This window comes from Phycicoccus avicenniae (genome assembly GCF_050496545.1).
GTDB classification, from domain to species: Bacteria; Actinomycetota; Actinomycetes; order Actinomycetales; family Dermatophilaceae; genus Phycicoccus; species Phycicoccus avicenniae_A.
This window is the reverse complement of record NZ_JBNVZV010000020.1, coordinates 1-55,991: the sequence shown is the minus strand read 5'-3', so window position 1 is coordinate 55,991 and position 55,991 is coordinate 1. Positions and strand designations below refer to the sequence as shown.

Here is a 55,991-nt window from a genome sequence, read left to right as displayed (position 1 = left end):
GACCTCACCGAGCGCGTGGACTCGGGGGAGATCGTCCTCCTGACCGGTCCGGACTCCGCGACGCTGCGGCGGACGACCCTCACCCTCGCCTGACCCCGACCCGACCGCCCATCCCACGCACCCCACCCCAGGAGTGATTCCCGCGTGATCGAGCTGTCCCGCAAGCAGATCCGGATCGACGGCGAGCCCCGTGTCGTCATGGCCGGCGAGGTGCACTACTTCCGCGTCGCGCGTGACGAGTGGGAGCAGCGTCTCGACCTGTGCGTCGAGGCCGGCCTGACCGCGGTCGCCTCGTACATCCCGTGGATCTTCCACGAGCTGCCGGACGGGAGCATCGACGTCGAGGGCCGGACCCGCCCCGAGCGTGACGTCGCCGCCTTCGTCGACCTGTGCGCCGAGCGCGGCCTGATGTTCGTCGCCCGCCCCGGACCCTTCGTCATGGCCGAGCTGAAGAACGAGGGCATCCCGCACCGGGTGTACCGCGAGCACCCGGAGGTCGTGCCGTCCGGCTGGGACGGTGCACCGACCACGTCGAGCACCGTCGACTACCTCCAGCCGGCCTTCCTCGAGGAGACCGCGCGCTGGTACGCGGCCGTGATGCCGCTGCTCGCGCCGAGGCTGCAGCCGAACGGCGGCAACGTCGTCGCCGTGCAGCTGGACAACGAGGTCGGGATGCTGGCCTGGGTCACGAACACCCCCGACCTCACCGACCACCTGGTGGAGCACCTCGGCCGGTGGGCGCGGGAGCGGCACGGCGGGTCCGGGCCCTACCCGGTCGAGCCCGGGGCCGAGGGCTGGACGCAGGCCGTCCGGAGCCCCGAGGAGGCGTGGGCCGGTGCGCTGCGGCGTGACCTGGGCGAGTTCATGCGCGTCCGCTTCGCCGACTACGTCGGCGCCCTGCGGACCATGGCCGAGGAGCACGGGGTGGTCGACGTGCCGTTCCTCGTGAACATCCACGGCACCGAGGGCGGCAGCGGCCAGCCCTTCCCGATCGGGATCAGCCAGCTCGTCTCGACGTACTCCGGTGTGCCGGGCATGGTCTCGGGCAGCGACCACTACATGGGCGAGGCCACCCTCTCGACGATGTCGGACCTCTACGTCATCAACGCGTTCATGGACGCCGTCCACGACGAGGACCAGCCGCTGACCTCGCTGGAGTTCGAGGCCGGCTCCGGCGACTACGGCGCCGGTGCCGAGATGCAGTACGACCCCTCGACGACCGACCTCAAGACGCGGCTGTGCCTCGCGCAGGGCAACCGGCTCGTCAACTACTACCTCTTCGCCGGCGGCATCAACCCGATGCTCGACGAGCCCGTCGGCGACGGCAACGACCGGCTCTCGTTCACCGGTGAGCGGCACGGCACGGCGGCCCCGGTCGGGCCGGAGGGGCAGCGCGGCTTCGCCTTCGACGCGACCCGCCGCACCATCGAGGCGGTCCGGGCCAACGAGCCGTGGCTCGCGGTGATGGACGAGGAGCACGACGACGTCGAGCTCGGCCTGGTGCTCGACGCCTACGCCACCGAGTACCACCACCCGGGGTCCGACCTGATGACGGACGCCGTCACCGACCTCGCGGCCCACCGCGGGGCCGGGCAGCGGCGTGCGCTCGTCCGCTCTCTGCTCATGGCGGGGTACCGGTTCGGTGCGGTGCACCTCGAGGAGCGTTCTCCACGAGCCGGATCGGTGCTGGTGCTGGGCGCCGGGCGCTACCTGGCCCGCGCGGTGCAGGAGCGGGTGCTGGCGCACGCGGAGGCCGGCGGTGGTGTGCTGCTGCTCGGGCCCGCGCCCGTGCTCGACCTCGACGGGACGCCGTGCACGGTCCTCGTCGACGCGCTGGGTATCGAGCCGGGGGAGGTCGACCGTGACACCGGGCACCACTACCCGTCGGTCGTCGCGCGCGGCTGGGCCGCGCCGTGGCCGGAGATGCGGGTCGGCTGGCGCCAGGAGCTCACGGCATCCCGCGGTGACGTCGTGCTCACCGACGTCTACGGAGTGGTGTGCGGCGTCGACGTGCCCGTGGGGTCAGGACGCGTGGTGCTGCTCGCCGCCGAGCTGCCCTCCAGCCGTGAGCTGTTCGCGCGCGCGGTCGAGCGGCTCGGGGCATCACCCGGCGTCTCGACGCGCACGCCGTGGCCGGGCGTTCTCACGACGACGACGGCCTCCGCGGACGGCCAGCGGGCGCTGCACGTCATCAACCTCTCGGGGGCCGCGATGCCGGTCGAGGTGACCGTCGACGGGCAGGTGCTCGCGGGCGGGCCACTGCAGGTGCCGGCGCGGTCGGGGCACCTGCTGCCGCTCGGCCTCGGCATCGGCGGGGTGCGCGTCGTCGGTGGGACGGGGGAGGTCGCCGGGGTCGAGGACGGAGCCATCCGGTTCCGTCCGCTGCTCGGTGTGGGGGACGGGCCGGGTCACGTCGACCTCGCGGCCGGGACCCCGGTGCGACCGGACGACGCGTACACCCTGGGCGAGGGGCCGGAGGGATGCGTGCGGGTCACGCCCGTCGATCCGGCCGCCCCGCTCACCGTGCACCTGGGCTGAACCACGCCGGGAAGGCCGGGCCCGCCACCTGCCGGGTGGAGGGTGTCCTCCCAGGATGCAGTCGCCGCGACCGGGATTCCGGACCCCGCGACCGCGATACCGGACCCCGCGACCGGGATACCGGTCGCCGCGACCGGGATACCGGACGCTGCGACCGGAGTCCGGGGGACGGACCCATCCGAGCCCGGCCTCTCGACCGAGCCGGACACCTCAGCGCTCGTCCGGCCCCTCGAGGACGTACTCGGGCGGGTCGTCGAGGTCGGTGACGACGGTCGAGGCGTACTCGCGCAGCGTGCGCGGCCGGACCTCCTCGTGCCACAGCCCCTCCACCCGACGCCGCAGCTCGTAACCGTCCGGACCGCGCACCACCGGCACCTCGAGCCGCTCGGTCGGTGCCGGCGCGATGTCGTCGGTCGCCACCGGGATGACGTGGCTCAGCACCTGCTCACCGGCCGTCAGCTCACGGATCGCGATGCCGCGCACCCGGTCCGGCCGCGCCGCCGCGAAGTCGGTGTACAGCCGCGGGTCGTGCTGCCCGTCGTCACCGACGAGGAGCCACTTCACGTTCGGCAGCTCGCGGGCCAGCCGGTGCAGCTGGGCCCGCTTGTGCTCCTGGCCCGAGCGGAACCATCCGGTGTTCGTCGGCCCCCAGTCGGTGAGGAGCATCGGGCCGGCCGGGTAGCCGTTGCGCCGCAGGAAGCGGGTCAGCTGGGGCGCGGTGTTCCACGCCCCCGTCGAGAGGTAGACCACCGGCGCCCCGGGCTGGGCGGCCAGCAGCTCGCGGTACATCGTCGCCATCCCCGGCACCGGGCGGCGGGCGCCCTCCGAGCGCAGGAAGGTGTTCCACGCCGCGATCATCGGGCGGGGCAGTGACGTCGACAGCACCGTGTCGTCGATGTCGGAGATGATGCCGTGCGTCACCGTCGACCCGACGACGAGCACGGGCACGTCGATCGGCTCCGCGCGCGGCGAGGACAGGTAGACGTGGTGCCAGCCCGGGGTCAGCCCGTGCCCCCGGATGACGAGGTCGACGAACCCGCCGCGGTCGGTGCGGGTCGTCACGAGCCGCTCGTTGACGCGCACCGTGACCGGCTCCTCGGTGGCCGGCGTGGCGACGAAGGCGCGCCAGCCCCGGGTCTCGAGCTCGACGGCCCGCAGCCGGGCGGCGTACGTCGGCGCCTCCGGCTCGTCCTCGGGACGGCCCCGCGTGAAGATGACGCGGCCGAAGATGCGCAGCTGGCTCGCGCTGCCGTACCCCGTGGACGGCACGATGCGGGTGCTCCACCCGCGCGACCGGAGCAGGCCCGCCTTGCGCTCGGTGTAGGCGTCCTCGAGGAGTGCCGCCGCGTGGGGTCGCGCCATGACCCGACTCTAGGACACCGGTGTCAGCGCTCCGACGCCCCCGGCCCCGGGCTGCCGGCGACCACGCCGCGCACCACCTCGTCGGCGAGCACCCGCACCTTGACGTTGCGGTCCTGCGAGGTCTTGCGCAGCACCTCGAAGGCGTCGTGCTCGGGGACACCGCGCAGCGCCATGATGACGCCCTTGGCCTGCTCGATGACGGCCCGGCTGGCCATCGCCTGCTCGAGCTGGCCGGCGAGCCGGCGCATGCCGTCGAGGGCGGTGACGGCGACCACCGCGTCGGCGCACCGGCTGGCCGCGACGCGCACGAGGGCGGCGTCGAAGTCGTCGAAGGCGTTGGTGGCCCAGGCGTAGAGGTTGATCGCGCCGACGCACTCGTCGCCGCTGACGAGCGGGACGGCGTAGAGGCTGCGCATCCCGTCGCGGCGGGAGATCTCGGCGAAGCGCGGCCACCGGCCGTCGTCGGTGCAGAGGTCGGGCACCATCTGCTCCTTGCGGGTGTGCGCGGCGTCGAGGCACGGCCCCTCGTCGAGGGCGTACTGCGCGGCGTCGATCTCGAGGGTCTGCACGGTCGTGTAGGCCGCGGTGTGCGGGCGGTCGCCGCTGAGCACGGTGACCCCGACCTCGTCGCAGCCGTCGACGTGCCGGCGCACGGCGTGCACGACGCGCTCGAGGTAGTCCGAGAGCTCGTCCATCGTCTCGAGGACACCACCCAGCTCCTGCGTGAACCTCTCGAGCAGGGCGTTCGGGTCGGTGTCCTCGTCGTCCGGTGGGAGCGGGGAAAGGGTGTCGGTCATGACTTCCTCCGAGGTCACGTGGGCCGTCGTCCAGACTGTAGCCCGCGGGAGCGACTCCGGTCAGCCTCCCCGGGATGCGACGATGGGCCCATGCCGCGCCGGTACCGCAAGTCCTCGGTCAGCGCGCCCCCGGGGTACTTCCGGTGGGAGGCCGCGGGACTGGGCTGGCTCGCCGTCGACGACGGCGCGCGGGTCGCCGAGGTGCTCGGCGTCGGTGAGGACCACCTCGAGCTGCCGATGCTCGACGACGCGCCCGCCACACCCGCCCACGCGGAGGCGCTCGGGCGCGGCCTCGCCACGACCCATGCCGCCGGTGCCCCGGGTTTCGGCGCGGCGCCGGAGGGCTGGTCCGGGGACGGCTGGCTCGGCCCGCTCAGCGAGCCGCTCCCGCTGCCGCTCGGGCACTGGGATGCCTGGGGCCCGTTCCTCGCCGAGGCCCGCGTGCTGCCGCTGGTCCGGCTCGGGTCCGATCGGGGGGTCCTCGACCCGGCCGCCGTCACCGCGCTCGAGCGCTTCGCCGCCGTCGTCGCCGGCGGCGCGCTCGACACCGGCGAGGTCCCGTCCCGCCTGCACGGCGACCTCTGGTCCGGCAACGTCGTCTGGACGCCCGAGAGCGCGGTGCTCATCGACCCGGCCGCCCACGGCGGTCACCGCGAGGCCGACCTCGCGATGCTCCTCCTCTTCGGCGCCCCGCACCTCGACCGGGTGCTGGCCGCCTACGACGAGGCCGCACCGCTCACCGACGGCTGGCGCGACCGCGTCCTCCTGCACCAGGTCCACCCCCTCCTCCTGCACGCCGTCCTCTTCGGGGGCTCCTACGTCCGCCAGTCGCTCGACGCCGCGTCGCGGTACACGGGAGGGTCGCGGTCGTGACGGGTGGCCCCCTGCTCGTGGACGCCTTCGGCGCGGCGTGGTCGCTCGACGTCGACGGCCTCGGCGAGCCGATGGCCGGCCGGGTCCGGGCGCTCTGGACCCGGGCGGCGAGCGGCCCGGCACCGGAGGGTGAGGTCCGGCCCTACGTGGTCGGGCGCGCCGACGGCCTGCTGTCGCTGGCCGGTGTGCCCCACCGCGCCTCGGACGCGGAGCTGCCCTACCTCCTGTCCCGGGCCCTGACGATGGCCTCCATCCACCGCCGCACCGGGCAGTGCCTCCTGCTCCACGCGGCGGGCGTGAGCGCGCCGGACGGGGCGACCGTCGCCCTCGTCGCGGCATCCGGCACGGGGAAGACGACGGCGGCCCGGGTCCTGGGTGCGCACCTCGGGTACGTGTCGGACGAGACGGTCGCCGTCGAGGACGACCTGACCGTCCGGCCCTGGGCCAAGCCGCTGTCCGTGCTGCACGACCCCACGGACCCCTTCGACAAGACCGAGTCCGGCCCCGACGAGCTCGGGCTGGTGCGGGCCCCGGCCGAGCTGCACCTGGCCGCGCTGGTCCTCCTCTCCCGCGACCCGGCCGCGCAGGCATCGCGGCTGGAGCGGGTCCCGCTCGTCGAGGCGCTCGCCGAGGTCGTCCCCCAGACCTCCGCGCTGCTCCGGCTGGAGCACCCGATGGAGGCCGTCTGCTCCGCCCTCACCGCGGGGGGCGGCCCGTGGCGACTGCACTACGCCGAGATCGCCGAGTGCGTCGAGCTGGTCCGCGGGCTCGCCGAGGGGCGCGGCGCGGACGAGGAGCCGGTCGCGTGGGCGTGCGAGCGCGGGGACGAGCCGGCGCTGCTCGAGGACGACGACGCGCCCCCGTCGCCCCCGTCGCCCCCGTCGCCCCCGGTGACGGTGGAGGGCTGGACGGGTCAGGGCCCGGTGTGCCGCACCTCGTTCCAGCACGCCGTGCACGCGCAGGGGTCGAGCCTCGTCATCCGGGCCCAGGTCCCGTCGGTCCTGCCGGGCCTCGCCTCGACGGTGTGGCGCGCCCTGGAGGAGCCGCGCGGTCTCGACGAGCTCGTCGAGCGGGCCGTCGCGGAGCACGGCCCGCACCCCGACGCCGACGGGATCCTCACCGCGACGGTGAGCGCCCTCGTGGCGTCGGGGCACGTGGAGCCGGTCGGGGCCGACCGACCCTGACCGGACCGGGCACGACAGGGGTGCGCCCGGTCCGGCCCGTTCAGGTCACGCCCGCGCCCCCACCGGCAGCCGCCGGGAGGAGAGCACGAGCGCGGCGCCGACGAGCAGGAGCGCACCCGCGAGCGCGAGTATCAGCCCGCCCTCGAGGCCCGTCTGCGCCAGCATCTGTGCGGCCGGTGCCGCGGTGACGACGCCGGCCACGACGTCCTGCACCGCGGTCGGCGGGGAGGCCGAGCCGACCGGGGACTCCGGAGCGCCCGGGGTGCCGGGGTCACCCGGCGTCCCGGGGGTGCCGGGGTCGCCGGGGGTGCCGGGGGTGGCGGGGTCGCCGGGGGTGCCGGTCGTCGGACCCTCCGTCGTCGAGTCGCCGATGACCGAGCCGGCGTTGCCGCCGATGGTCACCGGGACGGAGATCGGGAGGCCGACCTGGTTGCCGCCGCCGAGCGAGTCCTCGCCCGTCGTGGAGCCGCTCGACCCGCCCGCGGTCGCGGGGGTGGTCGTCACCGCACCGGTGCTCGTGGAGTCACCGACGCCGGAGACGGCGTTGCCACCGACCGTGACGGGGATGCCGACCGGCAGGGCGACCTGGTTGCCGCCCAGGGCCGAGTCCTCACCCGAGGTGCTCCCCGGGCTCGTCGAGCCCGTCGACCCGGTGGACCCACCGCTCGTGGCCGCATCCTCGGAGTGCGAGTCCCCGAGCACCGAGATCGCGTTGCCACCGACGGTGATCGGGACCGAGACGATGCTCCCGAGCTGGTTCCCGCCGAGCAGCGAGTCCTCGCCGGTCGTCGAGCCACCCGTACCGGTGCCGCCGGTGGAGCCGGCCGTCGTGGTCGCTCCCTCGGAGTGCGAGTCCCCGATCACCGACACGGCGTTCCCGCCGACGGTCACCGGGATGCTCACCGGCGCCGTCACCTGGTTCCCACCCCCGGCGGAGTCCTCGCCCGAGGTGCTCGACGCCCCTCCGGCCGAGCCGCCATCGGTCGAGGCCTTGGTGCTCGCCTTCTCCGAGTGCGAGTCCCCGATCACGGAGATCGCGTTGCCCGAGACCGTCACCGGGATGCTCACCGGTGCCGTCACCTGGTTCCCACCCCCGGCGGAGTCCTCGCCCGAGGTGCTCGACGCCCCTCCGGCCGAGCCGTTCCCGGACGACGACGAGGTCGTCGCCTTCTCCGAGTGCGAGTCCCCGATCACGGAGATCGCGTTGCCGGCCGCGGTGACCGGTGCGGTCACCCGGCTCAGGACCTGGTTGCCCCCGAGGAGGGAGTCGGTGCCGGACGTCGTGTCGTCGGCGAACGCGGGACTGGCGAACAGGACGCCACCTCCCACGAGGAGGGCCACCTGGAGCCCTCTGCGTACGTGTGCATGCATGGCCGTGCTTCCTTTCCTGGCTGATCCGTGGAGCCCACGCGGACGTGGGGTCGTGCCGAGCGTCCGCGCGAGGGGACGCAGGGGCGGATCAGTCAGGGCTGAGGCCGGGGAGGAGGACGGGCCGGGGACCGACGGTCCTCGCGGTGCCGAGCACCGGCGCCGGCCGGCCGAGCGGGGGGAGCGGGTGCCGCGCGGTCAGGGCCGCGGCACCCGGTGCGCCACCGGGCCCGGAGATCGTGAGGGCGCCCGCTGCGCCGAGGCAGACGAGCGCGGTGAGGGCCCCGAGGGGAGCCGGGGTGTCGAGCAGCCGGTGGAGCACCGGCGCCGCCGCGGCGGGCACGAGGACACGGGTCGGGGACACCGGCGTGGTCAGGGTCCGCGCCACGTCGCCCGACGAACCGGCGGCCGGCGGGACGAAGGCGCCGCCCACCGCTGCGAGGGCAGGCACGGCGTCGGCGGTGGTGGCGCCCGTCGGGCCCACGGCACCGGCGTCGGGCCCCGACACCGTCGGCGGCAGGACGTGGCCGGGCGTCGGCACGAGCACGTCGGTGACCGGAGCCAGCACGTCGGTCACGGGGGTGAGCACGTCGTCGACGGTGGCGATGAGGTGGCCGAGCGCCGTGTCGGTGGTGTCGGCGATGTCGATCACGGTGTCGGACACCATGACCGACGAGCTGTTCAGGGTGTCGGTGACGACGGAGGTCGTGGTCGAGACGGTGCTCCGGGTCGTCCTGGTCGTCACGGCCACGACGTCGTCGACGGTCCCGGCCGCCGCCTGGACGGCGGGGGCGACGGGCGCCACGGGGACGACCTCCGTCGTCGTCCGCGAGAGGGCGGCCGTGGTGCCGGAGACGATGCTCGTGCCCCGGTCCACGGTCCGCTCGACCGTCGTGGTCACGGTCCCGGTCGCGGCGGTCGTGGTGCGGCTCACGGGGGCGAGGACGTCCGTGTCGAGGGTGCGGGCGAGCTGTCCGAGGAGGCCGCCCGACCGCGGCGCCGGCTCCTCGGCGTGGGCCTGCGCGGGGCCGAGGAGCAGCCAGGAGACCGCCACGAAGGCGGCCGCGAGGAGCAGCCGGACAGGGCTTCGCAGCACCGTGGACCGAGCCATCGGCGGACCTCCTCTCGTGCTCTCCCCTGCACGGACTTCGACCCAAGACATCACATCGGATGGGGCATTTCCAGCCTTCTCGGAATTCTTTGCCTGCGCTTTACCTCACCCTCCCGGAATGTCACGACCGCCGACGACAAATGTCATGGCGAGCGCCCGTCCCTGCGAACAACCGGTGCCGGTGTCGATGACAACGATGGACCGACCGGCCGCTCGGGATGGCAGCATTGTCGTGACGGTGTCACGAATACTGCTGTACACGAACTCTTTCCGGTTACGGCTGTCGCAGTGGAGCTCGCCCGCCATGGGTGTCCGAAGCCGCCGCCATGTGGTCCGCTTCCTGCCGATCAATGTGCAGGAAGGTGCCACGCCGATTTTCCCCGACATTGCGGTGGGTCCTCGGCCGAATGCAGCCCGCGGCCGAGAGGGACCGACCCCGAACCGACCCCGGCATACTGACCCCATGAGCGAGCCGATCCAGGTCCCGACCGAGGGCGGCGTGATGCCGGCCCACCGCTGGCTGCCCCCGGGCGGCACCGGTCCCGGCGTCCTCCTGCTCCAGGAGATCTTCGGCATCAGCCCGTACATCGAGCGGCGCGCCGAGGACCTCGCGGCGCTCGGCTACGTCGTCCTGGCGCCCGAGGTGTTCTGGCGGCTCGGCACGACCTCGGTCGAGAACGGACCCGACATGCTCGCCGAGGCGATGGACCTGCTCGGCCGGCTCGACTGGGACGCCGCCGTCGCCGACTCCACCGCGGCCCTGGACGTCCTGCGCGACCTCCCGGAGGTCACCGGGGGCGTCGGGGTGGTCGGCTTCTGCTTCGGTGGGGGCCTCGGCTACGCGGTCGTCGCGGGGCAGCCCGCCGACGCCCTCGTCTCCTACTACGGGTCGGCCCTCCCGAACCTCGTCGAGGCCGTGCCGTCGGTGTCCACGCCGTCGCTCCACGTCTTCGGCGAGGCCGACTCCTACCTGCCGATGGACGTCGTCGAGCGGATCCGGGCCGCCGTCACCTCCGGTGCCGCCCCGGCGGAGGTGCTCACCTACCCCGGTGCCGACCACGCCTTCGACAACGACGACTTCGTCAACCACGACGCCGCCGCGAGCGCCGACGCCTGGGCCCGCACCGAGGCGTGGCTCGCGCGCACCCTGCCGACCGGCTGACCGGCTGACCGGCTGACCGTCTGGCCGACGGGACCGGCGACCTCGTCGCGTCAGGGGCAGGTGCAGGGCGAGCCGCCGCAGCGCGGGCACCCGTGGGCGTAGCGCTCGACCGCCGCCGTCAGGTCGACGCCGGTCTGGTTGGCCAACGAGGCGACCCACGCCACGACGTCGGCGAACTCGTGCTCGCGCTGTGCCTGCGTGCCCTTGCGCACCGCCTGGGCCAGCTCGCCGACCTCCTCGGCCAGCCACGCGACCGTGCTCGGCACGCCCCGGGCCCGGTCGCGCTCACCGTAGGTGCGCTCGATGACCTCCTGGAGGCGGGCGAGGTCCATGCGCCGCACCCTACGCGAGGCCTCAGTTGAGCGACGCGCCACCGAGGTCCGGCGGGGTGGGCAGCGCCGCGAAGCGGTCGACGATGGCCGTCTCCCGGCCGAGCAGCGAGAGGACCGTGCGCAGCCGGGTCGCGGCGTCGGCGCCGTCGAGGACCCGCTGGCGGTCGGTCGGCTCGAGGACCATCCGCTCGGCCACGCGGTAGGCCACGTCACGCGGGCCCGCCTCGACCGGGTCGGCCGTCGCGCCGAGGGTCCGCAGGTAGGTGGCGTGCGCGGTCAGGACGCGCTGGACCAGCCGGGCCACCTCGGGGTCGTCGTCGACCGCGGGCTCGTCGAGCCAGGTGACGGCGCCGGTGATGAACGCGGTGCCGGCCGCTGCGTCGAGCGACTCCAGCCGGAAGCGTCGGGCACCGCGCGCCACGAGGTGCACCACCGTGCCGGCGTCCCCGCGCGCGAGGGCCATCGCGTCGACGCGCGCCTCGCAGCCGATCTCCTGGAGGTCGGTGGCCGCACCCTCGCCGACCTCGTGGCCGTGCCGGATGCGCACGATGCCGAAGCGACGCTGGTCCTCCGGCTCGCCGGCCAGGTGCTGGGCGAGCTCGAGGTAGCGCGGCTCGAAGAGCTGCAGGGGCATCCGCGCCCCGGGCAGCAGCACCCCGCCGAGCGGGAAGAGCGGCAGCGACTCCATGCCCCACTGTAGGCACGGCCCCGCACCCCGGGGTGCGGCGCGGTTCCGGATCGTGGGCGCGGTGTCAGGGCCGGGTGGTCGGCGTGAGACCGAGGGCCCGGGCCGGCGTCGTCGAGGCTGCGGTGAGGACGTCCGCCTCGGGCAGGCCCGCCACCTCGAGGCACCAGCGCACGCACTCACCGAGGGTCGAGGTGCCGCCGGCGATCGACCCGGTGTCGGTGGTGCGGGCCGTGCCCTCGGCGACGTCGACCTCGAGGCTGCCGAGGCGGTACCGGCCGTCGCCCAGCCCCGTGGCGGCCATCGCGTCGGAGACGAGGGCGACCGACTCGGGGCCGACCGTCTCGAAGACCATCCGCACGACCTCGGGCGAGACGTGCACGCCGTCGGCGATGAGCTCGACGACCGCCTCACCGCGCGCGGCGGCGGCGAGCGCGGCGGCCACCGGCCCACCGGCGCGGTGGTGCAGCGGGGGCATCCCGTTGAACAGGTGGGTGACCAGGGCCGGCGCGCCCTGGAGGGCGGCGACCTCGGCGAGGGTGCGGGCCGTCGTGCCGGCGTCGGCCTCGGTGTGCCCGACGGCGGGGCGGATGCCGTGCTCGACGAGCGCGCGGAGCAGGGCGTCGGCACCGGGCAGCTCGGGGGCGAACGTCATCTGGCGCAGGGCGTCCGGCGCGCCGGCGAGGGCGGCGGCCTCGGCGAGCCGCTCGACGAGGGAGGCATCGGGGGCGGCGAGCGCCGCGGGGTCGTGGGCACCCCGCCGCCCGTGGGCGAGGAAGGGCCCCTCGAGGTGGATGCCGGCCAGCGTGCCGTCGGCGACGAGGGGGGCCAGGGTGCGCACCTGCTCGAGGAGCCGGTCGAACGGGGCAGAGACGAGACTGGCCACGAGCACGTCGGTCCCGGTGGCCGCGTGGTGCGCGACCGCGGCAAGGGTGCCCTCGGTCGTGGCGCCCAGCTCGTGCCCGGCGGCGCCGTGGCAGTGGATGTCGACGAGCCCCTTCACGTCACGTGACGCTACCGGGTCGCGCCCGTCCGGCCGTCCCCTCCCGGCGGGCGCTCAGGTGCGGCCGCTACGGTCCGGTGCCCGTGGACGTCGGACAGCTCTGGGAGCGCCTCCGCCCGGTCGGCGAGGTGTCGCTCGACGGGCGGCCGGTGCTCGTCGTCCTCGTCGCCGCGCTCGTGGCCGTCGGGGTCGAGCCGGTGTGGCGCGTGCTGCGCCTCGGCGTCACCCTCGTCCACGAGCTCGGACACGCCGGGGTGGGCATCCTCTGCGGGCGCAGGTTCACCGGGTTCGTGCTGCGCGGCGACATGTCCGGTCACGCCGTGACCGTCGGACCGGCGCGCGGGTTCGGCCGGGTGGCCACCACCTGGGCCGGCTACCCGGCGCCGGCCGTCGTCGGGGCGGGCGCGGTGTGGCTCGCGGTCCGCGGCTGGGGACCGGTCGTGCTCGCGGCCGTCGTGGTGGTGCTGCTGGTCGCCCTCGTGCGCTCGCGCTCGCTGCTGACCGCGGTCGTCGTGCTCGTCGTCGGCGGGCTGACCGGGTGGCTCTGGTGGGCCGGCGCGCAGCGGGTGCAGGCCCAGGTGCTCGTGGGCGTCGGCATCGTCCTCGTCGTCGGCGCCTGGCGGCACCTCGGGGCGGTCGCCGGGTCGGGCGACCGCTCGGCCAGCGACGCCGCCGTCCTCGCCCAGCTGACGCGGGTGCCCCGGGTGCTGTGGCTGGCGACCTTCGCGCTGGTCTGCGCGGCCGCCACCTGGGTCGTCGCGACCACCGTCCTCCCCGCCCTCTGACCCGACTTATTGCCCAGAACCCACCTCGAGAGGCCACCTTCGGCGCCTCGGAGGTGGGTTACGGGCAATAAGTCGGGTGGTGTGGGGAGGCGGGGCGGCTACTTGACCGAGCCGGCGGTCAGGCCGCCGACGAGGTGCTTCTCGATGAGCGCGAAGAGAATGACGACCGGGACGACCGCGATGACCGACGCCGCGAACAGCTGGTCCCAGTTCTGCTCGTACCCCGTGACGTAGGAGCGGAAGCCGACGGTCAGCGGCTTCTTGTCGTCGTCGATCATCAGGGTCAGCGCGACGACGTACTCGTTCCACGCCGCGATGAACGTGAAGATCGTCGCCGTCACGAGTCCGGGGAGGGTGAGCGGCAGCATGATCCGGCGCAGCATCCCGACCCGGCCGACGCCGTCGAGCGCCGCCGCCTCCTCGACCTCGAGCGGGATCGAGGAGAAGAAGCCGTGCAGGATCCAGATCGCGAACGCGAGGTTGAACGCCGCGTTCGTGATGATCAGCGCGCCGTAGGTGTTGATCATGTTCAGCTCGAAGAACTGCCGGTACAGCCCGACGACGAGCGAGGTCGGCGCGAACATCTGGGTGATGAGCACGACGAGCAGGAACAGCCCGCGGCCCGGGAAGCGGTGCCGCGCCGTCATGTACGCCGCGGGGATGGCCACGACCACCACCACCGCCGTCGCCCCGAGCGAGACGATGAGCGAGGTGAGCAGCCAGTGCGGGAAGCGGCCGTCGGTGACGACGGTGAGGTAGGTGTCGAACTGCCAGATCCGCGGCAGGAACGACGGCGGCGAGGTCTTGACGTCGGTGCTCGTGCGGAAGCTGTCGAGCACCATGACGACGTACGGCGCGAGGAACACCAGCGCGATGACCGCCGCGCTGAACGCGACGAGCCGGGGCCGACGGGTCTTCGTCATCGCGAGGTCTCCTCCCGCCAGTTGACGATCTTCAGGTACACGAGGACGACCAGCAGGATGATCAGCACGTTGACGATGCCCGTGGCGGCCGACATCCCGACGTCCTTCTCCTGGCTCTTGAACGCGAGCTTGTACATGAAGGTGATGAGGGTGTCGTGGGTGAAGCCCGGGTTGCGGTCGTTGAGCGTGTAGATGATCGGGAAGCTGTTGAACACGTAGATCGTGTTGAGCACCGTCGCGATGAGCATCGCCGGGCGCAGCAGCGGGAAGGTGATCTGCCGCCAGCGCTGCCACGGCGAGGCGCCGTCGACCTCGGCGGCCTCCATGACGTCGTCGGGGATGGCGTTGAGCCCGGCGATGAACACGAAGATCGTGAAGGGCAGCGACACGAAGACGCCGACGACGATCATCGAGGCCATCGTGAAGCGGTCGTCGCCGAGGAAGCTGATCGGGGTGTCGACGATCCCCAGCGTCATCAGGACGTGGTTGAAGAGGCCGTAGTTGTCGTCGTAGAGCAGGACGAAGAGCTGGCTCGTGATGACCAGCGAGGCCGCCCACGGCACGATGACGGCCCAGCGCACGAACCGGCGCCCGGGGAAGTCCTTGACGAGCAGCTGGGCCAGGGCGAGCGAGATGACGATGGTCAGCGCGACGACCACGACGACCCAGACGACCGTGTTCTTCAGGACGACCGGCAGGTCCGGGTAGCTGAGGACCTTGGCGTAGTTGTCCCAGCCGGCGCTGCCCTTGTAGAGCCCGGTGATGGAGTACTCCGAGCGCGAGGCGCGGAAGAGCATGATCGCCGGGAAGAGGACCACCCCGATGATCAGGGCGATGGCCGGGGCGAGCCAGAGCAGCGCCACCGGGGCGCTGACCCGGCCGACCCCGGAGGACCGCCGCCGCTGGCGAGGTCCTCCGGGGGTCGTGCGGGCCGACGGCGCCTGGACGTCGTCGGTCGTCGTCACGTCGGTCAGCCCCCGGACTCGGCGGTCTGCTGGAGCTTGTCCAGGGTGGCCTTCGGGTCACCGGTGACGCCGCCGCCGAGGTTCTGCTGCACGGCGAGCTTGACCTTGTCCCACGTCGGGTCGTCGGTCGGGGTCAGCCGCGCGTTGGGCAGGGTGTCGAGGTAGACCTTGAGCTTGTCGTCCTTCTGGAAGAACTCCACGCCCGAGGTGGTCACCGGGAGGAAGCCCTCCTTCTCGATGAACGTGTTGATCTGGTCCTTCGAGTAGTAGAGCTCGTAGAACGCCTTGACCGCGTCCTGGTTGCCCTTCTTCTTGAAGGCCATGAGGTAGTCGGTGACGCCGAGGGGCTTGCTCTCGGAGCCGTCGTTGGTCGGGAACGGCGCGACGGCGTACTTGACGGTGCCGTCCTTGTCGAGCTCACCGGCGAGCGGCGAGAACCCGACGACCATGCCGACCTTCCCGGACTTGAAGAGGTCGAAGGCGTCGGCGCGGTTGGTACGGGCCGGGTTCGACTGCGTGAGACCGGCGTCGGTCATCTTCTTCAGGAAGGTCAGGGTCTCGACGCTCTTGTCGGAGTTGATCGACCACTTCCCGTCGGTCTTCCAGTCCCCGCCGTTGTTGAAGAGCCACATCGAGAACTCGCCCTGGGACTCCTCGGGGCCGAGCGGCAGCGCGTACCCGGTGTTGCCGGTGGCCTTGACCTTCTGGGCGTCGGCCTCGAGCTCGGCCCAGGTCTTCGGCGGGGCGCTGATGCCGGCCTTGGCGAAGAGGTCGGTGTTGTAGAAGAGCGCACGGGCGCTGCTGAGGTCCGGGAAGCCGTAGAACGTGCCGTCGTAGGTGCCGTACTTGACGAAGGTCGGGAGGATGTCGGACTTCACCTCGCTCGGCAGCACCTCGTCGGAGCCGTAGAGCAGGCCGTCCTTGGCGTAGCTGGCGTACGCGTTGAGGTTGAGGATGTCCGGCGGCTGGTTGTTCTGGATCATCGTCGAGGACTGCTGGTCGATGTTGTCCCAGCTGACGACGTTGACGTTGAGCGTGTAGCCGTACTTGCTCTTGTACTCCTTGGCGAACGCGTCCCAGAACGCCTTGGTGTTGTCCTTGGAGTACTCGGCCGCCATCAGCGTGATGGTCGTGGCCTTGTCCCCGCCGGAGTCGCCGCCGGCGTCACCCGCACCGGAGCCTCCGCCGCAGGCGCCGAGCAGCAGCGCCGGGACGAGCGCCCCGACCGCGACCGCGGCCCTTGTCGACTTCCCCATGTCACGTCCTCGTCTCTCTCGCGGGCACCCGGCGTCCGGGTCCTCGAGGTGGGTCGTCCGTGGCGCGCTCCCTCGGGACGGGGACCGGTCGCGGGGGGCGACCGTGCCCTCGAGCCCGTGGCCGAAACTCACCATGGACAGTTACGAATGATTCGTAAATAATCATGCCCGACCGCACCCACGTCAAGACCCCGGGGGAGGAAACCTCGTGAGCGACACCGCACCGGTGGCCAAGGGCCCCCACGTGCTGCGCGGCATGAACCGCGCCGCGCTCCTCGACGCACTCCGGCGCAGCGAGGGGGCGGTCAGCCTCACCGAGCTCGTCGCCCTGACGTCGCTGTCGCGGCCCGCCACCACGCGCTCCGTCGACGACCTCGTCGACCTCGGGCTCGTCGAGCGCAGCGCCTCGCGGTCCGGGGGAGCCGTCGGTCGCCCGGCGCAGCGGGTGCGCTTCCGACGCGAGCTGGGCTGTGTCGCAGGCGTCCAGGTGAGCGCCCACGAGGTGCACGCCGTGCTCGCCGACCTCGGCGGCACCCTCCTCACCGAGGTCCGGGTGGCGACGACGGCGGTCGCCGACGAGGTCCTGGAGGCGGTGCTCGGCGCGCTGCGCACCGTCGTGGCCGAGGACGCCTCCGCCACCGGGTTGTGGGCCATCGGCATCGGGACGACGGGCATCGTCGACACCGGCACGGGGCGCATCCGCACCGCCTCGAACATCCCCGGATGGAGCGCGCTGCCCGTCACCGAGCGGGTGGCCGAGGCCTTCGGGTGCCCGGTCCTCATCGACAACGACGTCCGCCTCGCGGCCCTGGCGGAACGGACCGTCGGGGTCGCGCGCGGCGTCGACACCTTCGCCTTCGTCCACTGGGACGAGCAGGTCGGCACCGGTCTCGTCATCGACGGCACGCCGTTCCGTGGGGCGACGATGGCCTCGGGGGAGCTCGGCCTGGTCGACGTCTTCCGCGACCCGGACCGGGCGACGCCGGAGGGCTCCCTCCCGCGCGAGGGCGTCCCCGGGCCGTTCGAGCGACGCGTCTCGACCCTGGCCGTCCGGGCGCTCGCCGCCGACCTCGCGACGCGCGACCCGCTGGTCGCGGACGCGCTGGCGGGCACCGACCCCGCTGACGTGCTCGGGGCGCTCGTGGGCGCCGCGGACGCCGGCAGCACCGAGGCGGCGGCCGCCGTCGAGCGGCTCGTCGGCTGGTTCTGCGCCGGTGTCGCGGCCCTCGTGCTCGTCGTCGACCCCGGCACCGTCGTCCTCGGGGGGCGCACCAGCCGCGTCGGCCCGCCCCTCGCCGACGCCGTGCGCGCCGAGCTCGGCCGCACGACGATGGAGCCGCCGCGCGTCCTGCTCTCGGGCCTCGGCGAGTCGGCCGTCGCGACGGGTGCCGTGCGACTGGCGCTCACGGCGGTCGACGTTCGCCTCGGCCACGCGGTGGCCACGCCGTGACGGCCGCGCTCCCGCGCACCGCCGGCTCCCCGACCGGCGGCCTGCGGGTCGGGATCGACGTGGGGGGCACGCGCACGAAGGCGGTCGCGCTGCGCGACGGGGCCGTCGTCGCCCGCCACCTCGCGCCGACGCCACGCGACGTCGGCAGGCGGCTCGGTCCGGTCGTGGCCGCCGTGCTCGATGCGCTGCGCGCGGCCGAGGGGTCGGGGTCCGTCGTCGAGCGGGTCGGTCTCGTCGTGCCCGGGGTCGTGGACGAGGAGCGCTGCCGGGCCGTGTGGTCGGCCAACCTCGGCTGGCGGGACCTCGATGTCGGCAGCGAGCTGGCGGGGCACGTCGAGGCGCCCGTCGTGCTCGGCCACGACGTGCGGGCGGGGCTGCTGGGCGAGCACCTCGCCGGCGCCGCGGCCGGGGTCGACGACGTCCTCTTCGTGCCCCTCGGCACCGGTCTGGCCGCGGCGCTGATGACGCGCGGCCGGGTCGTCCGGGGCTCGGCCTGGAGCGGGGAGATCGGGCACGTGCGGGTCCGCACCGACGGACCGCGCTGCGGCTGCGGTCGCCGCGGCTGCCTGGAGGCGGTCGCCGGGGCCCTGGCCATCGGCCGGGCGTGGCACGCAGCGGGTCGCGAGGGCGACGCCCGCGCGGTCTCGGCGGCGGTGGCTGCGGGCGACCCTGTGGCCCAACGGATCTGGACGGATGCCGTCGATGCCCTGGCCGCCGCGCTGGCGCCCGTCATCGCCACGGCGGGGACCCGCCTCGTCGTCGTCGGGGGCGGGCTGGCGGCCGCCGGCGAGGTCCTGCTCACCCCGCTGCGGGAGGCCCTCGCTGAGCACCTCCCGGACGCCGGTGAGCTCGACGCCGACCGCATCGCCGTCGTCCGCTCGGGCCTCGGCGAGTGGTCGGGGGCCGTGGGTGCCGCCCACCTCGACCCCGTGGTGGCGTCCGGGACCGCCGACCTGCCGTAGACTGGTCGTGGTGGGCCTGCCCGGTTCTGCAGCGGCCCACATCGATGTCGATGCCCTCGTGGCGGGTTTCCCGCTCACGGCGTCGCGGCCTCCGAGCCCCGCCCGGCAGAACATCCACCTCGTCGCTGCCGACGGCTCGCGCCGCGCTGCGACACCATCACCTTGGAGCTTCCCGTGTCATCGGACACCTTCGGCGCGCTCGGCGTGCCCACCCCCCTCGTCGAGCTGCTCGCCGCGCGCGAGATCACGACGCCCACCCCCATCCAGGCCGCGACGCTGCCCGACTCGCTCGCCGGCCGCGACGTGCTCGGCCGCGGGCGCACCGGGTCCGGCAAGACGGTCGCCTTCGTGCTGCCGCTGCTGACCCGCCTCTCGCAGAGCCGGACCCAGCGCACGACGAAGCGCCCCCGTGCCCTCGTCCTCGCCCCGACCCGCGAGCTGGCCACCCAGATCGACGAGGTGATGGCCCCGCTCGCCGCCACGCTCGGCCTGACCACCTGCACCGTCTTCGGCGGGGTCGGCCAGGGCCCGCAGGTCGCGAACCTGCGCCGCGGCGTCGACGTCGTGGTCGCCTGCCCCGGCCGGCTCGAGGACCTCATCGGCCAGCGCCACGTCTCCCTCGACGCCGTGGAGGTCACGGTCATCGACGAGGCCGACCACATGGCCGACCTCGGCTTCCTCCCGCAGGTCCGCCGCCTCCTCGACGCCACGCCGCAGCGCGGGCAGCGGATGCTGTTCTCCGCCACCCTCGACGCCGGCATCGGCGTCATCGCCCGTCGCTACCTCCACGACCCCGTGACGCACGAGGCCGACTCGGCCCAGTCGCCGGTCTCGACGATGGCGCACCACGTGCTGCACGTGACGCACGATGCGCACCTCCCGGTGCTGCTCGACCTCACCGCGGCGCCGGGGCGCACCGTCGTCTTCACGCGCACCAAGCACCGCGCGAAGAAGCTGGCCCGCCAGCTCAACGGCTCCGGCGTGCCGGCCGTCGAGCTGCACGGCAACCTCAGCCAGGGCGCGCGCACCCGGACGATGGAGGCCTTCCACAGCGGCGCCGCCCGCACGCTCGTGGCCACCGACATCGCCGCCCGCGGCATCCACGTCGACGACGTGGCGCTCGTCATCCACGCCGACCCGCCGGTCGAGCACAAGGCGTACCTGCACCGGTCCGGGCGCACCGCACGCGCCGGCGCGTCGGGCACCGTCGTCACGCTGATGACCGACGACCAGGTGCGCGACGTCCGCGACCTCACCCGCAAGGCGGGCATCCGGGCGACGACCACCCGCGTCCACGCGGAGCACCCGCTGCTGTCCGAGCTCGCCCCCGGCGACCGGTCCTTCGAGGGCGGCTTCGTCGCCCCCGTCCCCGCCGACTCGGGTCGTGGCTCGGGTGGCGGTCGGCGCAACGGCGCTCGGGCGCAGGGCGGCTCGTCCGCGACGTCCGGCGGCGGCCAGCGGCGCTCCGGCGGTCAGCGTCGGCGCGGTCCCCGTCCCGAGGCCGGCAGCGGCCAGGGCTCGGCGCGCGGCGGCTCCGGTGCACAGGGATCCGGGCCGAAGCGCTCGGGCCAGGGCCGTCCGGCCGGTGGCCGAGGCGCCGGCGGCCAGGGTGGCTCGCGTCGCGGCCAGGGCGGCGGCGCCCGTCAGGGCGGCAGCGGTCGTCAGGGTGGCGGCGCGGCGGCGTTCTCCGAGCGCGGCGGCCGCTCCCGCTGACCCCATCCTTGTGAACGTGTGTGAGCTCGCCGCGGTTGTCCGGCGTGTTCACACACGTTCCGAGGTGATGGGCCGGGTCAGGCGCTCGGAGGGTCGACCTCGACGTGCGGCCGGCGCTGCCACTGCGCCCAGTCGTCGCTGACCTCGGCCGCCGTGCGCTGGAGCATCGGCAGGAGCTCGTCGACGAGGCGCTCGGTGGAGGTCTCGGCGGCGTGCACGGTGACGTTCATCGCGGCCCGGACCGTGCCGGTGCCGTCGCGCACCGGGACCGCGACCGACCGCACGCCGGGAGCCAGCTCCTCGTCGGCGAGCGCCCAGCCGCGCGCCCGCACCCGCGCCAGCTCGTCGTCGAGCTCGTCGCGTCCCGGTTCGAGATGACCCCGGATGCCCGACCGGCTGGGCTGCGCCAGAACGGCATCCAGCTCCTCGGAGGAGAGGGCGGCCAGCAGCACCTTGCCCTGCGACGTCGGTGGCGCCGGGAAACGGGTTCCCACCTCGACCCGTAGCGCGATGATCTTGGGCACCGACACCCGCGCCACGTAGACGATGTCCGAGCCGTCGAGCTGGGCCATCGACGAGGACTCCCCGGTGCGGGCGACGAGCGCCTCGAGCCGCGGCCGGGCGATGTCCCACAGGCCGAGCGAGGCGACGTACGCCGTGCCGAGCGACAGCACCCGGGGCGTCAACGCGTACGAGCCGTCGCGCGAGCGGACGAACCCGAGCTCCTCGAGGGTCAGCAGCAGTCGACGGGCCGTCGGGCGCGCGAGGCCGGTCGCCTGCGCCACCTCGCTGAGGGAGCGCTCGGGATGCTCGCGGTCGAAGGAGGCGATGACGTCGAGCCCACGCGCGAGCGCCTCGACGAAGTCCGGTCCCTGACCGCGCCCAGCCATCGCTGCTGCTCCCTCCTGACGACCTGACCGCTGCGGCCGCACCCTACGCGGTCGGGACCGCGGCGGGTGCGGGCCGCTCAGCCCTGGTCGCCCGCGCCCGGCTCGCCGAACACGGTGCCGCGCGCGAGCGTGGTGTCGGTGCGGAAGTCGGTGTACTGGTACGGGTTGTCGAGCACCTTGCCGTCGTCGTCGGGGAGCGCGGGGTTCATCCCGTCGGTCCACGCCTGCTCGCCCATCTCGGACACCAGGTGCTCGACGGTGGCCTCCGCGCGCCGGCGCAGGTCGGCGAGGTCGCAGCCCACGAGCCGGTGCTCGTGCTTGACCACGCGGCCGTCGACGAGGACGGTGTGCACGTCGCCGCGCTGGGCCTGGAACGCGACGTGCCCGTACGGGTTGAGCACCGGGAAGGACACGGGCGAGGCGTCGTTGCGGATGAGGACGACGTCGGCCTTGGCGCCGGGCACGATCCACCCGATCTCGTCCTTCCCGAGGGCCCGGGCCCCGCCGCGCGTCGCCCAGTCGACGACCTGCTCGGCCCGCAGGTGCACGTTGGTCACGGTGTCGCCGGCGGCGTGCGCCTCGAGGTGCTCGCGGGAGCGGTCGGCGCCGAGGGTGGTGCGCATCGCGGAGAACAGGTCGCCGCTCCACCAGACGCTGGTGTCCATCGAGAGCGCCACCGGGATGCCGTGCCGGCGCAGCTGCCAGGTGGGCGGGTAGCCCTGACCGGCGCTCTGCTCGGACTCGGTCGAGACCGAGACCGTGCCGCCGGTGGCCGCGATGCGGTGGTAGGAGTCGGCGGCCAGCGTGGCGGCGTGCACGTAGACCGTGCGCTCGTCCATGAACCCGTTCTCGTGCATGAGCCGGATGCCGTCGTCGTTCGTCGCACCCCAGACGCCGGCGTGCGTCGTGACCGGGAGGTCGAGCTCGCGGGCGACCTCGAAGGCCGGCCGCTCGGGGAAGGCGGGGTCGCCGGTGACGTCGAAGGCCAGCTGCCAGCCGTAGAGGTCGCCGCGGCGGCGCTCGAGGAAGGAGCGCACCGCGGGGTCGGCGGTCCACTCCCACGGCCCGGCCTGGATGTTGCCGTAGCCGAGGACGAAGCGCCCCGGCACGGCCTGCAGGGCGTCGACCGCGGCCTCGGCGTGCTCGACGGACTGCAGGCCGTGCGACCAGTCGACGGTCGTCGTCACCCCGGCCTCGAGCGCGTCCCAGGCCGAGAGCAGGTTGCCGGTGTGCACGTCCTCGGGGCGGAAGCGCCGGCCGTGCTCGAGGTAGTACCAGACGAAGTACTGCGTGAGGGTCCAGTCGGCGCCGTAGCCGCGCATCGCGGTCTGCCACATGTGCCGGTGGGTGTCGACCATGCCCGGCATGACGATGCCACCGGCCGCGTCGACCTCGAGGGCGCCGTCGGGGGCGGTGAGACCGCGGCCGACCTCGGCGATCCGGTCACCGACGACGAGGACGTCGCCCCCGGTCAGCACGCTGTGGGTGTCGTCCATCGTCAGCACCGTGGCGTTCCGGAACAGCACCGGACGGCCGTCGGCCACCTCGTCGTGAGCCATGACCTCTCCTGTCCAGGGTCGTGCGGACGGATGTCCGCCCAGCGGCACCCCTGTGCCGCTCCGGTCACTGTGGGCGCCGAGCGGCCGTGCTGTCAAGGGTCGGCGGAGGACGTCGACACTGCCCGTCGAGGCTCTTGACACGGTCGCTCGACCGCGGTGAGACTCGAGAGACACACCGGGCGGACACCTGTCCGTTGAAGACGGCAGGCGACGGGAAGGAGCATCGATGGCCACCCGCTCCGGACCCCTCTCCGGCCTGCTCGTGGCGGACTTCTCGCGCATCCTCGCCGGCCCCTACGCGACGATGCTGCTCGCCGACCTCGGGGCCGAGGTGGTCAAGGTCGAGTCCCCCGGCGGTGACGACACCCGCACGTGGAGCCCGCCGGTGCGCGAGGGCGTCTCGACCTACTACCTCGGCGTCAACCGCAACAAGCGCTCGGTGGCCCTGGACCTCAAGGACGAGAGCGACCTCGCCTCCGCCCGCGAGCTGGCCCGCCGCGCCGACGTCCTCGTCGAGAACTTCAAGCCCGGCGGCCTGGCCCGCTTCGGCCTCGACTACGACACCGTCGCGGCGACCAACCCCGGTGTCGTCTACGCGTCGATCAGCGGCTTCGGCAGCGGGCCGGGCGGGCGCGACCTGCCCGGCTACGACCTCATGGTGCAGGCGATCTCGGGCCTGATGAGCCTCACCGGCGACCCGGACGGCCCACCGTTCCGCGCCGGCATCTCGGTGTTCGACGTCATGGCCGGCCTGCACGCGAGCATCGGGGTGCTCGCGGCCCTCCACGCACGCGCCGGCTCCGGCCGCGGCCAGCACGTCGAGGTCAACCTCCTGTCCTCGGCGCTCTCCGGGCTGGTCAACCAGTCGAGCGCCTTCGTCGCCGGCGGCGTCGTCCCGACCCGGATGGGCAACAGCCACCCGAGCCTCTTCCCGTACGAGCCGATGCCCTGCGCCGACGGCGACCTCATCATCACGGCGGGCAACAACGGCCAGTTCCGCCGGCTCGTCGAGGTGCTCGGTGTGCCAGAGCTCGCCGACGACCCCCGCTTCCGCGGCAACGAGGACCGCACCGCCCACCGCGACGAGCTGCGCCCGCTGCTCGTCGAGCGGCTGGCCACCCGCACGACGATGGAGTGGTTCGCCGACATCACCGCCGCCGGGGTGCCGTGCGGCCCGATCAACTCGGTCGACGGCGGTGTGGCCTTCGCCGAGTCCGTCGGGCTCGACCCGGTCGTGCTGGTCGGGGACGGAGCCACCGCGGTGCCGTCGGTCCGCAACCCCATCCGGCTCTCCGACTCGCCCCCCGACTACGTGCTGCCGCCCCCCTCGCTCGACGAGCACGGCGAGGAGATCCGGCGCTGGCTCGCTGCCCCGTCGGCCGACACCGAGGAGACGGACGGATGACCGGCTACCCCACCTCGCTCGGTACCTCGAGCGCCGACGAGATCCGCCTGCTCGGCCAGGACCTCACCGCCGACCTCATGGGGAAGGTCGGGTTCGGCGAGCTGGCCTTCTGGCTCGTCGCGATGCGCCGCCCGAAGCCTTCAGAGACAAAGGTGTTCGAGGCGGTGCTGGTGGCCCTCGCCGACCACGGCTTCACGCCGACGGCCATCGCGGCCCGGCTCACCTACCTCTCGGCACCGGACTCGCTCCAGGGGGCGATGGCCGCCGGCCTGCTCGGCGGCGGGTCACGCTTCCTGGGGGTCACCGAGGACTGCGGCGCCTTCCTCGACGCCGTCGTCACCGACCTCGGCGCGGACCTGCCGACCACCGACGAGGGATGGGACGCCGTCGCCCTCGAGGCCGTGCGCCGCACGAAGGAGGCGGGGCGGTTCGTCCCGGGCCTGGGTCACCCCGTGCACAAGCAGGGCGACCCCCGCACCCCCGTCCTGCTGCGCATCGCCGAGGAGGAAGGACTGCGCGGGCCCCACCTGCGGCTGTTCGAGGCGGTCGGCCGCGTCCACGAGCAGGTGCTCGGGAAGCGGTTGCCGCTCAACGGTGCCGGGGTGTGCGGCGCCGCACTGGCCGACCTCGGCCTCCCCGTCGAGCTGCTCCGCGGCTTCGCCCTCCTGGCCCGGGCGGCCGGCCTGCTCGGGCAGATCGCCGAGGAGCGCCGCCGCCCCATCGGGATGGACGTGTACCTGTCCGTCGACCGCAACGCGGAGTACGTGGACCCCCAGAGCTGACCGCAGGGAAGGAGACCTCACCATGGCGAAGGTCGTCGCCGTCATCGCCTCGACGCACCACCCGTTCTACTACCGCGCGAGCACCGCTGTCGGAGAGGAGCGCCCACCGTTCGCCGACGAGTGGGTGGCCAAGATCGAGCGCTTCCGCGAGACGCTGACCCGCGCGCGGCCCGACGTGCTCGTGATGGTCGGCAGCGACCACTTCCACCAGCTCTGGCTCGACAACATGCCGCAGTTCCTCGTGGGCAAAGCGCCTGTCTACGATGCCAACTGGTACAACGAGGAGCGCGAGTTCGGCTTGCCGAGGTTCCGCCTGGAGGGCCACGAGGAGCTGTCGTCGCACATCCTGCGCGGCGGGCTCGACTCCGGCTTCGACCTCGCCTTCAGCAACGAGCTGCGCATCGACCACTCGATCACCTGCCCGATCATCACCCTGCGCCCCGAGGCCGACCTGCCGATCGTGCCCATCTACACGAACATCTTCGCGCCGCCACTGCCGCAGCCGAAGCGCTTCGTCGAGCTCGGCCGCACCATCCGCGAGCTCGTCGAGTCGTGGCCGAGCGACCAGCGGGTGGCCGTCATCGGCACAGGGCACCTCTCGCTCGAGCTCGGCGGACCGCGTCAGTTCGGGCCGCACGGCCCGGACCCCGACTTCGACCGGAAGGCGGTGGAGTGGATCGCGAACGGCGACCTCGAGGGCTGCCTCGGCGAGGTCACGCTCGACAGCCTCCACCTCCCGGGCAACGCGACCCACGGCTTCATGGACTTCATGCTGATGATGGGGGTCGCCGGCCAGGGCGTGCGCGCCGACCACGTCGACTCCCTCGACCTCTTCCACACGATGGAGGCCTACTTCACCTGGTACCCGGACGGAGCGCCGACATGAGCAAGTACCTGCTGGACAAGTTCCTGTTCACCGTCGACCGCGACCCCGACCTCGTCGAGCGCTACCGCGAGGACCCCGAGGGGTTCGTCGCGTGGTGGGAGGAGACGCAGGCCAACCGGATCCTGAACGTCACCGACGGCGAGGCCAGCACCTGGCTGGCCTTCACCGGTCCCGAGCGCGCGGCCCTCATGGCGCACGACCACGTCGCGCTGTTCCAGCTCGGCGCCCACCCGTTCCTCACGCTCACGCTCTTCATCGCGATGTTCGAGCGCGACCACCCCGAGCCGCTGTCGTACCAGAAGGGCTACGGGGCGGCGCTGGCCCACCTGTCGCTGCCCTACCCCGACATCGCCACCTGACGTGCGCGCCGCGACGGTCACCGCGCCCGGCCGGGCCCCCGAGCCGGCCGAGCACCCCGACCCGCCGGTGCCGGACGGGGACGGCGTGCTCGTCGAGGTCACCGCGAGCCCCATCACGCCGCTGGACGTCCTCTGCGCGTCGGGCACGTCGTACTTCGGGGCGCCGGCGCTGCCCTATGTGCCGGGGGTGCAGGGCGTCGGGGTGGTGCGCCACGGCCCCTCGGAGCTCGTCGGCCGCCGGGTCTGGTTCCCGACGACCGCGGGGATGACCCCCGGCGACGGGGCGATGGCCGCGCTCGCGGTGGCCGACGCGGCCGCCGTCGTGCCGCTGGACGCCGCCCTCGACGACACCGCCGTGGCCGCGCTGGGCCTCTCGGCGGTCGCCGCCTGGGAGGTGCTCGAGCGCCGGGCGGCCCTCGCGCCGGGGGAGACGGTGCTCGTGCTGGCGGCCGGTGGGGCCGTGGGCCAGGCAGCGGTCGGGGCGGCACGGGTGCTGGGGGCCGGGCGCGTGGTGGCGGCGGCCCGGTCCGAGGAGGCGTTGGAGCGGGCGCGCTCCCTGGGCGCCGATGCGGTCGTCGAGCTGCGGACGGGCGAGGGGGCGGCCGACCTGACGGCCCGGCTGCTCGGGACCGTGGAGGACGGGTTCGACGTCGTCGTCGACCCGCTCGCGGGCGTCCCCGGCACCGCGGCCGTCAGCGCCCTGGCCACCGGCGGCCGGCTCGTCAACCTCGGGAGCAGCGCCGGTCCGGCCGTCACGGTCGACTCCGCGGTCCTGCGGAGCCGGTCGGCGGCCGTGCTCGGGTACACGAACGTCTCGCTGACCCCCGCGCGCCAGGCCGAGGTGCTCACGACCGTGCTGCGGCACGCGGCAGCGGGGAGCATCGCCGTCGAGCACGACGTCGTCCCGCTCGAGGAGGTCGGCGCCGCGTGGGCGGCCGTCGCTGCGGGCCGGGCGGGCCGGCGCATCGTCCTCGTCCCCTGACCGAGCGCCCCCTCATCTCACCGCGAATGTGTGTGAACTCGCCGGGAATCCCCCGCGAGCTCACACACATTCGCGGGACTGAGCGCGACGGGACATGACGAGGCCCCCGGGTCCGCGCGGATCCGAGGGCCTCGTCGTCAGGTCCAGACGTCAGCGCAGGCGGAAGGTCGCCGTCTCCGACTGGCCCGTCTCGGGCAGCGTCACGCTCAGCGTGTAGGTGCCCCTGGCGAGGCCGGACGTGCGCAGCAGGCCGTGCCACACCGGCCCTGCGGCCGACAGCGTCGTCGTCGCCGCGGTGGTGCCGCCCTGCGTCAGCGTGGCCACGGGGGCGGTCGTCGACGCGAACCGGCCGTCGCAGTCACGGACCAGCGCGAGCACCGGCACGGGCACACCCCGCGGGAGGGTGAGCGTCGAGCCGTCCGCCGGAACGGTGTCGAGGCGGAACTCGACGACCACGGGGGCGGTCGTCGTCACGACGTTGCCGCGGCTGTCGGTGACGGTGACGGTCGCGGCGTACGAGCCGGCCTTCGCGTACGTGTGGCCGATGGTGCGCTCACCGCTGACGCCCTCGACCGTCGAGGTCGTGCCGTCGCCCCACTCGACCTTCACCGTCGCGGTGTCACCCGGGTCGGTGACGGTGACCTCCAGCTGGGCGTTGTCCCGGCCGCAGGCCACGGAGCCGTCGACGAAGCCGGCCTCGACCCGCGGCGGGCCGTCGGGCGAGAGCCCGATCTTCACCGGGTCGTGGTCCGAGACGCGGAACTCGTTCGGCGCGTAGAGCGAGTCCACCTGCGACGCCGACTTGAACTCGGTGTTGTAGTCGAGGATCGCGGGCTCGTCGGAGTTGATGTGGTAGTCCGCGACCCCGGTGACCTGGCCGACGAGCGAGGCCGACCCGAGCGCGTGGTCGAGGTAGCCCCACTGGCCGTCGAAGGCGTAGGAGTAGGCGTCCTTGCCCTGGAACTTCTCGACGAGGTTGGTGAAGCCGCCCTCCTCGAGGGTGCGGATCGGGTCCTCCTTGGCGTAGGAGTTGTAGTCGCCGACGAGGAGGACGTCGTCGTCGCCCGTGCCGGTGGGGTCGGTGGCGAGCCACTGGAGCAGCGCCTTGACCGAGTTCGTGCGCACGACGTTGCAGTTGCCCTGGCCGTCACCGGCATCCGGGACGGAGCACGCCGAGCCCTTGGACTTCAGGTGGTTGACGTCGGTGACGAAGACGCCCCCGGTGGCCTTGACCTCCCAGGCCTGGGCCAGCGAGGGGCGGGCGCGGGGGGCATCGTCACCGCCGTTCACGAACTCCGGGGTGTTGAGCGCCGCGGTCTTCCCGACGGGCGTGACGACCGACGGCTTGTAGATGCTGCCGACCTTGATGGCGTCGCTGCCGAGGGCGTCGGGCTGGCCGGTGCGGGCGTCGACGTCGAGGTAGGCGAAGGTGCCCGGCGCGGTGGCCGCGTTGAGCCGGCCGACCAGGTCCGCGAGCGCGCTCGTCGAGCCGTAGCCGTCGTTCTCGATCTCGTTGACGCCGTACACGTCGGCGTCGAGCTTCAGCATCGCCGCCACGGTCTTGGCCGCCTGCCGCTCGAACTCGGCGGCGCTGTTGGCCCCGCGGCAGTCGATGGCGCCGCCGGTCGTCCCCGAGGCACAGCCGGTGAAGGTGTTGAAGTAGTTGAGCAGGTTCATCCCGACGACCTGGACGTCACCGCCCACGTCCTCCGGGCCGCTCGGGCGCGGGTTGGCGGCCTCGAACCGGATGCCGGCACCGCTCTGGTCGGCGGGGCGCAGCCGGTAGGAGTTCGGGCTCGCCGAGTTGCCGCCCCACGTGTAGGTCATGACGCCGGTGGCACCGGTGACGGTGTCGCCGCCGCGCAGCGTGTTGGCCGCCGAGAGCGGCTGGCCCCCACGGCCCCAGATGATCGGGTCGGGGTTCTGGGCCTGGGAGGCGTCGTCGACGATCAGCCGGTTGAGGGTGTTCTTCGCCTGCAGCGCGTTGGCCTCGGCACCGGGGGCGACGACGTTGGTCGGCTGCTGGAGCCGGCCGCCGGAGGAGACGACCACCTGGCCGAAGCGGCCCAGCTGGAAGTGCTCTGTGACCGAGAGGGTCTGCGGGAAGGTGACCGACATGCCCTCGTACTTCTCGAAGGCGGTGGCATCGGCCATCGGCAGGGTGACCTCGGTGGGCGCGACCGTGCTGGTGCCACAGACGGCGATGCGCGTGGCGTCCGTCGAGACCTGGGTCTGGCCCTGGTTCTCCCCGGCGGTCCCGGTCACGGTGACCAGGTCGCCGCGGGAGACGAGGTCCTGGTTGCCGCCGTTGAAGACGAAGATGCCGTCGGAGGTGGCGGGGTCGCCGTCACCGGTGTCCTGCAGGTAGAAGCCGCGCAGGGCGGGGCTGGCGCCCTCGTAGTCGGCGACGACGACGCCGCGCACGGTGACGGTCTGGCCGGAGAGGGGGGTGGTGTCCGTGGTGCCCTGGACCGCGCCGACCGCCGTGGCCGGCAGCGCGCAGCGGTCGATGTCCTCGGCGGTGGAGAACGCGGAGGTGACGTCGGCGGCCATCGTGTCCGGCGGGTCGACCGCGTCGACGTCGCTGACCGCGGCGGCGGTGACCGTGACCGCGCAGGAGGCGCCGAAGGGCAGGTCCTCGACCGGGTCGAGGGTGAAGGTCGTCGGGCCGCCGCTCAGGGCGAAGGCCACGGGGGTGCCGCCGCAGGTCAGGGAGAACGCCGAGGCCGGGGCCGTGACGGGCTCGCTGAAGGTCACGGTGACGTCCGAGGCCACCGGAGCGGTCGAGCCCGCGGCCGGGGTCACGGAGAGGACGCGCGGGGCGGCGTCGCCGTAGGCCCCGAGACCGTCGACGGTGTCGACCGGGAAGCCGTCCCACTCGGCGGCGGGGTCGAAGGCGTCGGAGGGGTTGGTGTCCCCGGCCTCGACCGTGGCCTTGCGGCGGAGGGTGTTGTCCATCGTGCTGGTGGGCGGGGCGCCCCAGCGGGTGCCCGGGTCCGTGCCGACCTGACCGATGACGTCGAGGACGGTGTCGCCCTTGCGGAGGACGACGGCGTCGTCACCGTTCCAGTTCGCGTTGCCGGTGACCAGGTCGGCCACGGCGAGGATCGCGGCGTTGGCGTTCGTGTTGGCCTCGACGAAGACGTCGCCGGCCGCCAGGGTGCCCGTCAGCGGCGTGGTGCTGTTGGCCGTGGTCGCCCCGTTGGGGAAGACCTGGACGGTGTAGCCACCGGCACCGAGGTCGATGGCGGCCCCGGTCCCGTTGTAGATCTCGAGCGCCTTGTTGTTGCTCGAGCCCTCGACGTACTCCGAGAAGAAGAGGTCGGTGGCGGCGGCCGACGCGGGGGTGGGCGTCAGCGCGACGGGGGCGGCCAGGGCGAGGGCGCCGACGGCCACCCTCACCACGAGCCCACGCAACGGCGTGCGGTTCATGCATCCTCCTGGGTCTCGCGGGGAGCGCCGACCTGTCCTCGACGGCTCGACCCGCTCACGGTGCGTCGGGAACCTAACACCGGCGACCGACCCCGACCACTCGAGCGGGCGGCGGGATCCGTGAACGGTCGGCGAACGCTCGATGACACCCCTCGCGGCCCCGGCGTCACGGGCGCCGGCGGACCTGCAGCACCGCGCAGTCGACCGCGGGCCGGGGGTGGAAGGCCGAGCGCGGCAGGCTGCGCGGCACCTCCACCGAGTACTCCCGCGCCCAGCGGCCCGCGCCGGGTGCCCGGCCCTCGGCCCAGCGCTGCGCGGCGGCGCGCTGCACCACGAGGTCGGCGCCCACGAGGCGCGAGCCGCGTGCGGTGAGGCGTCGCAGGAGGGCCGTGGACCCGTCGAAGGGCGGGTTGCCGACGACCCGGAACGGCTCGCGCGGCAGCCGCAGGTCGCGCACGTCGGCCCGGACCACGGTGAGGCGCGGGGAGTCGATGCGCCGTAGGGCCGCGAGCCGCCCCGGGTGCAGCTCGACGGCCACGACCCGCGCACCGCGGGCGAGCAGGTGGCGCGTCAGCACCCCCGTGCCCGCACCGGGGTCGAGGACGAGGTCGCCCGGTGACACATCGCCGGCGGCGACGACGCGTCGGGCCCAGGAGTCAGAGAGCCGGTGCCATCCCCAGTCCGTGGGGGCGGGCCGGCGCCCGGAGGCGCGCACGGCAGGTCACCGTCGTCATCGTGAACATCCTTCGACGGTAGGTCGGGTCCGGCTGTGCGGCAACGGATTTTCCCGATGCCTCGACGTGCTCGAGATCGTCGTGTCACCTCGCCGCCATCGACGCACCGGGAGGGCTAGCGTGTGCGGACCGCGGGGACCGACGAGCACGGAGGGGCACGACATGGGCTACAGCAAGGGCGACGAGATCAGCTGGAACACCTCGCAGGGCACGACGCACGGCACCGTGAAGGAGAAGCGGACCAGCGACTTCCAGCACGACGGCCAGCAGTTCAAGCCGACGGACGACGACCCGTACTACATCGTCGAGTCCGCCAAGACCGGGGCGACCGCCGCCCACAAGGAGTCGGCGCTCAGGAAGAAGCAGTGAGCCCGGTCCCCCCGAAGGACGTGCGGCGCGCTGCGGCGCGCGCGGTCGGCTGGATCGGGGACGGGAAGGCCGGCAGCGGCTTCACCGACACCGGACGCCGGCGCGCCAAGCAGCTCGCCGAGGGCGAGGAGGTCAGCACCGACGTGCTGCGGCGGATGCGCGACTACTTCTCGCGGCACGCGGTCGACAAGGACGCCGCGGGGTTCCGGCGCGGCGGCGAGGGCTACCCCTCGCCCGGCCGCGTCGCGTGGGATGCCTGGGGCGGCGACGCCGGCGAGCGCTGGGCGAACAGCAAGAGGTACACCGAGGACTGACCGGGTCCGGCCGGCGCGCGCCCGGGACCGGGGAACATCCGGGCCCGCAGGGACCTTGGCCCGGGTGTGAGCGGTGCGCGCCCAGGCGGCGCGCGCCATCCCCGACACGAAGGAGCCCACCCATGGAGCAGCGCACGCTCGGAGACCTGCAGGTCGGTGCGATCGGCCTCGGCGGCATGCCGATGTCCATCGAGGGACGCCCCGACGAGGAGCGCTCGGTGCGCACGATCCACGCGGCGCTGGACGCCGGGGTGACCCTCGTGGACACCGCGGACGCCTACCACCGGGACGCCGGCGAGGTCGGCCACAACGAGGCGCTCATCGCGAAGGCCCTGCGCTCGTGGGGCGGCGATGCCTCGAGCATCCTCGTCGCGACGAAGGCCGGGCACCTGCGCCCCGGCGACGGCTCGTGGACCCTGAACGGGCGTCCCGAGTACCTCAAGGACGCCGCGAAGGCCTCGGCGCAGCGACTCGGCGTCGAGGCGATCGGCCTCCACCAGTTCCACCGCCCCGACCCGGACGTGCCGTACGCCGAGTCCGTCGGCGCGCTGCGCGACCTGCTCGACGAGGGCGTCATCCGGATGGCCGGCATCTCCAACGCCACCGTCGCCCAGATCGACGAGGCCAACGAGGTGCTCGGCGGGCGCCTGGTGTCGGTGCAGAACCAGTTCTCGCCCGCGTTCCGCTCCTCGCTCGACGAGCTGCGGCACTGCGCGGAGCTCGGCATCGCGTTCCTGCCGTGGAGCCCGCTCGGCGGCATCAAGAAGGCGTCCGGGCTCGGTGACGACCACGGTGCGTTCGCCGAGGTCGCGCGCGATCACGGCGTCTCGCCGCACCGGGTGGCCCTCGCGTGGGAGCTCGCCCTGGCCGACGTGGTCATCCCCATCCCCGGGGCGTCGCGGCCGGAGTCGATCACCGACTCGGTGCAGGCCGCCGAGCTGCGGCTGAGCGCCGACGAGGTGGAGCGCCTCTCCGCCGCCTGACGTTCCGGTACCGGGCTACGCCGCAGTACTCGTCGTGATCGCGACCGGTACTGCGGCGTAGCGCGTGATGGAGGAGGGGATGGGCGTCAGCCGAGGTGCCCGCGCACGCTCGCGTGCCCGGCGAGGAGGTTGCGGGCGATGGTCCGGCGCTGGATCTCGTCGGTGCCCTCGTAGATGCGCAGCAGCCGCAGCTCGCGGTACCAGCGCTCCAGCGGCAGCTCGCGGGTGTAGCCCATCCCGCCGTGCACCTGGAGCATCCGGTCGACGATCTCGTTGGCGTGCACGCCGCCGAAGAGCTTGGCCATCGACTGCCCCTGGCGGCTGTCGCGCCCCGCGTCCACCTGCCACGCGGCCGACAGGACCAGCCAGCGCAGCGCCTCGATCTCGACCGCGGAGTCGGCGACCATCCACTGGATGGCCTGCCGCTCGGCGATCGGCTTGCCGAAGGTCTCGCGGTTGCGGGCCCACTCCATGCCCATCTCGACCATCCGCTCGCAGCCACCGAGGGCCCGGGCGGGCAGCAGGTAGCGGCCCTTGCCGATCCACTGCATCGCGAGCGCGAAGCCCTTGCCGACCTCGCCGAGCACCGCGGACGACGGCACCCGCACGCCGTCGAAGGTCAGCGCCGCCGGGCCCCACTCGCCCATCGTGTCGATGGGGTGCGAGGTCCAGCCCCGCTCGCGGTCGACGAGGAAGCAGGTGACCGACTCGCCCGTGCGGCCCTCCTTGTGGGCCTCGGGGTCGGTGACGGCGAAGACCATGACGAAGTCGGCCTCGTGACCGCCGGTGATGAACGTCTTCTCGCCGGTGATGACCCAGTCCTCGCCGTCGCGCTCGGCCTTCGTGCGGATGGCCCGCGCGTCCGAGCCGGCGCCCGGCTCGGTGATGGCGAAGCAGCTGCGCCGGGTGCCCTCGATGGTCGGCCGCAGGTACTCGTCCTGCTGGCTCTCCGAGGCGTTGAAGAGGATGTTGTCGGCCTCGCCGGCGAACCGGAACGGGACGAACGAGCGGCCCAGCTCGACCTCAACGAGGGCGGCCATGACGGCCGACAGCCCCATCCCGCCGTACTCCTCGGGCGTCAGCACGCCGAAGAAGCCGGCCTCACGGGCGTTGTCCTGCAACCGCTTCAGCTCCTCGGGGGGCAGACCACGCTCGTGCTTCCGCTCCCGCGCGAGGACGTCCTGCTCGAGCGGCATGACCTCCTTCTCGACGAAGGTGCGCACCCACTGGCGGATGTCGCGCTCGTCCTCGGTCAGGTCCAGGTCCATGCGGTGCGCTCCCGTCGCTCGGCGTGCCCCGGGACGTCGGTGGCCCGGGGCACCCCCCGATCATCACCCCTGCGGCTGGGAAGCGGAGGCTGCGGTGCGCCCGAGCACGGATGCCCGCTCAGGACACCGGCTCTGCCCCGGCCAGGTACTCCTCGTCGGTGACGTGCTCGCCCCAGACGGCGGCCGAGGCCGGGTCGCCCCCGCTGTCGTTGAGGGCGAGGTGGGCCATGAACGAGTCCGGCGTCGCGCCGTGCCAGTGCTCCTCGCCCGGGGGGCACCAGACGGTCCGGCCGGCCCCGACCTCCTGCCTCTCGCCGGCGCGGGTCTCCACCCACGCGACGCCCTCGAGGACGTACAGGGTCTGGCCGCGGGGGTGGCTGTGCCAGGCGGTCCGGGCCCCGGGCCCGAACCGGACGATGTTGGCCATGAGGGTCCAGCCCTCGTCGCGCGGTCCGGCGACGGGGTCGAGCCACACGTCGCCGGTGAAGTTCTCCGGCGGGTTCCGGACGGTGGGCCTGCGGGGGTCGAGCTCCATGGTGGTCCTCTCTGGGTGGACGGGTCGGTGCCGAGGCCTCAGGCCTCGGGGATCTCGCGGCCGAAGGCCTCGCGGGTGATCGCCTCGGGCTCGGGTCCGCCGCGCACGCCGGTGTCGAGGGCGTCGATGGCGGCGAGCTCGTCGGGGCCCAGCTCGAAGCCGAGGACGTCGAGGTTCTCGGCGATCCGGGCCGGGGTGACGGACTTGGGGATGGCCGAGCGCCCCTGCTGGAGGTGCCAGCGCAGCATCACCTGGGCGGGGGTCCGGTCGTGGGCCGCGGCGATCCCGCCGATCGTCGGGTCCTGCAGCGTCGAGCCGTGGGACCCGTCCCGGTAGAAGGTGATCCCGCCGATGGGCGACCACGCCTGGGTGACGATCCCGTGCTCGGCGTCCGCGGCGAGGACCTCGGGCTGGCGGAAGTACGGGTGGACCTCGACCTGGTTGACGGCCGGGACGACGCTCGTGGCCTCGAGGAGCCGTCCGAGGTGCTCGGGCATGAAGTTGCTGACGCCGATGGCCCGGACCCGCCCGTCGGCCAGCAGCCGCTCCAGCGCGCGGTAGGCCGCGATGGTCAGGTCGAACTCGCCCGGCAGGGCCTGGTGGAGGATCAGCAGGTCGAGCTGCTCGAGCCCGAGCTTGCCGGCGCTCTTGTCGAAGGCGTGCAGGGTCTCGTCGTACCCGTAGTCGCTGATCCAGACCTTGGTCTCGACGAACACGTCGTCGCGGGCCAGGCCGGAGGCGGCGACGGCCTCGCCCACCTCGCGCTCGTTGCCGTAGGCGGCCGCGGTGTCGATGTGCCGGTAGCCGGTCTCGAGCGCCGTGGTGACCGCGGTGCGCGTCTCGTCCGGCGGGGTCTGGAAGACGCCGTAGCCCAGGGCGGGCATGAGGACGCCGTTGTTCAGGGTGATGGTCGGGACGGTCATCGTGGTCTCTCTCCGGTGGTGCGGGTGGTGGGTGGTCAGTCGAGCAGGCCGGTGCGGCGCAGCCAGTCCTCGACGTCGGGGCGGGCGCCGGCCGCCTCCTCGCCGCGGACCGCGAGCCCCTCACCGACGGTCGAGCGCGGGAGGAGCTCCGCGTACTCGTCGGCGACCCGGCCCAGGCCGCTCACGGCGTACGTCACGAACGGCAGGACGGTCCTCCCGTCGAGGTCGACGGACTCGACGAAGGTGCGCATGATCATCGGCGCCCGGACGTTCCAGACGCCGCTGCCCAGCATCACCGTCTCGTAGCCCGTCAGGTCCGGGAGCGACCCCGCGATCTGCGGGCGGGCGTCGGCGTCCTGCTCCTGCACGTTGCGTCGCACGGTGTCGTCGTAGGACTCCGGGTAGGGGTCGGCGGCCCGGATCTCGAACCGGTCGACGTCGACGAGGTCGGCGACGATGTCCGCGACCACCGCCGTGTTGCCGACCTCGAGGTCGACCCGGCCGCCGTACGAGTAGTTCTCGCCGGCCCGCGAGAAGACGGCGAGCAGCGTGCGCCCACCGGTCCCCCTCGCGGACGGCGCTGCCCCGGATGCCGACGACGCCGTCGACGCGGAGTCCGTCGGAACCGGTGCTCCGTCACCGGCGCCGCACGCCGTCAGGAGGCCCAGTGCGGCGGCCCCGGCGCCGCCACCGACGACGGCCCGCCGGTCGGGGGCGCTCACCGTGGCTCCCGGGCCGTCGGGAGGAGGACGACGAGCACCGCGGCCAGCGCGAGGGCCAGCAGCACGCTGCTCCCGGTGAGTGCGGCGCGGACGTGCTCGGCGACGGCGGCCGGCGCACCGGTCGCCGAGCCGGCGCTCGCCGAGACCGTGACGAGCACACCGAGCCCGAGGGCCATCCCGAACTGGTGCGCCGTGTTGAGCATCCCCGAGGCCGCGCCGGCATCCTGCGGCTCGACCCCGGCGATGCCCGCGCTGGTGAGGGGCGCGAAGGCCAGCCCCTGCCCGGCTCCGACGAGGACCATCGGCAGGGCCACGGAGACGAGGTAGGAGCCGTCGACGCCGGCCCGGCTCAGCCAGGCCATCCCGGCGAGGGTGAGCGCGACGCCGACCGCCAGCAGCACCGGGCCGCGTACCCGACGGCTCAACCGTGGGATGGCCAGCGCCACAGCGAAGTTCACGACCGACATCGGCAGGAAGCCCAGCCCGGCCTGGAGGGGCGTGAACCCGAGGCCGTCCTGCATCAGCTGGGTCGTGAAGTAGAAGAAGCCGATCATCGCCCCGAGGTAGAGCAGCCGGACACCGTAGGCGCCGCTGCGCTCACGGCTCGCGAAGAGGCGCAGCGGCATGATCGGCTGCTCGGCCCGCGCTTCGTTGACGACGAGCCCGGCGAGGAGGACCACCCCGAGGCCCAGGGCCGCGAATACCCGGGCCGACCCCCAGCCGGACTCGGCCGACTCGATGACCCCGAAGACCAGGGCGCCCATCCCGAGCGTGGCGGTGACCGCCCCCGTGAGGTCGAACCGCCCACTGCGACGGGGCGTCTCGACGAGCACGGCCCGCGCGCCGACGACCATCGCCACGGCGATCGGCACGTTGACGAGGAAGGCCGCCCGCCACGAGACGAGGTCGGTCAGCGCCCCGCCGACGACCAGCCCGAGGCTGGCGCCGATGCCCGCGGTCGCGGCGTACCAGGACACGGCCCGGGCGCGAGCCTCGCCCTCGAAGGACGCCGTGAGCAGGGCGAGCGAGGTCGGGGCGACGATCGCCGCGCCGATGCCCTGCAGGGCCCGCGCCGCGATGACCCACCAGCCGGCCGGTGCGACGCCGATGAGCGCCGACGCGGTCCCGAAGACGAGGAGCCCGACGACGAAGAGCCGCCGCCGGCCGACGAGGTCCCCGGCCCGCGCGGCGAGCAGCAGCAGGCCGCCGAACACGAGGGTGTAGGCGTCCTGCACCCAGGAGAGCTGGGTCGGCGAGAGCGTCAGGTCCTCGCGGATGCTCGGCAGGCCGGTGAAGACGACCGAGTTGTCGAGCAGGATCATGAAGTAGCTGACGAGGATGATCGCGAGCACGGCGGTGGGCCGGCGTACCGGGTCCTCGTGGTCCGTCTCCACCACGCGGGGTGCGGCCGTCGTCACGGGCGGACCATCACCTTGAGCGCCTCGCGGGCGTCCATCGCGGCGTAGCCGGCCGGCGTGTCCTCGAGGGCCACGGTGCGGTCGAACACGCGGCCGGGCTGCACGATGCCGTCCAGCACCGCGGGCAGCAGCTGCTCGATGTACGCGCGGACCGGCGCGGGACCCCCGGTGAGGGTGACGTTCCCGCCGAAGAGGCTGCCGAAGCCGACCGGGGCCTCCTCGTACTGCGGCACCCCGACGCGGCTGATGACGCCCCCGGGACGGACCACGCCGACCGCCTGGTCGTACGCCGGCCGGTGCCCGACCGCCTCGAGGACGACCGGGCTGCCGCCCTCGGTGAGGTCGCGGACGGCGGCGATGCCCTCGTCCCCGCGCTCGGCGACGACGTCGGTGGCCCCGAACGCCCGGCCCAGGTCGGTCCGTGCCGCGTGCCGTCCCATGAGGACGATGCGCTCGGCGCCCAGCTGCTTCGCCGACAGGACGGCCAGCAGGCCGACGGCGCCGTCGCCGATGACCGTCACGGTGCTGCCTGCCGTCACCCCGCCGCGGACCGCCGCGTGCCACCCGGTGCCGTAGACGTCGGAGAGGGTCAGCACAGAGGCGAGCAGGGCCTCGTCGGTGTCGGGGGTGACGCCGGGGACCGGGACGAGCGTGCCGTCGGCGAGGGGCACGCGCACCGCCTCGGCCTGGCCACCGCCCGTCCCGAGGTGCGCGTCGTTCCAGAAGCCGCCGACGACGCAGGAGGTCTGGAGGCCGGCGCGGCAGAACTCGCACTTGCCGCAGGACACGGCGAACGGCGCGATGACGAAGTCGCCGGGCGAGAGGGTGGCGACCTCCGCCCCGACCTCCTCGACGACACCGACGAACTCGTGGCCGATCGTCGTCGGCTCGCCCGCGGGGGCAGAGTGGTACGGGTGCAGGTCGCTGCCGCAGACACAGGCGCGGGTCACGCGCACGAGGGCGTCAGTGGGGTGCTGGACCGTCGGGTCGGGGGCGTCGGTGACGCGGACGTCGCCGGCGCCGTACAGGTGGGTTGCTCGCATGCCGACCAGTCCACCCCGGCTCGCGGGCGCGCGGGAGTCCCGCTCGTTCCGGGTACTGCCAGTGCCTCCCTCGCGGGTGCGTCCGCGCCTACCGTGGAGGCATGGCCTCCATCGACCCGCGCGACGAGATCCGGGAGTTCCTGCGCTCGCGCCGGGCACGCATCCGTCCCGAGGACGCCGGCCTGCCCGCCTACGGCGGCAACCGCCGCGTCGCCGGGCTGCGCCGTGAGGAGGTCGCGATGCTGGCCGGTGTCTCGGTCGACTATTACGTGCGGATGGAGCGCGGCGGTCTCGGCGGGGCCTCCGAGTCGGTGCTCGACGCCCTCGCCCGCGCCCTGCAGCTCGAGGACGCCGAGCGCGACCACCTCTTCGCCCTCGCCCGGGCCGCCGGTGAGGGCCGCCCCCGGCCGACCCGTTCTGCCCCGCCGCACGTACGCCCCGCGGTCCAGCAGGTCATCGACGCCATCACCGACGCGCCGGCCTGGGTCCGCAACGGCCGGCACGACATCCTCGCGATGAACCCGCTCGCCCGCGCCCTCTACGCCCCCGTCCTCGAGGACCCGCGCCGGCCGGCGAACACGACGCGCTTCGTGTACCTCGAGCCGGACAAGGCGCGTGAGCTGTTCGTCGACTACGACCAGATCGCCCGTGACGCGGCGGCGATGCTCCGGCTCGAGGCCGGGCGCAACCCCCACGACAAGCACCTCATCGAGCTCGTCGGCGAGCTGTCCACCCGCTCGGAGCTGTTCCGTCAGCGCTGGGCCTCGCAGGACGTGCGGTACCACCGCAGCGGCCGCAAGCGGCTGCGGCACCCGGCGGTCGGCCGGCTCGACCTGGACTTCGAGGCGATGGAGCTCCCCTCCGAGCCCGGGCTCCAGCTCAACGTCTACACGGCGGCGGAGGGCACGCCCACCTCGGACGCGCTCAAGCTCCTCGCGTCGTGGGTGGCCAGCCAGGAGTCGCTGCCCACCGAGCGCGCGGGCGGCGCCCGGGGCTGACCCCTCCCCGACCGATGAGTTCCGGGGCCGGCGCCGGTCGAACCCCTCGAGCCCCTCGACTCGCCGGCGACCCTTGCCGGGGTGCCGGGGCCTCGGGAGACTGGACAGCGCCGCCCGACCACCACCCGGGCGGGACCCCGGCGGAAGGAGCCGACCGTGACCGACGCAGCCATCCACGTGCTCGTGGGGACGAACAAGGGGGCCTTCGTCCTCGACGGCGGACCCGACCGCGACGGATGGAGCGTGCGCGGTCCCTACTGCGACGGCTGGCCGATCAACCACGTCGTCGGCGACGCCGAGACCGGCACGATGTGGGCCGGCGGCGGGGGCGACTGGTCCGGCGCCGGCGTCTGGCGCTCCACGGACGGCGGCCACACCTGGGAGCTCGCGAAGCTGACCACGGGCGAGCTCGACGCGTGGGCGGCCAAGGACCCGGACTTCGCCGCGATGGTCGGCTGGACCGAGGAGCCGGCACCGTTCGGCGACGCGTTCTCCCAGATCTGGTCCCTGCGCCGCGCGGGGGAGCGCCTGTACGCCGGCACCAAGCCCGCGACCCTCCTCGTCAGCGACGACGACGGCCGCACCTGGTCGGAGGTCAAGGGCCTGACCGACCATCCCTCCCGCCCCGACTGGAACCCCGGGGGAGCGGGCCTGGTCCTGCACACGATCGTCGCCGACCCGGCCGACCCCGAGCGGCTCTGGGTCGGCATCTCCGCCGCCGGTGTCTTCGTCACCCGCGACGGGGGCGTCACCTGGGAGCGGGCGAACGACCTCGCGCCTGCCGAGGCGGGCGCGACCGCCGACCACCCGGCCGGCCCGTCGGACGGGGAGGTCGGCCACTGCGTGCACCACCTCGAGCACGCGGGTGGCGACGTGCTGTACCAGCAGAACCACCACGGGGTGTGGCGCTCGGCCGACGGGGGTGGGACGTGGAGAGACGTCACCGAGGGCCTGCCCTCGACCTTCGGGTTCCCGCTGTGGGCGCACCCGCGCGACCCGGAGACCGTCTGGACCCTCCCCCTCAACGGCGACATGGTGGGGCGCTATCCGCCCGATGCCGCTGCGGCCGTGTGGCGTTCGCGCGACGGCGGCGCCACGTGGGAGGCCCGCCGCGACGGGCTTCCGCAGGAGGCGTGCTTCTTCACCGTGCTGCGCCAGGCCATGAGCGGCGACCAGCAGGAGCCGGCCGGCGTCTACTTCGGGACCAACAGCGGCTCGGTCTTCGCCAGCCGCGACGAGGGCGAGAGCTGGGACGAGATCGCCCGGCACCTGCCGACGGTGCTGGCCGTCGAGGTGCTCGAGCCGCGAGGATGAGCGCGTGACCACGGGTACCGCGACCGCCACCGTCCGCTTCACCGGGACCCCCGAGACCGTCGGGGGCACCCGGCTGGTCCGGCTGCCCCCGGAGGCCAGCCGCGCGCTGCCGTCGCGGGGCCAGGTGGCCACGACCGGCACGCTCGACGGCGAGCCGTTCACCACCGTCGTCGAGCCGGACGGCCGGCGGGGTCACTGGGTCCGCCTGCCCCGCAACGCATCCGACGGCACGGTCGAGGTCGCGCTCGAGGTCGCCGAGGAGTGGCCGGAGCCGGAGGTGCCGGACGACCTCGCCGCCGCGCTCGAGCACGCGCCCCAGCACATCCGGGACGTGTGGGACGACATCACGCCGATGGCCCGGTGGGAGTGGGTCCGCTGGGTCGGCGCGACGCGCAGCGAGGAGACGCGCGCCAAGCGGGTCGGGGTGAGCCTCGACAAGATCGACCACGGCAAGCGGCGGCCGTGCTGCTTCGACCTGTCCTCGTGCACCGACCCGGACGTCGCCCGCAGCGGGAAGCTCCCCGAGCCCTCCTGACCGGAGTCGAGTGCGGAAGTGGTTGCCCTGGCGACCACTTGCGCACTCGACTCCGGGATGCGGGCGTCGAGCAGGTCAGGGGCGGAGCATCACCTTGAGGGCGCGGCGCTCGTCCATCGCGGCGTAACCGGTCGGGCCCTCCTCGAGCGGCATCGTCGTGTCGAAGACCCGGCCCGGGTCGACCGTGCCGTCGAGCACACCGGGCAGCAGCTGCTCGATGTACGCCCGCGTCGGCGCGACGCCACCCGTGAGGGTCACGTTGCGCGAGAACAGGACCCGCCCGACCGGCCCGTCGGTGTACTGCGGCACGCCGACCCGGCTGATGGTGCCACCGGGGCGCACCACGCCGAGGGCCTGCTCGTAGGCGGGCATCATCCCGACGCACTCGAGGACGACCGCACTGCCGCCGTCGGTGAGGTCGTGGACGGCCTCGATGCCCTCGTCGCCGCGCTCGGCGACGACGTCGGTGGCGCCGAAGTCGCGCCCGAGGTCGGTGCGGGGCGCGTGCCGTCCCATGAGGACGATGCGCTCGGCCCCCTGCTGGCGCGCGGCGAGGACGGCGAGCAGGCCGACCGCACCGTCGCCGATGACGGTGACCGTGCTGCCCTGCGAAACACCGCCGCTGAGCGCGGCGTGCCATCCGGTGCCGTAGACGTCGGAGAGCGTCAGGAGGGAGGCGAGCATCCGCTCGTCGGTGTCCGCGCTGATGCCGGGGACGGGAACCAGCGTGCCGTCGGCGAGGGGCACGAGGACCGCCTCCCCCTGGCCGCCGGAGGAGCCGCTGCCCTCCGTGTCGCCCCACCAGCCGCCGCGCACGCACGAGGTCTGGAGGCCGGCGCGGCAGAACTCGCAGACGCCGCAGGAGACGACGAACGGCGCGATGACGAAGTCGCCGGGCCGGACGGTAGTGACCTCCGCCCCGACCTCCTCGACGACGCCGACGAACTCGTGGCCGATGGGGTGGCCGGCCTCGTCGCGCTCGGCGTTGTGGAAGGGGTGCAGGTCGCTGCCGCAGATGCACGAGCGGACGACGCTCACGATCGCGTCGGTGGGTCGGCGGAGGGAGGGGTCGGGGGCGTCGACGACCCGGACGTCACCGGCGCCGAAGAGGTGGATGGCACGCATCCCCCCAGTGGACACCCTCGGACGGCCGGCGCGCGCACCGGGGTCCGCGCGACCTGCGCGGCCCCGCGTGCCACCACGTGCGGACCCGCGCACCTCGCCCGGAACGGGGCGACCCTACGATCGGGGCATGAGCGCGGACCTCGTGGCCAAGGGCCTGGCCGGCGGGTACGCGCACCGCACCCTCTTCGAGTCCCTCGACCTCACGGTCGCCCCCGGCGACGTCGTGGGCGTGGTCGGCGCGAACGGCGCCGGCAAGTCGACGCTGCTGCGCATCCTCGCGGGCGACCTCGCACCGCTCGCGGGCTCGGTGAGCGCGGCCCCCGCCGACGCGTTCGTCGGCTGGCTGCCGCAGGAGCACGAGCGCGTGCCCGGCGAGACGGTCGGCGGGTACGTCGCCCGCCGCACGGGCGCGGCCGCCGCGACGGCGACGATGGAGGAGACGGCCGCGGCGATGGCGGCCGACGGCGCACCGGCCTCCGCCGCCGACGCCTTCGCCCGGGCCCTCGACCACTGGCAGGCGACCGGCGCCCCCGACCTCGACGAACGGCTCGCCCCGACGCTCGCCGACCTCGGCCTCGACCTCCCGGTCGACACCCCGATGACGGCCCTCTCCGGCGGCCAGGCCGCCCGCGCCGCGCTGGCCGCGCTGCTGCTCAGCCGCTTCGACGTCGTCCTCCTCGACGAGCCGACGAACGACCTCGACCTCGCCGGGCTGCGGCGGCTCGAGGACTTCGTCGGTGGCCTGCGCGCCGGCGTCGTCCTCGTGTCGCACGACCGCGAGTTCCTCTCGCGGGTCGTCACCCGCGTCGTCGAGCTCGACCTCGCCCAGAACGCGGTCGCCGTGTACGACGGCGGCTACGACGCCTACCTCGAGGAGCGGGAGGTCGCGCGCCGCCACGCGCGCGAGGCCTACGAGGAGTTCGCCGCGACGAAGGCCGACCTCGAGGGCCGCGCCCGCACGCAGCGTGAGTGGAGCTCGCAGGGCGTCCGCAACGCGATGCGCAAGAGCCCGGACAACGACAAGATCCGCCGGAAGGCCCAGGCCGACTCCGCCGAGAAGCAGGCGCGCAAGGTGCGCCAGATGGAGTCGCGCATCGCCCGCCTCGACGAGGTCGAGGAGCCGCGCAAGGAGTGGCGCCTGCAGTTCAGCATCGCGAGTGCGCCGCGGTCGAGCTCGGTCGTGGCGACCCTCGACGACGCGGCGGTCCGGTTGGGGGACTTCGACTTCGGGCCGGTGTCGGTGCAGGTCGCCGCGCGCGACCGGATCGGCGTCACCGGTCCCAACGGCGCCGGCAAGACGACGCTCCTCGGCCTGCTCACCGGCCGGCTCGCCCCGGACTCGGGCCGCGCGAGCCTCGGGGCGTCGGTCGCGCTGGGCGGCATCGACCAGGCGCGCACCGGGCTCTCCGAGGACCGGCCGCTGGCCGACGCGTTCGAGGCCGTGCTGCCCGAGATGACCTCGGCCGAGGTGCGCACGCTGCTCGCGAAGTTCGGGCTGCGCGCCGACCAGGTGAGCAGCCTCGTCGGGCGCCTCTCACCGGGGGAGCGCACCCGTGCGGCCATGGCGCTGCTCCAGGCCCGGGGCGTCAACGCCCTGGTGCTCGACGAGCCGACGAACCACCTCGACCTGCCGGCCATCGAGCAGCTCGAGGAGGCGCTCGAGGCCTACGACGGGGCGCTGCTGCTCGTGACCCACGACCGCCGGCTCCTCGACACCGTGCGCCTCGACCAGCGCTGGCACGTCGAGGACGGGCGGGTCACCGTCACGCACGTGGGCTGACGGCCCGGAGCATCCGCTCAGACCTGGCAGCCGGGGCACCAGAAGAGGTTGCGGCCGGCCATCGCCTCCTTGACTACGGTCTCCCCGCAGCGTGGGCAGGGCTTCCCGTGCCGGCGGTAGACGGCGTACCGGGGCCGGACCCGGCCCGTGCCGCCATCGGCCAGGAGCGCCTCGGCGCGCCCGACGTCCCCGTCCGAGACGAGGATCCGGCCGGTGCGCACCCCGAGCGGCATGAGCCGGACGAGGTCGTCCCACACCTCGTGGACCAGCCGGGTCGGCACGTCCCGGGCCGGGGTGTGCGGGTCGATCTCGTGCCGGTGCAGGAGCTCGGCGCGGTAGACGTTGCCGACACCCGCGACGAGCGACTGGTCCATGAGCACCGCGCCGATGGCCCGCCGGCTGCGGCCGATCCGGTCGAGGACCTCCTGCGGCAGCCGCTCGCCGCGGAGCGGGTCGGCGCCCAGGCCGGCCTCCACCTCCTGCCACTCTTCGAGCCCCACGAGCTCGCAGACGATGGGCCCGCGCAGGTCGCCGACGTGCGTCCGGTTGACCATCCGCATCCGCACCTGGCCGGTCAGCGGGAGGTCCGTGGGGGCCTCGCCGCGGTCGACGCGCCGGTGGCGGCGGACGCCGAAGCGCCCGAACAGGCCGAGGTGGACGTGGACGACCCGTTCGCCCTCGACGTGGATCGCGAGGTGCTTGCCGTGCGCCTCGGCGGACTCGACGCGTGCGCCGTCGAGCACCGAGGCGGACTCGGCGAACCGCCCCTGGGGTGAGGAGAAGCGCACCGGCGTGCCCGCGAAGGCCGCCTCGAGCCGTCCGGCCAGCGCGTGGATCGTGTGGCCTTCGGGCATCGGCCCATCCTCGCCCGCCCGCGACGGCAACGGTCCGGGAGACGCCGGGGCTCGACGAGGGGGACTGGCGCCGGCCGGAGGGGCGTCCTACCGTCGGGGGCAGACGAGGAGGAGGCTGCATGGCGAGCGGGACCCGGGGCCGGAAGACCACGGCGAACGACGGTGACGTCGAGGCCTTCCTCGCGTCCGTCCCCGACGAACGGCGCCGCGCGGACGCCCAGGAGGCGCTGGCCCTCTTCCGCGAGGCGACGGGCACCGAGCCGCGGATGTGGGGCCGATCCATCGTCGGCTTCGGTGACGTGACCTACCCCGGGGCCGGGGGGAGGACGAGTGAGTGGTTCGCCGTGGGCCTCGCCGCGCGCAAGGCGGCCCTGACGCTGTACGGCCTGACGTACGACGGAAGCAACGCGGAGCTGTTGGCCCGGCTCGGCCCGCACACCACCGGGAAGGGCTGCCTCTACGTCAGACGCCTCGCTGACATCGACACCGACGTGCTGCGCGAGCTCGTCGGGCGGGCCTGGGCCGCCGCCGACCGGGGGGAGGAGTGAGCGGCGGCATCCCCCTCGACGCGCTCGACTTCTTCGAGGAGCTCGCGGCCGAGAACACCCGCACGTGGTGGCAGGCGAACCGGGCGCGCTGGGAGGAGTCGGTGCGCGAGCCGATGGAGTGGCTCGTCGAGGCCCTGGCGCACGAGTTCGGCGAGGCCCACCTCTACCGGCCGCAACGCGACGTGCGCTTCGCGAAGGACAAGTCGCCGTACAAGGACCACCAGGGGGCGCTGGCCGCGACCGTCCCCGGCGTCGGTTTCTACGTCCAGGTCTCGGCCGACGGCCTGATGACCGGCGGCGGCTTCTACCCGACCGGCCCGGACCAGACACCCCGCTACCGGGCCGCGGTCGACGCGCCGGCGTCCGGGACCGCGCTCCAGCAGGTGGTCGACCGGCTGGTCGCCGACGGCTTCGAGCTCGGCGGAGAGACGGTGGCCACCCGGCCACGGGGTGTGGCCGCCGACCACCCACGCCTGGAGCTGATGCGGCACAAGCACCTCGTCGCGTCGCGTCGGCACGGCGCACCGGCGTGGCTCGACACCCCGGAGGCCGTCGAGCAGGTGCGGGCCGACTGGCGGGCCGTCCGGCCTCTCGTCGACTGGCTCACCGAACACGTGGGCGCGACGCAGGTCCCACGCCGGAGGTGACGTCCGCGCGGGTTCAGCTCTCCCGCAACGTGTCCGCGTGGCGGTGGAAGAGCTTCCACGCACCGTCCTCGCGGCGGTAGAGCTCGGTGACGCGCAGGGCCATCGGCACCGGCTCGTCCCGGCCCACCATCGAGACGACGGAACGCTGCACCCCGACCCACCACGCGAGGCCGCCCTCCTCACCGCTGTGCACCGTCTCGAGGTCGTTGCGCTCGGCGCCGGTGAAGCGGGCTGCCCCCGCGGCGTTGGTGGCGTTGACGGCCCGGGCGCCCTCGACGACGTCGCCGCCCGGGCCCAGGATGGTCGCAGGGTCGCAGCCCGTCGACACCTCGTGCAGGGGAGTGATGTCGCCGGCCACGAACGCGTCCGATGCGGTCTTGCGCCGGCCGAGGTACGCGGAGAAGATCTCGTCGCTCATCGGGACTCCTTTTCCTCCCGGCCACCGTAACCAGCAGGGACGAGCCCCGACCCCGGACGGTGCGCGCGGGTTCGGCGGACGGCGCGCCGTGGGGGATGATCGGGGGCGATGACGCTCACCGACCGCCTCACCGGCGCCGCCGCCGAGGCCTCGGGCCCGGGTGCCGACGCCGCCCTCGACGTGTTCGTCGAGTGGGCCGGCGAGCGCGGCTTCGCGCTCTACCCAGCGCAGGAGGAGGCGGTCCTCGCCCTGGCCGGCGGCGCGCACGTCGTCCTCGCCACGCCCACGGGATCCGGCAAGTCCCTCGTCGCGGTCGCCGCCCACGCGCAGGCGCTGGCCACCGGCCGGCGGTCCTGGTACACGGCGCCCATCAAGGCACTCGTCTCGGAGAAGTTCTTCGCCCTCGTCGAGACCTTCGGGGCCGCCAACGTCGGGATGCTCACCGGCGACGCCGCCGTGAACCCCGGCGCCCCCATCATCTGCGCCACCGCCGAGGTGCTCGCCAACCACGCTCTGCGGGAACGGGATGCGTCGGACATCGGACTCGTCGTCATGGACGAGTTCCACTTCTACGGCGAGCCCGACCGCGGCTGGGCCTGGCAGGTGCCGCTGCTCCTCCTGCCCGACACCCAGCTGCTGCTGATGTCGGCGACGCTCGGTGACACCACCGAGCTCGAGCGCGACCTCGGCCGGCGCAGCGCCCGCGAGGTGGTCGCCGTCACCGGGGCCGAGCGCCCCGTGCCGCTCGAGTTCGAGTGGGTCCTCACCGCGGTGCACGAGACCATCGAGCTGCTCCTGCGCGACGGGAGGGCACCCGTCTACGTCGTGTCCTTCACCCAGGCCGGGGCTGTCGAGCAGGCGCAGGCCCTGATGTCGGTCGACCTCGTCGGCAGCGAGCGCAAGGCCGCCCTCAAGGAGGCCGTCGGCGGGTTCCGGTTCGGGAAGGGGTTCGGGCAGACGCTGCGCCGTCTCGTGCTGCACGGCATCGGGGTGCACCACGCGGGGATGCTGCCGAAGTACCGGCGCCTCGTCGAGACCCTCGCGCAGGCCGGGCTGCTCGCCGTCATCTGCGGTACCGACACCCTGGGCGTCGGCATCAACGTGCCCATCCGCACGGTGCTGCTCACCTCGCTGGCGAAGTACGACGGGCGCAAGCAGCGCGTGCTGCGCGCGCGGGAGTTCCACCAGATCGCCGGGCGGGCCGGGCGGGCCGGCTTCGACATCGTGGGCTACGTCGTCGTCCAGGCGCCGGAGCACGTCATCGAGAACAGCAAGGCCCTCGCGAAGGCCGGCGGCGACCCGAAGAAGGAGCGCCGCATCGTCCGGAAGAAGCCGCCGGAGGGGGTGCTCACGTGGTCGCAGGCCACGTACGAGAAGCTCGTCGACGGTGCGCCGGAACCGCTCTCGTCGAAGATGCGGGTCACGCACGCGATGGTGCTCAACGTGCTCGACCAGTGGGAGGGCCAGCAGGACGCGCTGCACACGCTGCTCCTCGACAACCACGAGGACACCGAGCGGCAGGACCGGATGGTCGAGCGGGCCGTGCAGGTGCTCGGGTCGCTGCTGCGCGCCGGGGTCGTCGAGCCCGACGACGGGTCGTCGGTCGAGGACTGGATCCCGCCGGAGCCGGAGGTGGCCGAGGCGCCCGCGCCCGTCGCCGAGCCCGAGCCGGCCCCGCAGCCGGTCGACGCCGGGGCGTTCGGGGCGCTCGGCGAGGCCCTGGCGGCCGCCGGCCTCGCTCCGACCGCAGCGGAGCCCGAGTCGAGTGCGGAAGTGGCTGCCGGGGCGACCACCTCCGCACTCGAGGCCGAGGAGCGCGAGGTGCCGCCGCTCGAGCGGTTCCTGCGCCGCGAGGGACGCCGCTACGACGAGGGTCCGTTCCAGGTCGCGATGGACCTGCACGAGGGGTTCGCGCTCAACCAGCCGCTCTCGGCGTTCGCCCTGGCTGCCCTCGAGCTGCTCGACCGCGAGTCGCCCGACTACGCCCTCGACGTCGTCAGCGTCATCGAGGCCACCCTCGACGACCCGCGACCCGTGCTGATGGCCCAGCAGTTCGAGGCGCGCGGGGAGGCCGTGGCCGCGATGAAGGCCGACGGGCTCGAGTACGAGGAGCGGATGGACGCCCTCGAGGACGTCACGTGGCCCAAGCCGCTCGCCGAGCTGCTCGAGCTCTCGCTGCGCACCTACCGGCAGCGCCACCCCTGGGTCGACCCGCGCGACCTCTCGCCGAAGTCGGTCGTCCGCGACCTGTTCGAGCGCGCGATGACGTTCGGGGAGTTCACCGCCCACCACAAGCTGGCCCGGGCCGAGGGCGTCGTGCTGCGGTACCTGACCGATGCCTACCGCGCCCTGCGCTCGACGGTGCCGACATCGGCGCGCACCGAGGAGCTCGACGACCTCGTCGAGTGGCTCGGTGAGGTCGTGCGCGGCACCGACTCCAGCCTGCTCGACGAGTGGGAGTCGCTCGCCCACCCCGACGACGCGCTGCCCGCCGGCGAGGTGCGCCCGTCCGCCGAGGGGCGCACGCTGTCCGGCAACCCGCGGGCACTGCGGGTCATGGTGCGCCAGAGCATGTTCCGACGGGTCGAGCTGCTGTCCCTCGGCCGCTGGGAGGCCCTCGCTGCACTGGACGGCGGCCTCACCGCCGAGCAGTGGCAGGACGCCGCCGCGGGCTACCTGGCCGAGTACGGCGAGGTCTCGACCGGTCCTGCGGCCCGCGGCCCGGCGCTGTTCTCCGTCGAGGAGGGCGACGGCCTTTGGCAGGTCACCCAGGTCCTCGACGACGAGGACGGCGACCACGACTGGCGGATCACCGCCGAGCTCGACCTGGCCGCCACCGACGAGGCCGGCGAGCCCGTCCTCGTCGTGACGGGCCTCGCGCCTCTCATCTGACGGCGAGGACGCGGCGGGTCGAGGTGATCCCGGACCCCCTCGCGGGCCTGTTTCACCTCGACCGGATGGGGGCTAGTCCCGTCAGAGCACCGTCATCAGGCCACGATCGGCGACCCCGATGGTCACCTGCTGGCCCCAACCCAGGACGAGCCGGTCGGCCTCCACCCCGTCGGCGAACACGACCAGTGAGTCCGACGTGACGCGCAGCCCCAGCGCCTCGTCGGGGCCCAACGGCCCGGCGGTCAGGGTCGTGCCGGTGGCCGGCGACGGCCACGCCTCGCGGACGAACCACACCAGCTCGCGGGCGGACGGGGCAGGAAGCACCGCGTCCGGCGCACTCGTGCGCGCGATCGAGGCGCACCAGCCGGTCGCACCCGTGCCCGTCCCGACGATGACGCCCGACGACGACTGCGTCTCTCCCCGACCGCGCCAGGCCAGGTCGTAGCGCGCCGACTGGTGGCCGGGCTGGCCGACGAAGACCTCGTTCAGCCCGCGCAGCTCCTGGCCGTCGTCGGTGCGGGCGACGACCATGGTGCGCTCGACCATCCGTGCCCGACCCTCCACGACCGCGGCGAAGAGCGCTGGGGCGGAGTCCACCTCGTGAGGCACGAGGACGCCGGGGTTCGTGCCCGGGAGCGGGTCGAAGCCGATGACCGGCTGGGCGCGGAGGTACTTCGCGACGTTGGCCACCAGCCCGTCCTGGCCGACGACCGCGACGACGTCGGCGTCCTCGAAGAGGAAGCGTGCGAGCTCGTCGCGCTCGACCTCCGCACGCCGCCACTCGGCGGGGATCGCGCCGAGGACCGCGGCGACGGCTGCCCCCGTGCGCTCGTGACGCTCACGGACCGGCTGGATCGACTGCCCCCGGGAGCGGAGGAAGAACTCCGCCTGCCCGAGGGTCCCGTGCCGGGCCAGCAGCTCGTCGTACTCGGTCCGGCGGCGCACCACGACGACCCTCGGCGTGGTCACCGGGCGCCGTCCTCGGAGCCGCCGGCGAGCCGGGCGAGGACGCCGCTCACGAGGTCGGGGGTCAGGACGAGCTGGTCTACGTGGGGGAGGTTGGCCGCGGCCTCACGGGCCGCGAGGGCCAGCAGCACTGCGGGCGAGGCCGCTGCGTACGCCTCGAGGCGGGCGCGCTCGGCCTCGGCCTCGGCGGCCCCGGTCAGTCGCTGGGCCTGCGCCGACGCCTCGGCCAGCGCGGTGGTGCGCTCGGCCTCGGCGCGCACGGTGACGGCCTGGGCGGCGGCCCGCTCCTCTGCCTCACGGCGGTCGTTGGCGCCCTGCTGGGCGACCAGCTGCTCGCGCCGGGACTCGAGGTCGATCTTGTTCGCGAGCTCGTTCTGCCCGATGGCGGCCTCACGCTCGACGGCGACGGCGCGCCGCTCGAAGGTCGCGCGGTCGGCCTCCTGCTGGATGACCTCGCGAGCCGGTGTCTGCAGGGCCCGCTCGACATCGGGCTCGGGCCGCAAGAGACCGAACCGAACGCCGACGACCTCGATCCCGACGGCGCTCAGCCGGTCGTCGACGGCGAGCGCGGCCGTGACCCGGACCGCGAGCTCGGCCGGGGGCGTCGCGAGGGCGGAGCGCAGGTCCAGCCCGGCCAACGTGGAGGTGACCGCGGCGGCCGCAGCGCCCTGGATCATCCCGCCGACGGTCTCGAGCGGGGTGCGCAGCCAGACCCCCTTCGTCACGTCGACGGCGAAGTCGACGCGGGTGGCGGCGAGCACGGGGTCGGCGAAGCGGTAGGTGACGACCCCCGCGGCGCTCACCTGCTGCAGGTCCGCACTGCGCACGGGGACGAGGACCGACTGCTCGCGGTCGTCGACCGGCACCTCGCTGATCGCGGCCGACATCGGCCGGAACCAGAACGAGGCCCCAGGACCGCTGTGCCGCACCCGGCCCCCGGCCAGGTGGTGGACGTGCATCGTCGTGGTGCTCCGCAGGTGGGCGGCGAACGGGTAACGGGTGATGGTGGCCATCTCTGCCTCCTCGTGGACTTATCGTGTACTTGACGATAAACCACGACCGTCACTTTCGTCAAGATGACGACAAGGGGTACCGTAACGGGATGCCCCACCCACCCTTCGCCGTGACGGTCGACCTGGTCGTGCTCACCGTGCGCGCCGGCCGGTTCTGCGTGCTGCTCGTGGAACGGGGGGAGGACCCCTTCGCCGGGCGCCTCGCCCTCCCCGGGGGGTTCGTGCACATCGACGAGGACCTGCCGGATGCCGCCGTCCGCGAGCTCGCGGAGGAGACCGGGACGGGCGAGGGGGTCCACCTCGAGCAGCTCGCCACCTACGGCACGCCGGGGCGGGACCCGCGGATGCGCACCGTGTCCGTCGCCTGGCTGGCGCTGGCCCCCGACCTGCCGGAACCCACGGCGGGCACCGACGCCGCGGCCGCGCACTTCGTGCCGCTCGACGACCTCGACGAGCGCCGGCTCGCCTTCGACCACGCGGCGATCCTCCGGGACGGCGTGGAGCGCGCCCGGGCCAAGATCGAGTACTCACCCCTCGCGACAGCGTTCTGCGACACCGAGTTCACCGTCGCCCAGCTGCGCGCCGTGTACGAGGCGGTCTGGGGTCACCCCCTCGACCCGCGGAACTTCCACCGGAAGGTGACGCGCACACCGGGGTTCCTCGACGAGACGGACCGCACCTCGACCGTCGACGGCGGCCGACCGGCCAGGCTGTTCCGACGCGGCACCCTCGAGGTCCTCAGCCCACCCCTCACACGCGGCGACTCCTGACCCCGGTCGCCGGGTCGAGGTGATCCCGGACCCCCTCGCGGGCCTGTTCCACCTCGACTGGATGGGTGGCGCGGCCGGGTCGAGGTGATCACGGACCCCCTCGCGGGCCCGTTCCACCTCGACCGGATGGGTCCCACCCGCCGCGTGGAACTTTGCGACCGGGTCATCGGTTCGCGCGGGAATCCCTCCTCGGAAGCAGGTGTTGACGACCCTCGGGTGGGACCACCGCCCTGCCCCCTGCCGACCACCCCCGGAAGGAACCCCGTGGCTTCCTCGACCGCCACCGACGCCCGCCACCCCGACGACGCGCCGCCGGCCCGCCCGGCCCGCCGCCTCCCCAGGATCCCGTTCTGGGCGCAGATCATCGCCGGCCTCGTGCTCGGCGCGCTGCTCGGCTGGCTGGCCCGCTCCACCTCGAACGACGGCCTGACCACCACCCTCGACGTCATCGGCAGCAGCTTCGTCAGCCTGCTGCGCACCATCGTCGTGCCGCTGGTCTTCCTCGCCATCGTCGTGAGCGTCGCCCGCCTCCGGGACGTGACGAATGCCGCCCGCCTCGCCGGCCAGACCCTCCTGTGGTTCGCCATCACCGCCGCCATCGCGGTGGGCATCGGCATCACCATCGGCCTGCTGACCGACCCGGGCCTGCGCACCACGGTCGACCGCTCGGCCGCCGCGGCCCCCGGCTCGACCGGCTCGTGGACCGACTTCCTCCAGGGCATCGTCCCCGCGAACATCCTCGGCCTCGAGGGCAGCACCTCCGACGACGGCTCGGTCAGCCTCGGCTTCAACGTCCTCCAGATCGTGGTCATCGCCCTGCTCATCGGCGTCGCGGTCCTCAAGACCGGCAAGCGCGCCGAGCCGTTCGTCGCCTTCTCCGAGAGCTTCCTCGCCGTGGTCCAGACCGTGCTCTGGTGGATCATCCGGCTCTCGCCGCTTGGCACCCTCGGCCTCATCGGCACCGCCGTCGCGACCTACGGCTGGGACCTGCTCGCCCCGCTCGCGGTCTTCACGATCGACGTCTACGTCGGCTGCGCCCTCGTGCTGCTCGTCGTCTACCCGCTCGTCCTCAAGGCCCACGGCCTCAGCCCGGCGAAGTTCTTCTCCGGCGCCTGGCCCGCCCTCCAGCTGGCCTTCGTCTCGCGCAGCTCGGTCGGCACGATGCCCGTCACGCAGTACGTGACGACCCGCAACCTCGGCGTCCCGCGCGAGTACGCGTCCTTCTCGGTGCCGCTCGGCGCGACGACGAAGATGGACGGCTGCGCGGCGATCTACCCGGCGCTCGCGGCGATCTTCGTCGCGCAGTTCTTCGGCGTCGACCTCGGCTTCACCGACTACCTGCTCATCGCGTTCGTCTCGGTCGTCGGGAGCGCGGCCACGGCCGGCCTCACCGGCGCGGTCGTCATGCTCACGCTCACGCTGTCGACGCTCGGCCTGCCGCTCGAGGGCGTCGGCCTGCTGCTCGCCATCGACCCCGTGCTCGACATGATGCGGACGATGACGAACGTCGCCGGACAGGCCCTCGTGCCGACCATCGTCGCCAAGCGCGAGGGCATCCTCGACGAGGCGGTCTACACCGGTGACCGCGCCAAGGACCCGGTGGGCGACGCCGCCCTCGTGCCCGCCTGACGAGCCGCGCGGCCCCGCACCGCGACCCCCGGAGCCCGCCTCGTGGCCCGGGGGTCGCGGCCTGCCCGGCTGGTGACAGGTGTCATCCCGACCGGTGACACCTGTCACTGACGACGTGACCTGCGCCACGGAAGGGTCGGCGGCGGGGGGACCGGAGGGGTCCCCGCACGATCGCAGGAGCCCTGCCCATGGACCATCGCCACCTCGCCCACGCCGACGCGGACCCCGACTTCTACGACGACGTGTGGCAGGTGGCCCCGGACGCCACCGACGTCCTCGGGCCGAGCGTCGTGCCGGAGCGCGTCGAGGTGGGCGACCACGGCCCCTGGCGGGTCTACCGGACCCCGGTGATGCTGCCCGACTCCGGGTGGAAGGTGCACGTGTCGTGCCTCCCGTCGCGGGCCGAGCACGTCGTCCCGCTCGTCGTGAAGGAGGCCCTCGCCGAGGACCTCACCTGCAAGCACCTGCGCACCCGGCGGCTCGTCGCCGCCACCCAGGCGAAGTACGCGGAGCCGAGCGGTGCCGGCAAGGTCGTCACCATCTACCCGGTCGACGAGCCGTCGCTGGCCCGCATCGTCGCCCGGCTCTCGGTCCTCCTGGCCGGCGAGCCCGGCGGGCGCGTGCTCAGCGACGTGCCGGTCGACGGCGCTCCCGTGTCCGTGCGCTTCGGCGCCTTCCGCGGCGTGCACCACGTCGACGCCAGCGGCCGGTCCGCGATGGGCCGGGCGGGCCGGGACGGCTCCACCAGCGCCCCGGACGACCGCTCCCCGCACAGCGGCTGCCGGGGCGCCGCCCGCGTCCCCGACCTCGTCGCGATCCTGCGGGACGCGGCTGCCGCGCGGGACGGCGGGGCGGTGCTCCCGGTCAGCGACGTCCGCGTCGTCCACCGCTCGAACGCCGGCGGCGTCTACACGGCCACCTGGAGCGATGGTCGCCGCGTCGTGCTCAAGGAGGCCCGCCGGCACACGGGGTTCGACCTCGCCGGCGGTGACGCCGTGACCCGCCTGCGCCACGAGCTGCGGGCGCTGGAGCGGCTGGCCGGCACCGGGGTCGTCCCCGAGGTCGTCGCGCACCACGAGGCCGGCGACAGCGAGTTCCTCGTCATGGAGCACGTCGACGGCCCGACCCTCACCGCCGGCATGGCGAGCGGCCACCCCGGCGCGGTGCCGGGCGCCGACGGCCCGTCCTACCGGCGATGGGTCGACACGGCCATCGAGCGCACGGCCGCCGCCCTGCGCGTCCTCCACGCGCACGGCGTCTCGCACCGGGACGTCCACCCCGGCAACGTGATCGAGCGCGGCGACGGGGTCGTCCTCATCGACCTCGAGTCCTCCGCCGTCGACGGCGTGGCCGTGGCCCGGGGGGGGGGGGGGGGGGGGGGCGGGGCGGGCGCGCCCGCCCCCCCCCCCCCCCCCCCCCCCCCCCCCCC

51 protein-coding genes and 1 pseudogene (1 of these 52 running past the window's edge) are annotated in these 55,991 nt (G+C 74.0%); 27 read left to right on the top strand and 25 right to left on the bottom strand.

The annotated features are described in order from the left end of the window. Together ACQZ2A_RS15780 and ACQZ2A_RS15775 are read left to right on the top strand one after the other, a co-directional pair. Positions 1–93 carry the end of a glycoside hydrolase family 3 N-terminal domain-containing protein gene (locus tag ACQZ2A_RS15780; protein WP_430213029.1) on the top strand. Its footprint begins 2,091 nt before the window's first position, so only the last 93 of its 2,184 coding nucleotides appear in the window; the start codon falls outside the window, past its left edge; its stop codon occupies positions 91–93. 51 nt (positions 94–144) lie between these two features. Next, entirely contained in the window at positions 145–2,538 is a 2,394-nt protein-coding gene (locus ACQZ2A_RS15775) for a beta-galactosidase (RefSeq protein ID WP_430213027.1), read from the top strand. Positions 2,539–2,748: 210 nt separating this feature from the next. Here the strand turns inward: ACQZ2A_RS15775 and ACQZ2A_RS15770 are convergent, their stop codons facing one another. Together ACQZ2A_RS15770 and ACQZ2A_RS15765 are read right to left on the bottom strand one after the other, a co-directional pair. Beyond that, positions 2,749–3,900 carry an App1 family protein gene (locus tag ACQZ2A_RS15770; RefSeq protein ID WP_430213024.1) on the bottom strand — a complete coding sequence of 384 codons (1,152 nt, stop codon included), beginning with the start codon at positions 3,898–3,900 and terminating at the stop codon, positions 2,749–2,751. A 23-nt stretch (positions 3,901–3,923) separates the two neighbouring features. Next, positions 3,924–4,697, bottom strand: coding sequence for a GAF and ANTAR domain-containing protein (locus ACQZ2A_RS15765; RefSeq protein ID WP_430213022.1), 774 nt, complete (start codon positions 4,695–4,697; stop codon positions 3,924–3,926). 90 nt (positions 4,698–4,787) lie between these two features. Between ACQZ2A_RS15765 and ACQZ2A_RS15760 the strand changes: the two genes are divergently transcribed. Beyond that, positions 4,788–5,570, top strand: coding sequence for a fructosamine kinase family protein (locus ACQZ2A_RS15760; RefSeq protein ID WP_430213019.1), 783 nt, complete (start codon positions 4,788–4,790; stop codon positions 5,568–5,570). Continuing rightward, positions 5,567–6,754, top strand: a complete 1,188-nt coding sequence (locus ACQZ2A_RS15755; RefSeq protein ID WP_430213016.1) for an ATP-binding protein — start codon at positions 5,567–5,569, stop codon at positions 6,752–6,754. The genes ACQZ2A_RS15760 and ACQZ2A_RS15755 overlap by 4 nt, the downstream gene beginning before the upstream one ends. Before the next feature lie 45 nt (positions 6,755–6,799). Here ACQZ2A_RS15755 and ACQZ2A_RS15750 read toward each other — a convergent pair whose 3' ends face one another. Continuing rightward, positions 6,800–8,095: a hypothetical protein gene (locus ACQZ2A_RS15750; protein ID WP_430213014.1), complete on the bottom strand. Its 1,296-nt coding sequence runs from the start codon at positions 8,093–8,095 to the stop codon at positions 6,800–6,802. A 118-nt stretch (positions 8,096–8,213) separates the two neighbouring features. Beyond that, complete coding sequence (locus tag ACQZ2A_RS15745) at positions 8,214–9,233, bottom strand: hypothetical protein (RefSeq protein ID WP_430213011.1); 1,020 nt, start codon at positions 9,231–9,233, stop codon at positions 8,214–8,216. Positions 9,234–9,696: 463 nt separating this feature from the next. Between ACQZ2A_RS15745 and ACQZ2A_RS15740 the strand changes: the two genes are divergently transcribed. Further along, positions 9,697–10,395 (top strand): dienelactone hydrolase family protein, encoded by a 699-nt coding sequence (locus tag ACQZ2A_RS15740; protein WP_430213008.1) that lies wholly within the window; start codon positions 9,697–9,699, stop codon positions 10,393–10,395. 50 nt (positions 10,396–10,445) lie between these two features. Here the strand turns inward: ACQZ2A_RS15740 and ACQZ2A_RS15735 are convergent, their stop codons facing one another. The 3 genes from ACQZ2A_RS15735 to ACQZ2A_RS15725 all read right to left on the bottom strand — a co-directional run bounded on the left by ACQZ2A_RS15735 (position 10,446) and on the right by ACQZ2A_RS15725 (position 12,415). Next, entirely contained in the window at positions 10,446–10,727 is a 282-nt protein-coding gene (locus ACQZ2A_RS15735) for a MazG nucleotide pyrophosphohydrolase domain-containing protein (RefSeq protein WP_430213005.1), read from the bottom strand. Positions 10,728–10,749: 22 nt separating this feature from the next. Next, positions 10,750–11,415 (bottom strand): LON peptidase substrate-binding domain-containing protein, encoded by a 666-nt coding sequence (locus tag ACQZ2A_RS15730; RefSeq protein WP_430213002.1) that lies wholly within the window; start codon positions 11,413–11,415, stop codon positions 10,750–10,752. A 64-nt stretch (positions 11,416–11,479) separates the two neighbouring features. Next, positions 11,480–12,415, bottom strand: coding sequence for an N-acetylglucosamine-6-phosphate deacetylase (locus tag ACQZ2A_RS15725; RefSeq protein WP_430212999.1), 936 nt, complete (start codon positions 12,413–12,415; stop codon positions 11,480–11,482). Positions 12,416–12,498: 83 nt separating this feature from the next. Here ACQZ2A_RS15725 and ACQZ2A_RS15720 point away from each other — a divergent pair, with 83 nt between their 5' ends. After that, complete coding sequence (locus tag ACQZ2A_RS15720; RefSeq protein ID WP_430212996.1) at positions 12,499–13,200, top strand: M50 family metallopeptidase; 702 nt, start codon at positions 12,499–12,501, stop codon at positions 13,198–13,200. A 98-nt stretch (positions 13,201–13,298) separates the two neighbouring features. Here ACQZ2A_RS15720 and ACQZ2A_RS15715 read toward each other — a convergent pair whose 3' ends face one another. From ACQZ2A_RS15715 to ACQZ2A_RS15705, 3 genes are read right to left on the bottom strand one after another with little or no spacing between them, the layout of a single operon-like run. After that, positions 13,299–14,123 (bottom strand): carbohydrate ABC transporter permease, encoded by an 825-nt coding sequence (locus tag ACQZ2A_RS15715; RefSeq protein WP_430212993.1) that lies wholly within the window; start codon positions 14,121–14,123, stop codon positions 13,299–13,301. Beyond that, positions 14,120–15,088: a carbohydrate ABC transporter permease gene (locus ACQZ2A_RS15710; RefSeq protein WP_430212990.1), complete on the bottom strand. Its 969-nt coding sequence runs from the start codon at positions 15,086–15,088 to the stop codon at positions 14,120–14,122. Before ACQZ2A_RS15710 ends, ACQZ2A_RS15715 begins: the two co-directional genes overlap by 4 nt. A 5-nt stretch (positions 15,089–15,093) precedes the next feature. Beyond that, on the bottom strand, positions 15,094–16,344 hold the full coding sequence (locus tag ACQZ2A_RS15705) for an extracellular solute-binding protein (RefSeq protein ID WP_430212988.1): 1,251 nt from the start codon (positions 16,342–16,344) through the stop codon (positions 15,094–15,096). A 208-nt stretch (positions 16,345–16,552) separates the two neighbouring features. Here ACQZ2A_RS15705 and ACQZ2A_RS15700 point away from each other — a divergent pair, with 208 nt between their 5' ends. The 3 genes from ACQZ2A_RS15700 to ACQZ2A_RS15690 all read left to right on the top strand — a co-directional run bounded on the left by ACQZ2A_RS15700 (position 16,553) and on the right by ACQZ2A_RS15690 (position 20,469). Next, entirely contained in the window at positions 16,553–17,794 is a 1,242-nt protein-coding gene (locus ACQZ2A_RS15700) for an ROK family transcriptional regulator (protein WP_430212985.1), read from the top strand. Then, the gene (locus tag ACQZ2A_RS15695) at positions 17,791–18,756 is read left to right on the top strand and encodes an ROK family protein (RefSeq protein WP_430212982.1); all 966 of its coding nucleotides are present in this window, start codon (positions 17,791–17,793) and stop codon (positions 18,754–18,756) included. Before ACQZ2A_RS15700 ends, ACQZ2A_RS15695 begins: the two co-directional genes overlap by 4 nt. 174 nt (positions 18,757–18,930) lie before the next feature. After that, positions 18,931–20,469, top strand: a complete 1,539-nt coding sequence (locus tag ACQZ2A_RS15690; protein ID WP_430212980.1) for a DEAD/DEAH box helicase — start codon at positions 18,931–18,933, stop codon at positions 20,467–20,469. 77 nt (positions 20,470–20,546) lie between these two features. Here the strand turns inward: ACQZ2A_RS15690 and ACQZ2A_RS15685 are convergent, their stop codons facing one another. Together ACQZ2A_RS15685 and ACQZ2A_RS15680 are read right to left on the bottom strand one after the other, a co-directional pair. Further along, positions 20,547–21,359, bottom strand: coding sequence for an IclR family transcriptional regulator domain-containing protein (locus ACQZ2A_RS15685; RefSeq protein WP_430212977.1), 813 nt, complete (start codon positions 21,357–21,359; stop codon positions 20,547–20,549). A gap of 77 nt (positions 21,360–21,436) precedes the next feature. Continuing rightward, on the bottom strand, positions 21,437–22,918 hold the full coding sequence (locus ACQZ2A_RS15680; RefSeq protein ID WP_430212975.1) for an amidohydrolase family protein: 1,482 nt from the start codon (positions 22,916–22,918) through the stop codon (positions 21,437–21,439). Between the two features lie 226 nt (positions 22,919–23,144). Here ACQZ2A_RS15680 and ACQZ2A_RS15675 point away from each other — a divergent pair, with 226 nt between their 5' ends. Genes ACQZ2A_RS15675 through ACQZ2A_RS15655 form a run of 5 tightly spaced genes read left to right on the top strand, consistent with a single transcriptional unit; the run spans position 23,145 to position 27,332 of the window. Then, a complete protein-coding gene (locus ACQZ2A_RS15675) occupies positions 23,145–24,323 on the top strand; it encodes a CaiB/BaiF CoA transferase family protein (protein WP_430212972.1) in 1,179 nt (392 codons plus the stop codon). Next, on the top strand, positions 24,320–25,105 hold the full coding sequence (locus ACQZ2A_RS15670) for a citryl-CoA lyase (RefSeq protein WP_430212969.1): 786 nt from the start codon (positions 24,320–24,322) through the stop codon (positions 25,103–25,105). Before ACQZ2A_RS15675 ends, ACQZ2A_RS15670 begins: the two co-directional genes overlap by 4 nt. A 22-nt stretch (positions 25,106–25,127) precedes the next feature. Beyond that, positions 25,128–25,991 carry a hypothetical protein gene (locus tag ACQZ2A_RS15665; protein ID WP_430212966.1) on the top strand — a complete coding sequence of 288 codons (864 nt, stop codon included), beginning with the start codon at positions 25,128–25,130 and terminating at the stop codon, positions 25,989–25,991. Further along, entirely contained in the window at positions 25,988–26,350 is a 363-nt protein-coding gene (locus tag ACQZ2A_RS15660) for a hypothetical protein (RefSeq protein ID WP_430212964.1), read from the top strand. Before ACQZ2A_RS15665 ends, ACQZ2A_RS15660 begins: the two co-directional genes overlap by 4 nt. A 1-nt stretch (position 26,351) precedes the next feature. Then, positions 26,352–27,332, top strand: a complete 981-nt coding sequence (locus ACQZ2A_RS15655; RefSeq protein WP_430212962.1) for a zinc-binding dehydrogenase — start codon at positions 26,352–26,354, stop codon at positions 27,330–27,332. A gap of 150 nt (positions 27,333–27,482) precedes the next feature. Here ACQZ2A_RS15655 and ACQZ2A_RS15650 read toward each other — a convergent pair whose 3' ends face one another. Together ACQZ2A_RS15650 and ACQZ2A_RS15645 are read right to left on the bottom strand one after the other, a co-directional pair. Beyond that, positions 27,483–30,764: an ExeM/NucH family extracellular endonuclease gene (locus ACQZ2A_RS15650; protein WP_430212960.1), complete on the bottom strand. Its 3,282-nt coding sequence runs from the start codon at positions 30,762–30,764 to the stop codon at positions 27,483–27,485. Between the two features lie 166 nt (positions 30,765–30,930). After that, positions 30,931–31,479: an rRNA adenine N(6)-methyltransferase family protein gene (locus ACQZ2A_RS15645; protein ID WP_430212957.1), complete on the bottom strand. Its 549-nt coding sequence runs from the start codon at positions 31,477–31,479 to the stop codon at positions 30,931–30,933. Between the two features lie 181 nt (positions 31,480–31,660). Between ACQZ2A_RS15645 and ACQZ2A_RS15640 the strand changes: the two genes are divergently transcribed. From ACQZ2A_RS15640 to ACQZ2A_RS15630, 3 genes are all read left to right on the top strand, one after another. After that, entirely contained in the window at positions 31,661–31,867 is a 207-nt protein-coding gene (locus ACQZ2A_RS15640) for a DUF2945 domain-containing protein (protein ID WP_430212955.1), read from the top strand. After that, complete coding sequence (locus ACQZ2A_RS15635) at positions 31,864–32,181, top strand: hypothetical protein (protein ID WP_430212952.1); 318 nt, start codon at positions 31,864–31,866, stop codon at positions 32,179–32,181. Before ACQZ2A_RS15640 ends, ACQZ2A_RS15635 begins: the two co-directional genes overlap by 4 nt. A gap of 122 nt (positions 32,182–32,303) precedes the next feature. Continuing rightward, complete coding sequence (locus tag ACQZ2A_RS15630) at positions 32,304–33,164, top strand: aldo/keto reductase (protein ID WP_430212950.1); 861 nt, start codon at positions 32,304–32,306, stop codon at positions 33,162–33,164. 86 nt (positions 33,165–33,250) lie between these two features. On the opposite strand, the gene ACQZ2A_RS15625 is transcribed toward ACQZ2A_RS15630, so the two are convergent. The 6 genes from ACQZ2A_RS15625 to ACQZ2A_RS15600 all read right to left on the bottom strand — a co-directional run bounded on the left by ACQZ2A_RS15625 (position 33,251) and on the right by ACQZ2A_RS15600 (position 39,073). After that, positions 33,251–34,432, bottom strand: coding sequence for an acyl-CoA dehydrogenase family protein (locus tag ACQZ2A_RS15625; protein WP_430212947.1), 1,182 nt, complete (start codon positions 34,430–34,432; stop codon positions 33,251–33,253). 118 nt (positions 34,433–34,550) lie between these two features. After that, the gene (locus tag ACQZ2A_RS15620; protein ID WP_430212944.1) at positions 34,551–34,967 is read right to left on the bottom strand and encodes a (R)-mandelonitrile lyase; all 417 of its coding nucleotides are present in this window, start codon (positions 34,965–34,967) and stop codon (positions 34,551–34,553) included. A gap of 38 nt (positions 34,968–35,005) precedes the next feature. After that, a complete protein-coding gene (locus tag ACQZ2A_RS15615; RefSeq protein WP_430212941.1) occupies positions 35,006–35,890 on the bottom strand; it encodes an aldo/keto reductase in 885 nt (294 codons plus the stop codon). A 35-nt stretch (positions 35,891–35,925) separates the two neighbouring features. Next, a complete protein-coding gene (locus tag ACQZ2A_RS15610) occupies positions 35,926–36,612 on the bottom strand; it encodes a flavodoxin (RefSeq protein ID WP_430212939.1) in 687 nt (228 codons plus the stop codon). Then, positions 36,609–38,030, bottom strand: coding sequence for an MFS transporter (locus ACQZ2A_RS15605; protein ID WP_430212936.1), 1,422 nt, complete (start codon positions 38,028–38,030; stop codon positions 36,609–36,611). The genes ACQZ2A_RS15610 and ACQZ2A_RS15605 overlap by 4 nt, the downstream gene beginning before the upstream one ends. Then, on the bottom strand, positions 38,027–39,073 hold the full coding sequence (locus ACQZ2A_RS15600) for an alcohol dehydrogenase catalytic domain-containing protein (protein WP_430212933.1): 1,047 nt from the start codon (positions 39,071–39,073) through the stop codon (positions 38,027–38,029). Before ACQZ2A_RS15600 ends, ACQZ2A_RS15605 begins: the two co-directional genes overlap by 4 nt. Before the next feature lie 110 nt (positions 39,074–39,183). Here ACQZ2A_RS15600 and ACQZ2A_RS15595 point away from each other — a divergent pair, with 110 nt between their 5' ends. The 3 genes from ACQZ2A_RS15595 to ACQZ2A_RS15585 all read left to right on the top strand — a co-directional run bounded on the left by ACQZ2A_RS15595 (position 39,184) and on the right by ACQZ2A_RS15585 (position 41,920). Next, entirely contained in the window at positions 39,184–40,071 is an 888-nt protein-coding gene (locus ACQZ2A_RS15595; protein ID WP_430213091.1) for a helix-turn-helix transcriptional regulator, read from the top strand. A 156-nt stretch (positions 40,072–40,227) separates the two neighbouring features. Next, on the top strand, positions 40,228–41,385 hold the full coding sequence (locus ACQZ2A_RS15590) for a WD40/YVTN/BNR-like repeat-containing protein (protein WP_430212930.1): 1,158 nt from the start codon (positions 40,228–40,230) through the stop codon (positions 41,383–41,385). A 4-nt stretch (positions 41,386–41,389) separates the two neighbouring features. After that, entirely contained in the window at positions 41,390–41,920 is a 531-nt protein-coding gene (locus ACQZ2A_RS15585; protein ID WP_430212928.1) for a YdeI/OmpD-associated family protein, read from the top strand. A 75-nt stretch (positions 41,921–41,995) separates the two neighbouring features. Here ACQZ2A_RS15585 and ACQZ2A_RS15580 read toward each other — a convergent pair whose 3' ends face one another. Then, the gene (locus tag ACQZ2A_RS15580; protein ID WP_430212925.1) at positions 41,996–43,045 is read right to left on the bottom strand and encodes a zinc-binding dehydrogenase; all 1,050 of its coding nucleotides are present in this window, start codon (positions 43,043–43,045) and stop codon (positions 41,996–41,998) included. A gap of 127 nt (positions 43,046–43,172) precedes the next feature. Between ACQZ2A_RS15580 and ACQZ2A_RS15575 the strand changes: the two genes are divergently transcribed. Next, positions 43,173–44,825 carry an ABC-F family ATP-binding cassette domain-containing protein gene (locus ACQZ2A_RS15575; RefSeq protein ID WP_430212922.1) on the top strand — a complete coding sequence of 551 codons (1,653 nt, stop codon included), beginning with the start codon at positions 43,173–43,175 and terminating at the stop codon, positions 44,823–44,825. Positions 44,826–44,842: 17 nt separating this feature from the next. Here ACQZ2A_RS15575 and ACQZ2A_RS15570 read toward each other — a convergent pair whose 3' ends face one another. Further along, entirely contained in the window at positions 44,843–45,679 is an 837-nt protein-coding gene (locus ACQZ2A_RS15570) for an Fpg/Nei family DNA glycosylase (protein ID WP_430212919.1), read from the bottom strand. A 119-nt stretch (positions 45,680–45,798) separates the two neighbouring features. On the opposite strand from ACQZ2A_RS15570, the gene ACQZ2A_RS15565 reads away from it, so the two are divergent. Continuing rightward, complete coding sequence (locus ACQZ2A_RS15565) at positions 45,799–46,227, top strand: DUF1801 domain-containing protein (RefSeq protein WP_430212916.1); 429 nt, start codon at positions 45,799–45,801, stop codon at positions 46,225–46,227. Then, positions 46,224–46,874, top strand: a complete 651-nt coding sequence (locus ACQZ2A_RS15560; protein WP_430212913.1) for a DUF2461 domain-containing protein — start codon at positions 46,224–46,226, stop codon at positions 46,872–46,874. The genes ACQZ2A_RS15565 and ACQZ2A_RS15560 overlap by 4 nt, the downstream gene beginning before the upstream one ends. A 13-nt stretch (positions 46,875–46,887) precedes the next feature. Here ACQZ2A_RS15560 and ACQZ2A_RS15555 read toward each other — a convergent pair whose 3' ends face one another. Beyond that, positions 46,888–47,292 (bottom strand): YybH family protein, encoded by a 405-nt coding sequence (locus tag ACQZ2A_RS15555; protein ID WP_430212910.1) that lies wholly within the window; start codon positions 47,290–47,292, stop codon positions 46,888–46,890. A 108-nt stretch (positions 47,293–47,400) separates the two neighbouring features. Between ACQZ2A_RS15555 and ACQZ2A_RS15550 the strand changes: the two genes are divergently transcribed. Further along, a complete protein-coding gene (locus ACQZ2A_RS15550; RefSeq protein WP_430212907.1) occupies positions 47,401–50,184 on the top strand; it encodes a DEAD/DEAH box helicase in 2,784 nt (927 codons plus the stop codon). Positions 50,185–50,265: 81 nt separating this feature from the next. Here the strand turns inward: ACQZ2A_RS15550 and ACQZ2A_RS15545 are convergent, their stop codons facing one another. Both ACQZ2A_RS15545 and ACQZ2A_RS15540 read right to left on the bottom strand, forming a co-directional pair. Further along, positions 50,266–51,153 carry a hypothetical protein gene (locus ACQZ2A_RS15545; RefSeq protein WP_430212905.1) on the bottom strand — a complete coding sequence of 296 codons (888 nt, stop codon included), beginning with the start codon at positions 51,151–51,153 and terminating at the stop codon, positions 50,266–50,268. Then, entirely contained in the window at positions 51,150–52,163 is a 1,014-nt protein-coding gene (locus tag ACQZ2A_RS15540; RefSeq protein ID WP_430212902.1) for an SPFH domain-containing protein, read from the bottom strand. Before ACQZ2A_RS15540 ends, ACQZ2A_RS15545 begins: the two co-directional genes overlap by 4 nt. A gap of 89 nt (positions 52,164–52,252) precedes the next feature. On the opposite strand from ACQZ2A_RS15540, the gene ACQZ2A_RS15535 reads away from it, so the two are divergent. The 3 genes and pseudogenes from ACQZ2A_RS15535 to ACQZ2A_RS15525 form a co-directional block, all read left to right on the top strand. Beyond that, positions 52,253–52,933 (top strand): NUDIX hydrolase, encoded by a 681-nt coding sequence (locus tag ACQZ2A_RS15535; RefSeq protein WP_430212899.1) that lies wholly within the window; start codon positions 52,253–52,255, stop codon positions 52,931–52,933. Between the two features lie 264 nt (positions 52,934–53,197). Next, positions 53,198–54,562: a dicarboxylate/amino acid:cation symporter gene (locus tag ACQZ2A_RS15530; RefSeq protein WP_430212896.1), complete on the top strand. Its 1,365-nt coding sequence runs from the start codon at positions 53,198–53,200 to the stop codon at positions 54,560–54,562. 188 nt (positions 54,563–54,750) lie between these two features. Continuing rightward, positions 54,751–55,991: pseudogene (locus ACQZ2A_RS15525) on the top strand (hypothetical protein); the annotation flags it as partial.

What these genes read in the sequence shown, in the direction of transcription:
- ACQZ2A_RS15765 (WP_430213022.1), bottom strand. Translation starts at nt 4,697, where the DNA reads ATGACCGACACCCTTTCCCCGCTCCCACCGGACGACGAGGACACCGAC.
- ACQZ2A_RS15555 (WP_430212910.1), bottom strand. Translation starts at nt 47,292, where the DNA reads ATGAGCGACGAGATCTTCTCCGCGTACCTCGGCCGGCGCAAGACCGCA.
- ACQZ2A_RS15625 (WP_430212947.1), bottom strand. Translation starts at nt 34,432, where the DNA reads ATGGACCTGGACCTGACCGAGGACGAGCGCGACATCCGCCAGTGGGTG.
- ACQZ2A_RS15600 (WP_430212933.1), bottom strand. Translation starts at nt 39,073, where the DNA reads ATGCGAGCAACCCACCTGTACGGCGCCGGCGACGTCCGCGTCACCGAC.
- ACQZ2A_RS15650 (WP_430212960.1), bottom strand. Translation starts at nt 30,764, where the DNA reads ATGAACCGCACGCCGTTGCGTGGGCTCGTGGTGAGGGTGGCCGTCGGC.
- ACQZ2A_RS15640 (WP_430212955.1), top strand. Translation starts at nt 31,661, where the DNA reads ATGGGCTACAGCAAGGGCGACGAGATCAGCTGGAACACCTCGCAGGGC.
- ACQZ2A_RS15670 (WP_430212969.1), top strand. Translation starts at nt 24,320, where the DNA reads ATGACCGGCTACCCCACCTCGCTCGGTACCTCGAGCGCCGACGAGATC.
- ACQZ2A_RS15570 (WP_430212919.1), bottom strand. Translation starts at nt 45,679, where the DNA reads ATGCCCGAAGGCCACACGATCCACGCGCTGGCCGGACGGCTCGAGGCG.
- ACQZ2A_RS15565 (WP_430212916.1), top strand. Translation starts at nt 45,799, where the DNA reads ATGGCGAGCGGGACCCGGGGCCGGAAGACCACGGCGAACGACGGTGAC.
- ACQZ2A_RS15770 (WP_430213024.1), bottom strand. Translation starts at nt 3,900, where the DNA reads ATGGCGCGACCCCACGCGGCGGCACTCCTCGAGGACGCCTACACCGAG.
- ACQZ2A_RS15575 (WP_430212922.1), top strand. Translation starts at nt 43,173, where the DNA reads ATGAGCGCGGACCTCGTGGCCAAGGGCCTGGCCGGCGGGTACGCGCAC.
- ACQZ2A_RS15760 (WP_430213019.1), top strand. Translation starts at nt 4,788, where the DNA reads ATGCCGCGCCGGTACCGCAAGTCCTCGGTCAGCGCGCCCCCGGGGTAC.
- ACQZ2A_RS15740 (WP_430213008.1), top strand. Translation starts at nt 9,697, where the DNA reads ATGAGCGAGCCGATCCAGGTCCCGACCGAGGGCGGCGTGATGCCGGCC.
- ACQZ2A_RS15735 (WP_430213005.1), bottom strand. Translation starts at nt 10,727, where the DNA reads ATGGACCTCGCCCGCCTCCAGGAGGTCATCGAGCGCACCTACGGTGAG.
- ACQZ2A_RS15675 (WP_430212972.1), top strand. Translation starts at nt 23,145, where the DNA reads ATGGCCACCCGCTCCGGACCCCTCTCCGGCCTGCTCGTGGCGGACTTC.
- ACQZ2A_RS15550 (WP_430212907.1), top strand. Translation starts at nt 47,401, where the DNA reads ATGACGCTCACCGACCGCCTCACCGGCGCCGCCGCCGAGGCCTCGGGC.
- ACQZ2A_RS15615 (WP_430212941.1), bottom strand. Translation starts at nt 35,890, where the DNA reads ATGACCGTCCCGACCATCACCCTGAACAACGGCGTCCTCATGCCCGCC.
- ACQZ2A_RS15715 (WP_430212993.1), bottom strand. Translation starts at nt 14,123, where the DNA reads ATGACGAAGACCCGTCGGCCCCGGCTCGTCGCGTTCAGCGCGGCGGTC.
- ACQZ2A_RS15535 (WP_430212899.1), top strand. Translation starts at nt 52,253, where the DNA reads ATGCCCCACCCACCCTTCGCCGTGACGGTCGACCTGGTCGTGCTCACC.
- ACQZ2A_RS15745 (WP_430213011.1), bottom strand. Translation starts at nt 9,233, where the DNA reads ATGGCTCGGTCCACGGTGCTGCGAAGCCCTGTCCGGCTGCTCCTCGCG.
- ACQZ2A_RS15630 (WP_430212950.1), top strand. Translation starts at nt 32,304, where the DNA reads ATGGAGCAGCGCACGCTCGGAGACCTGCAGGTCGGTGCGATCGGCCTC.
- ACQZ2A_RS15685 (WP_430212977.1), bottom strand. Translation starts at nt 21,359, where the DNA reads ATGGCTGGGCGCGGTCAGGGACCGGACTTCGTCGAGGCGCTCGCGCGT.
- ACQZ2A_RS15730 (WP_430213002.1), bottom strand. Translation starts at nt 11,415, where the DNA reads ATGGAGTCGCTGCCGCTCTTCCCGCTCGGCGGGGTGCTGCTGCCCGGG.
- ACQZ2A_RS15620 (WP_430212944.1), bottom strand. Translation starts at nt 34,967, where the DNA reads ATGGAGCTCGACCCCCGCAGGCCCACCGTCCGGAACCCGCCGGAGAAC.
- ACQZ2A_RS15580 (WP_430212925.1), bottom strand. Translation starts at nt 43,045, where the DNA reads ATGCGTGCCATCCACCTCTTCGGCGCCGGTGACGTCCGGGTCGTCGAC.
- ACQZ2A_RS15680 (WP_430212975.1), bottom strand. Translation starts at nt 22,918, where the DNA reads ATGGCTCACGACGAGGTGGCCGACGGCCGTCCGGTGCTGTTCCGGAAC.
- ACQZ2A_RS15665 (WP_430212966.1), top strand. Translation starts at nt 25,128, where the DNA reads ATGGCGAAGGTCGTCGCCGTCATCGCCTCGACGCACCACCCGTTCTAC.
- ACQZ2A_RS15660 (WP_430212964.1), top strand. Translation starts at nt 25,988, where the DNA reads ATGAGCAAGTACCTGCTGGACAAGTTCCTGTTCACCGTCGACCGCGAC.
- ACQZ2A_RS15705 (WP_430212988.1), bottom strand. Translation starts at nt 16,344, where the DNA reads ATGGGGAAGTCGACAAGGGCCGCGGTCGCGGTCGGGGCGCTCGTCCCG.
- ACQZ2A_RS15540 (WP_430212902.1), bottom strand. Translation starts at nt 52,163, where the DNA reads ATGGCCACCATCACCCGTTACCCGTTCGCCGCCCACCTGCGGAGCACC.